Genomic DNA, 52,096 nt, shown 5'->3' with positions numbered 1-52,096 from the left:
ACCCGACAGGGTGCGGAACTGCAGCCCGTCAATTGTGGAAAGGCTGGCAATGCCGTGCGGCGCGAACAGCCGCCGCGCATAGTCCTCATCCGCTGCCAGCCGGCTGAGGAAGGCCCCGCTCTTCTCACTCGGAACATCCTGCAGGCGATCGGCAACAGCGTGCTGCAGCGGCAGCGCCGCCACGAGTTGATCGACCGCCTTGCCCTGCTGCGCCGCGAGCCCCAACACGCACAAGATCGGCAGGACCGCATCCCGCGTCGCCAGCGGCGCGAGCGCATGCCCGCCGACCCGCACACCCTCGCCCACAAAGGTGCCACCATTGGCCTCGAAACCGACCACCGCGCCGCTCGCCCTCGTCATGGCATCCACCACATAGGGTGACCCCACCCGGGTCCGCACGACATTGCGGAAAAATCCGGTGCGCTCGATCGCAGAATTTGAGGTGACCGGTGTGACCACGCTGTCGGCGCCCAGGCACTGCGCCGCCAACAGGCCCAGCACGTCGCCGCGCACGAATTCGCCGTGCCGGTCCATCAGCAACGGACGGTCGCCGTCGCCGTCGGCAGACACGATCGCGTCCAGCTTATGTTGCTCAACCCAGCCCGCCAGTGGCGCAAACACCCCATCACCAAACGCCTCGGTGTCAACGGCAACGAAGCCGTCCCGCCGGTCGAGGCTCACCACCTCGGCGCCAAAGTGACTCACAATGCGCGTCAGCAGATCCCGCGCCACCGTCGAGTGCTCGAATACTCCAATCCGCATCCCGGCCAACGCGTCAGCGGGCAACAGGCCAGAAAAGCGCGCAAAGTAGCGCTCGGAGGCGGCGCCCGCCTCGTCAACCATCGCCCCGGCCAGATCGGGGATGGTCTCGTCCCGCAGGGCCGCCAGGATGCCCGCCTCGTCGGTCTTGCTGATTTCTCCGCTTGGCAGATAGAATTTGAGGCCGTTTCGATCGACCGGGATGTGGCTGCCCGTGATCATGATCGCCGCGCAGCCGACCGTCATGGCGTGAAGCGCCAGTGCGGGCGTGGGGATAGGCCCGCAATCGACAGGCGCCAGCCCTGCCGCCCTGATGGCAGCGGCACAGTCGGCCAGGATAGCGGGACTGGACAGGCGGAAATCCCGCCCCAGGAAGACCTGTCCACCCTCGTCTTGGCCGCGTGCTGCGAGATGACGAAGAAATGCCATGGTGTAGCGGCGGGCGGCCTGTCCCTGCAGATCCGTTGCAAGGCCCCGCAAGCCGCTCGTGCCGAACTTTAGGCTGCTACCGGGCAATTCTGCCTCCGCGGGCAATCAGTTCCAGCCGTAGTGAGACTTGTACCATTCAACGAAGTGTCCGACCCCGGTCTCTACCGATGTCTCGGGCACCGCACCGACCAGTTCGCGCAGCAGCGTCGTATCCGAATGCGTCGCCACCACGTCCCCCGGCTGCATGGGCAGCAGGTTCAGCTGGGCGGTGCGCCCGACGGCCTTTTCGATGGCCCGGATGAAATCCATGAGCTCGGTCTGGCGGCCACCCGCCACATTGACGACCCGGAACGGCGCCACCGCCGACAGGCTGTCATGCTCCACCGGCCTACCCATTTCGGGCGGCGTATCCATGATCTTGGCGATCACGTCCACCAGATCGGCCACATAGGTGAAATCCCGCTGCATCGTGCCATGCCCATAGACGTCGATGGGCCGCCCCTCGATCATCGCAGAAGCAAACTTGAACAGAGCCATATCCGGACGTCCCCACGGTCCATAGACCGTGAAGAAGCGCAGGCAGGTCGACGGGATACCGAACAGATGGGCATAGGAATGCACCATCGCCTCGCCCGATTTCTTGGTGGCCGCATAGAGCGAAACCGGCCCATCCGCCCGGTCCGTCTCGGCAAAGGGCACCTTGGTATTGCCGCCATAGATCGAGCTGGTCGAAGCAAAAATCAGGTGCCTCGGCGGCAGCGCCCGCAGCGCTTCGAGCAGGTTGGCGGTGCCCACCACATTGGATTGAATATAGCTCTGCGGCTGCTCGAGGCTGTAGCGCACCCCGGCCTGCGCAGCCAGGTGCAGCACCACCTCGGCGCCACTCTGCGCCAGCCCATCGCGCAGCCGCCCCGCGTCCTCCAGCATCCCTTCGATCAGGACAAACCGCTCATGCTCGGCCAGGATAGCAAGCCGCGCCCGCTTGAGCGCCGGATCGTAATAATCGGTAATGCCGTCATAACCCGTCACCGTATGGCCGTCGGCCAGCAGCCGCCGCGCCAGGTGAAAACCGATGAACCCGGCGGCGCCGGTAATGAATATTCTCAAGACGTCCCCTGGCCCCTGATCACTCGGCCGCCTCGGCTGCGCCGCCAATGGCGCTCAGGCCGGCAGGACGACCGATGCTGCTGTAGTGAAAGCCATGCTTGGCAACTTCATCATGGCGATAGACATTGCGCAGATCAACGAGCACCGGCACCTTCATCAGGCCATGCACCCGGTCGAGGTCCAATGAGCGAAATTCATTCCACTCGGTGACCAGCACCAGTGCGTCGGCCCCGGTGGCCACGTCATAGGCGCTGTCGCCAAATTCCACACCCTCGAGCAGGTCCCGCGCCGCCCGCATGCCCTGCGGATCATAGGCAATGACGCGGGCGCCAGCGGCCTGCAGCCCCTCGATGATGTCGATGGACGCAGCCTCGCGCATGTCGTCGGTATTGGGCTTGAAGGTCAGGCCCAAGACGCCAATGGTCTTGCCCCGGACGTCGCCACCACATGCGGCAATCACCCGTCCGGCCATGGCCTGCCGGCGCTGATTATTGACCGCGACGGTGGTCTCGACCAGCCGCATCGGGCTGTCAAAGTCCTGGCCGATTCTGATCAGCGCCTGCGTATCCTTGGGAAAGCACGACCCGCCATAGCCCGGCCCGGCATGCAGGAACTTGGAGCCGATGCGATTGTCCAGGCCCATGCCCCGCGCCACCTGCTGCACATCCGCGCCAGCGGCCTCGCAGAGATCGGCAACCTCGTTGATGAAGGTGACCTTCATCGCCAGGAACGCATTGGCCGCATATTTGATCAGCTCGGCCGTGCGCCGATTGGTGAACATCAGCGGCGCCTGGTTGAGGTAAAGCGGCCGATACACCTCGGCCATCACCGGCCGGGCCCGCTCATCCTCCAGCCCGACCACGATCCGGTCAGGGCGCTTGAAATCGTCGATGGCCGCACCTTCGCGGAGAAACTCGGGATTGGACACCACGGCCACGTCGGCATCGGGCCTCGCCGCCGCAATGATGCGCGCCACCTCGTCGCCCGTGCCCACCGGCACCGTGGATTTGGTCACCACCACCGTGAAGCCCTCGACGCTGGCCGCGATCTCGCGCGCCGCATCATAGACGTAGCTCAGGTCGGCGTGACCGTCCCCCCGGCGCGACGGCGTCCCCACCGCGATAAACACCACCTCGGCCGCGCCCACCGCGGCGCGCAGGTCGGTGGTGAACGACAGGCGGCCCGCGCCCACATTGCTGGCCACCAGCTCGGCCAGCCCCGGCTCGTAGATCGGAATTTCCCCGCGCTCCAGCGCGTCGATTCTGTCCTGGTCCTTGTCGATGCAGACCACGTCATGGCCAAAATCGGCAAGACATACGCCCGTGACCAGTCCAACATAGCCGGCGCCGGCAATGGCAATCTTCATCGCGGGGACCTCCCGAAAGCTCTGACATGATAATGGTAGGGCTGTTTCATGTCGCTATTGAAACGCCCGAAGTGCTACTGCGTGTCTGACGGGCTGCTGCGCATCCGCTTGATCTCGGAGCGCACCGATTTCGCCTCCAGCCGCCTTTGCTTGGACCCCATTGTCGGCCTTGTCGCAATGCGGGCCTTGGGCACATGGGCGCCCGCCACCAGCAGGCCTACCAGCCGCTCCAGCGCATCGGCTCGGTTCATCGGCTGGTCGCGATGCGAATTGGCGGTGATGACGATCACGCCCTGCTTGGTCAGCCGCTTCCCGGCCAGCACCGCTACGCGCCGCTTCATCGGCTCGGGGATGGATGGCGAATTGGCCAGGTCGAAGCGCAGCTGCACCGCGCTCGACACCTTGTTGACATTCTGCCCCCCCGGCCCCGAGGCGCGCACGAATGTCTCCTCGATCTCCGACGGATCGATGGAAATGGAGCGGGTGATCTGGATCGGGTCAGCCAAAGAAAGTACCCCCACCTAGCCTCCCCCTGAAGAAGGGGGAGGGACCGATCCAGTTCCTGGCAACATCGCGCCACACCCACCAGGCGGATTCCTCCCCCTATCAGGGGGAGGTTAGGTGGGGGTATCCCAATAGGGACTCGCCTTCGCCATTCTAATTACGGTAGCGCCCCGCGAAGATGATCTCACCCTCGTGGATCGTCAGCCCCTTGATCGTCGCCCGGTACTTGCCCGGCAGGCCCTCGGCCTCGACCACCCAGCCCTTCTTGAGCATACCGGCGAAAACCTTCTCGCCGATATCCTTGAAGTCGCCCGGCCCCAACGCATTCTCTTCGCCGAGATGCGTCAGGGCCTTGATCTCGCGATTGGACGGGCGCTGCGGCATCAGGCTGCCTTTGCTGCCTTGAGATCGGGTGCGGTCGCCTCCGCCATGAGCGCAACCAGTGCGTCCATGAACGGCTCGACCTTCTGGCCCTCGGTGCCCAGGCGGCGGACCGAAACGGTCCCCTCCTCGGCCTCGCGACGACCCACCACGAACATCAGCGGCACCTTGCCCACCGAATGCTCACGCACCTTGTAGTTGATCTTCTCGTTGCGCATGTCGAGCTCGGCCCGGATGCCCGCCGCCCTGAGCTGGTTGACCAGCTTTCCGGCATATTCATCCGCCTCCGACACGATGGTCGCCACGACGACCTGCGTCGGCGCGAGCCACATCGGCATCTTGCCAGCATAGTTTTCGATCATCATGCCGATGAAGCGCTCGAGCGAGCCCAGGATCGCCCGGTGCAGCATCACCGCATACTGGCGCGAACCGTCTTCGGCGACATAGGTCGCATCCAGCCGTTCGGGCAGCACGTAGTCGAGCTGCAGCGTCCCCACCTGCCACGAGCGCCCGATGGCGTCCTTGAGGTGGAATTCGAGCTTGGGCGCATAGAAGGCGCCCTCGCCCTCGGCGATCTCGAAATCATAGCCGGTCGCGCGCAAGGCATCGCCCAGCGCCTTCTCGGCCGCATCCCAGCGCTCGATGGTGCCACCATACTTGTCCGGCCGCGTCGCCAGCTTGATGACGACATTGTCGAAGCCCATGTGGCCATAGACCGAATAGAGCAGATGCACGAAATGCTCGGTCTCGGCCTGGATCTGGTCTTCGCGGCAGAAGATATGCGCATCGTCCTGCGTCATCTGCCGCACGCGCATCAGCCCATGCAGCGCACCATGCGCCTCGTTGCGATGGCAACAACCAAATTCCGCCATGCGCAGAGGCAGATCGCGGTAAGACTTGATGCCCTGGTTGAAGATCTGCACATGCGCCGGGCAGTTCATCGGTTTGAGCGCCATCAGGTCGCCCTTGCCGCTCAGCACCGGACCTTCATCTTCCGTACCGGGCACTTCGTCCGGCACCACGAACATGTTTTCGCGATACTTGCCCCAGTGGCCCGACTGCTCCCAGAACTTGGAACTCATCAGCTGTGGCGTCTTGACCTCGACATAGCCCGACGAATTCAGACGGCGGCGGATATAGGCCTCCATCTGGTTGTAGAGCACATAGCCTTTCGGGTGCCAGAACACCGACCCCTGCGCTTCCGGCTGGAAGTGATAGAGATCCATCTCCTGGCCGATCTTGCGATGGTCGCGCTTTTCGGCCTCCTCCACCATGTGGAGATAGGCGTCGAGTTCTTCCTTGCTCGCAAAAGCCGTGCCGTAAATGCGGCTCAGCACCGGATTGTTGCTGTCGCCGCGCCAATAGGCGCCGGCCACCTTGGTCAGCTTGAACGCCATGCCGACATCCTTGACGGTCCGCATATGCGGCCCGCGGCACAGGTCGATCCACTGGCCTTGCTTGTACATCTTCAGCGACTGGTCGGCCGGAATGGCATCGACCAGCTCGACCTTAAAGGCCTCGCCGCGCGTATTGAAGAAGGCTTTGGCCTGGTCTCGCGTCCAGATTTCCTTGGTAAAGGCCGCCCCCCGGTCGATGATCTCGGCCATCTTCTTCTCGATGGCCGGGAAATCCTCTTCCGAGAACGGTTCGTCGCGTTTGAAGTCGTAATAGAAGCCGTTCTCGATCACCGGACCGATCGTCACCTGCGTGCCAGGCCACAGCTCCTGCACCGCCTCGGCGAGCACATGCGCAGCATCATGCCGGATCAGCTCCAGCACGTCCTTGGACCCGCTATCGCGCGTCACGAACTCGATTTTGCCATCGGCATCCAGCGCATCGCTGAGATCGCTGAGCACGCCATTCCAGCGCATCGCGACCGTCTTCTTGGCCAGGCTCTTGGAGATGCCCTCGACCACGGTGGTCCCGGTGGTGCCACGCGCATAGTCGCGAGCTGCACCGTCGGGGAACGTCACCTTGATCGTCATTTTAGGTCTCCAGAAATTGGGTTCATGCCGCGCTTTCGCGGCAAGGGCGCCTGTCTAGCACGGTTTTCGTGCGCTGCCAGCCCAATGCCACTTCTCGGGTTCTTAGATATTGAACCGCGAAATTCCCAGTCGACACCCTCCCCCTTGCGGGGAGGGATCAAGGGTGGGGGGTGTTTGGCCCCAATATCGGGGCCAACCGCAGGGCGAGGTGCCGCCCGGTGAGTGGGGCAAGACGCGATTTGAATGGACGTCCTGGCGAGCCGGTCAAACCACGCAGGACTAGGCCCCTACTTCCACCGCCCATAACTCCACGGCACATACCACCGCGCCCCATCCGGCACCGCCTCCGGCACCGGGTCATAGCCATGCGTCCCCCCCGGCCGGCAGCGTGTAAACCGTGCCAGCCCCATCCAGCCGCCCGGCCAGAAGCCGAATTTCCAGATCGCGTCGCTGGTATATTCCGAGCAGGTTGGCAGATGCCGGCAGCTCCGGCCCACAAAGGCCGACAGCGTGTAGCGATAGAGGGTGATCAGCAGCACGGCGGCGAATTTGAACGGCAGATCGATGACCTGCCAGATGAAGCCAATGACTCGATCCATCAGCTGGCGGCCGCAACCGATTCTGCGGACTCGATTTTCTCGATCGCATCCACCACCGCATCAAAGACCAGCAGCGTCGACATATGCCGCGCCCGATATTCGCGTACCGGCTCAAGATAGCGCAAATCGCTCCACTTTCCCTCGGGCGGCGTACCATCACTCTTGAGCATGGCGTGCATCTGCTCCCGCAGCTCCCGGAATTCGTCCACAGGCGTGCCCACAATCTCGCGCGCCACGACGGCAGCCGAGGTCTGCCCCAGCGCACAGGCGGAAATCTCGTGGCCATAGTCGACGATCACCCCGTCCCGCAGGGTCACGTCGACCTCGATCACCGATCCGCACACCCGGCTCACCTTGCGCGAGCTGGCGCCCGGATGCGCCAGCCGGCCGGGCTGGCGGGCATTTCCCGCAAGGTCGAGTATCTTTTGGGAATAGAGATCGCTAAGTTCCATAAAACGCACAATTCTGTTTCTTGTGACTGTCGCCACTGACTTCTATATAGGGTCTGGCAAGCGGACTGTCAGGGCTGTCGTACCCCACTGGTCCAAAATCGCTCTGGTCTCGTAGAATGGCCAAGCGCAAGGAGCTGACCAAGATGGATGCCCGCACCAAGCCTGTTGGCGCCACAGCGCTAACTGCCACAGCACCATTTCCACGCCCGACTCGCGAAGAAGCGGAAGCCGCGGTGCGCACGCTCCTGGCCTGGGCCGGCGACAATCCTTTGCGCGAAGGCCTGCTCGAGACGCCCGCCCGCGTGACCCGCGCCTTTGGCGAATTCTTCGCCGGCTACGAACAGGACGCCAGCGAGATTCTCTCCAAGACCTTCAAGGAGGTGGGCGGCTACGACGACATCGTGCTGGTACGCGACATTCCTTTCAGTTCGCATTGCGAGCACCACATGGTGCCCTTTGTCGGCAAGGCCCATATTGGCTACCTGCCCCATGACGGTGTTGTTGGCCTCTCCAAGCTCGCGCGGCTGGTGGATGTGTTCTCCCGCCGCCTGCAGACGCAGGAAAATCTCACGGCGCAGATCGTCGATGCCATCAATGAACACCTTGGCCCACGTGGCGTAGCGGTCATGCTCGAGGCCGAACACATGTGCATGTCCATGCGCGGCGTCCGTGCCCATGGCGCCGCCACCATCACGCACCGCTTCACCGGCGTCTTCGCCGAGGACCGTGTTGAGCAGGACCGCTTCTTCACCATGATCAAGCGCTGAGTTTGTAGGCACGGTCAGGCATCCGATTCTTGGTCACAGCAATCCCAATCAAGCGCATCCTGCGCTAAGCTGGCACAACCAAGCATAACGTCCGGTACGCCATGCAGTTCATCGAACGCGCCATCTGGTTCATCGAAACCCGCTTCGCCGAGGAGATCACGCTCGACGACATCGCCGGTGTCGGCGGCGTCTCGCGCTTTCACCTCTCGCGCAGCTTCGGCAGCATGACCGGTCTGCCCGTCATGGCCTATGTGCGCGGCCGCCGCCTGACGCTGGCGGCGCAGAAGCTGCTCGATGGCGCGCCCGACATTCTCGCAGTTGCCCTCGACGTCGGCTACAATTCCCACGAGGCTTTCACGCGCGCCTTCCGCGATCAGTTCGGCCAGACCCCCGAACATCTCCGCGCCCATGGCATCGCCGATCCAAAGCTGCTGGTCGAGCCGCTCCGCGTCGACGAAACCTTGCTCGCCGACCTGGCGGAACCCCGCATCGTCGACGGTCGGCAGCTGCGCATTGCCGGCCTCAGCGGGCGCTACAGCTTTGCCACCAACCATTCCATTCCCGCCCTCTGGCAGAAATTCGCGCCCCATATCGGCCACGTCCCGGGCCAGCGCGGCCAAGTCACCTACGGCGTCACCGCCGATTTCGACGAGGACTGCAGCTTCGGCTACATCGCCGGCGTAGAGGTCTCCCCCACCGCCGATCTCGATGCGGGCATGGCCTGTATCGAGATCCCCGTCCAACGCTACGCCGTGTTTGCCCATGGCGGCCACATCTCGACCATGCGGCGCACCGCCTATTCAATCTGGGCGCAGTATTTCCCCAACAGCGACCTCATCCCCACCCGCGGCGCCGGCTTCGAGCGCTACGGCCCCGAACATGACTCCTTCACCGGCCATGGCTTGGTGGAAGTCTGGGTTCCCATCGTCGCCTGACCGGCTGGATCAAAGCGCCGGCTGGCGCTAAAAGGCAGCATGACCCTGACATTCATCGATCCGTCCTCCCTCACCCACGCCCAGCTCGAAGAAGGCACTGCCTTCGCCCCCCGCTTCGATGCGCACGGCCTAGTGACTGTCGTCACCATCGAAGCCGGCACCAACGAGGTGCTGATGCTGGCGCACATGAATGCCGAAGCCCTCTCGCTGACCCTTGAGACCGGCATCGCCCATTACTGGTCCCGTTCGCGCGGCAAGCTCTGGAAAAAGGGCGAGACCTCGGGCGAATTGCAGGAAGTGGTCGAATTGCGCACCGACTGCGACCAGGACGCCATCGTGCTGACGGTCCGCCAGACCGGCCGCGGCGCCGCCTGCCACACTGGCCGCAAGACCTGCTTCTATCGGCGGGCCATTGTCGGCACTGATGGCACCATGCTCGAAGACCTGGGCCTGCCCCAACTGTTCAACCCGGACGATGTCTATCGGAAATGACCCGCCGGCCGCCGAGCTATGCCTTTTGGGAATAGTATCTATGCGACAACTATTTGCTCTAGGCGGCGTTCGAGGTTTGCCAAAGAACACGGCTCACCACGACCGCATAGGGCAGCCAGTTGAAGCGTCATACAAATAGCCTGCATAACCGACGTCAGGTGCTCAAGGGCATCGCCGCCATTTCCCTCCTCACCACCACGGCCCTGACGCTTCCTGCGTTTGCCCAGTTGGAAGAGCGGAGTGAATTCTCCTTCGACTACGATTCCTTCAGCGCCCGCATGCAGGCCATGGCCGCCGCCCCGCACCAGCCGCTGTCCGTCGCCATCCCGGAAAGCTTCCAGGATTTCGACTATGACGCTTACCGGCTGATCCAGTTCCGGCCCGACGCCGCCAAGTGGGCGGATTCCGCGGCTGCTTACCGCGTCCAGGCCTTCCACCTCGGCTGGCTCTATACCGAGCCGGTCAAGCTTTTCGAACTCGACGGCGGCACCGCAAGGCCCCTGGCCTTCACGCCCGATGACTTCACCTATCACAACGCCACGGTCGCCGACTCGGCGCGCGCCCAGGATTTCCCGGGCGTTGCCGGCTTCCGCCTCAACTATCCGCTCAACAAACCAGATTCATATGACGAACTGATATCATTCCTGGGCGCGAGCTATTTCCGCGCCCTGGGCCGGGACAATATCTATGGCCTCAGCGCCCGCGGCCTGGTGCTCAATTCCTGGGTCGACCTGCCCGAAGAATTCCCGCGCTTCTCCGAGTTCTACCTCGAAAAGCCGCAGGGCTCCGGCCCCCTGACCATATACGCCGCCCTCGACAGCCAGAGCGTCACCGGCGCCTACCGCTTCGTCATCACCCCTGCCAGCGATGCGGCGCAGGAAACCATGATGGAGGTCACCGCACGCCTCTACTTCCGCACCGACGTGCAGGAGCTGGGCGTCGCCCCGCTCACCTCGATGTTCCTCTACGCCGAGGCCAACCGCGGCAGCTTTGACGACTATCGCCCCCAGGTACATGACAGCAACGGCCTGCTGCTCGAACGCGAGAGCGGCGAGATCATGTGGCGCGCCCTCAACAATACCGACAGCCTGGGCAATTCCTACCTCTGGGAGAACAATCCCAAGGCCTTCGGCCTCTACCAGCGTGGCCGCGACTTCGACAGCTACCAGGACGCCGGCGCTCACTATGAACGCCGCCCGTCCCTCCGCATCGAGCCGCAGGGAGAGTGGGGTCAGGGCAATGTCCGGCTGATCGAAATCCCGGCCCGCCTCGAAGCCGACGACAATATCGTCGCCTTCTGGATACCCGCCGAGCCCGCTTTGGCGGGCAGTGCGCGCGAATTCAGCTACCGCATGATCTGGGGCAATCTCGACCCGCAAGCCAATGCCGCCATGGCCTATGTCGCCGAAACCCGCGCGGGCGCCGGCGGCGTGTCTGGTATCGAGAACGCTGCCAATCTTCGCAAATTCGTCATCGATTTCAAGGGCGGGGAGCTCGACAGCCTGCCTTTGGATACCCCGATCGACGTGCTGGCCACGGCCGCTGGGGGCGCCGTCGTCAATTCCGTGCTGTCACGTATCGAGGCCAACGGCGTCTGGCGTCTCGTGCTCGACATCGAGACCAACGGCACTGCCCCCCTTGAATTGAAGGCCTATCTGGTCGGCTTGGGCAGGAAGCTCACCGAAACCTGGCTCTATCAGTGGAGGCCCGCAGCATGAAGCACAGCGGAGAATTTCCCTTCGACAAGGCCCTGCCTTATGCCCCGCTTTATATGCCCAAACAGCAATTGGAGCGTCGCGGCAGCTTCCTGACAACGTTGCGCCTTACTCTTTCGGCAATTACCGGCCGCTAACGCGACCTGGGAGCCCCATGCGCCGATCTATCCTCTTCCGTCTCACCGCCCTGACATCCGCGGCCCTGCTGACTCTCGTCGGCGGATATCTGTTCGTGCGCCTGACCGGGGTGGGTGGCCTGACGGCCCTCGACCTGGCGCGCACTGTTCTGGTCGTGATTTCGGGCTTCTGGCTGATCTGGGGCAGCGCCGCCGCCGTATTGGGGGTTATCGCCCCCCGTCGCATCGTCACGGGCGATCCCACCGAGCCGCCGCGCGGCATGACGGCTATCCTGGTGCCGATCTATAACGAAGACCCGCTTGCCACCTTTGCGCGGATCGCCGCCATGAACCGCAGCCTGGTGGCTCTGGGCATTGCGCAACGGTTCCACTTCGCCATCCTGTCCGACACCCAGGACATGCACAATGCCGCGCAGGAAGCGGCGTGGTTCAAGCGTCTCGTCGATGAGCCGATGAGCGATGGCCGAATCTTCTATCGCCGCCGCGAACGCAATATCGGCCGCAAGGCCGGCAATATCGAAGACTTCATCTCCCATTCCGGCGCAGCCTATGACTACGCCCTGATCCTGGACGCCGACAGCCTGATGGAGGGCGCCACGATAGGGGAAATGGCCCGCCGCATGGATGCCGATCCGAAGCTGGGCCTGTTCCAGACCGTTCCTCATATCATCCATGCGCGCACCCCTTTCGGGCGCTCGCTGCAATTTTCTGCTGCCTATCTCTCGCCGACCTTTGCTCGCGGCGCGGCATTGATGCAGGGCAATGAAGGCCCCTATTGGGGGCATAATGCCATAGTCCGCGTGCGGGCCTTCGCCGCCAGCTGCGGCCTGCCCGAGCTTTCCGGCAAACCGCCCTTCGGCGGCCATATCCTCAGCCACGACTATGTCGAGGCTGCGCTGCTGTCGCGGGCCGGCTGGAAGGTGAAGATGGATCCCGCCCTGCCCGGCTCGTTCGAGGAAGGGCCGGAAAATCTTATCGAATACGCCAAGCGCGACCGGCGCTGGTGCCAGGGCAATCTCCAGCACATCCGCCTGCTCGGCGCCCCGGGCCTCAAACCCTGGAGCCGCTTCACCTTTGTCCAGGGCGTCATGGCCTATCTGGCCTCGCCGCTTTGGCTGGCTTTGCTCGCCGCCAGCCTGGCAGCAGCCATGTTCCCTGATCAGCCCGCCGTTTTCGCAGGCGAGGCGGAAACCTCCATCAGCTCCTGGACGCTGGTCGTTGCAGTGGGCGCGGTTCTGATTCTGCCCAAGCTGCTGATTCTGCTGCGCGGCGCATTTGACGGCCACAACCGCCGCTTTGGCGGCACCTCGCGGGCCCTGGCTTCGGTGCTGGGGGAGATCGTGCTGTCGACCCTGCTCGCGCCCACGCTGCTGCTGCTGCAAAGCCGGGCGGTGGCGCAGGTCCTGTTGGGTATCGACGGCGGCTGGCCCGCGACGCGGCGCGGTCAGAATTGGGTCGGGATAGCTGATGCGCTGCGGTCCAGCTGGTGGATCGTGGCCGTTGCCGCCCTGACGCTGGGGGGCACGCTCGCTTACGCCCCGGCCAATGCCGTGTGGGTGGCGCCGGCCATGCTGCCGGCCATCTTCGCCCCGCTGCTGATCTCGGTCACATCGCGCCCATCGCAGTGGCAGAGGGAGCCGCTGCTATTTGCCACCGAATGCGAACTCACCCCCAGTTCCGTCATTGTCGAGCAACGCGCCATCATGGCTGCCTGGTCGATCCACGAACCAACCCTTGAAACCAGTCCGGTTCCCATGAGGGCCCCGCGCCATGTCACAGCCTGAGACCGCGACCTATCGCGCCGCCGGCCTGCTTGGTCCGAGCTGGCTTCGCACCCTGTGGTCGCCCGTGACCAACGTGGAGGTCGTCGCAACCGGCGGGCGCGACGCGCGGTTGGACATGTTTCGCGGCATTGCGCTGGTGATGATCTTCATCAACCACGTGCCCGGCACCATCTACGAGAGCTTTACCAGCCGCAATTTCGGCTTTTCCGACGCTGCCGAAGCCTTCGTGTTCATGTCCGGCATGGCCGCCGGCCTCGCCTATTCCAACCGCTTCCGCAGCGGCAGTCTGTGGGCCGCCATAGCCAGGGTCTGGGCCCGCGCCCGCCAGCTCTATTTCGTGCACATCGTCATAACCATGCTCTGCCTGGCGATTTTCGCCGCTGCGGCCAAATGGTTCGACCTGCCCGAGGTGCTCACCAGGAACAACATTTCCGCGCTCTTCCAGCAGCCCCTGAGCGCGCTGGTCGGCATTCCCTTGCTGACCCACCAACTGGGCTATCTCAACATTCTGCCGCTCTACATGACCTTGCTGCTGGCCACACCGCTGTTCCTGCTCGTGGGCCTGCGCAAGCCATGGCTCATGCTTGCTCTCTCGATCGCGCTCTGGGCCGCGGCCGGCCAGTTCCGCTTCAACCTGCCTAACTTCCCAAATTCGGGCGGCTGGTTCTTCAATCCGTTCTCCTGGCAGATCCTCTTCGTGCTCGGCCTGCTTTCAGGCGCCGCCATGAAGGTTGGCCAGCGGTTCATCCCCTATCGTCCGGCCATATTCGCAATAGCCGCCGCTTTCCTGGTGCTTGCACTGTTCTGGGCGCGCATTCCCCAGCTCGGCGAAGCCGGCCGCGCCATGCTGGCCGTGCTCGCCGACATGGGAGCGCCCTTTTACATCACCGCGTTCGACAAGACCTACCTGGCCCTGCCGCGCCTGCTGCATGCCTTGGCCCTGTTCTACGTGCTTGGGCACCTCCCCATCATGCGCAACCTCGCCAGTTCCGCAGTCGTGGCCCCCTTCCGCCTGCTCGGCCGGCAGGGCTTGGCGGTCTTCGCGGTCGGCACTGTGCTCAGCCTGCTGCTGCAGGTGATCAAGACGCCCCGCGTGCCCGATCCACTGGTCGACGGCCTGATGCTGGGCGGCGGCATACTGGCCCTGCTGGCCCTCGCCTGGCTGCTGACGCGAACAGCCGAACTCACCCGTGCCCGGTCGGTCGCCTAGCTGCGGCGTTCGAACAGGCCAACCATCAGCATGCCGGCGAAGAAGCCGCCGAGATGGGCCTGCCAGGCCACCGACATTTCCATGCCGGTCACCAGCGGCAATAGCGGCACCGCCGCGTTGAGCACCACCCAGATCAGGATGAAGAAGCGCGCCCTGTTGTCGCGCCACAGCTCACCCAACCCGGCCAGCCTGCGTCCCATGACGACCTGCTCGCCCGTTTCCGGGTGCTGCGCCACGACGATGGGCTGGAAGATGAACCGGACAGCGGCGCCCGTCAGTCCGGCAACGCCGCCTGACGCACCGATCAGATACGACCCCGAATAGAGTGTCGTCACGGCAAAGAGAGCCGCGCCGGCCGCAGCGGAGACGAAGAACAGTGCCAGCATCGGCCCAGCGCCATAGCGACGGGCGACCGGCGACGCGAAAATCGCGAACCAGGCGACATTGACCAACAGATGCTCCCACCCGCCATGCAGCAGGGCGTGGCTGAAGGGCGTCCAGATCAGTGGCACAGCCAGCGATGGGTCGGCCGCCGCGGCGATGATGCGCAGCGGCTGGAACGCAAACCAGAACACCAGCTGCAACAGCCCGTCCTGGTTAAGAACAAAGGTTGATGCAAGGTGAATGGCCACCAGCACGCCGATAAGGGCCGTCACCGCCCCGGGCAGCAGGAACACCGGCTCCCGCCCCGGCTGCTGGCGCTCCTGCGGTGTCTGGCCTTGTTCACTCATCACTTCGCTCCGACTCGCTGGCGCACTGTGCCTTGCGCCATTCTTTTCCACATAGGCCGGCCCACGTTAACCTTAACTCTTCTTTAAGAGCGATTTTGCCCCCGGCTTTTGCGAATGTCGTCAGGCGGTGGATGCGTTCCAAGGGCGAGCGCCCGCCGGTAGTTGGCAGGTCAAGACAATGCAGAAGACGAGCACCAAGACGCTCTACGATTACTGGAATTCCATTCGTGGCTCGCGCAGCGCGCCCGACCGGAAGGACATTGACCCCACGCGCATCCGCGAGGCGCTTGCCAACACCTTCATTCTCGAACTCGACGAGAGCGAGAAGTTTTCCTTCCGCCTTGCCGGTTCGCACCTCTGCACCAGCTACTGCCGCGAGCTGAAGGGTCGGTCATTCTCGGCCCTCTGGCACGAGCGCGACCATGACGCGATGGAAACGCTGATGCGCGCCGTGACCGAGGATCATGCCGTTGCACTGGTGACCTTCCAGGGCACCACCGCGCTTCACACCAAGGTCAGCTTCGAGACCATCCTGATGCCGCTCCGCCACAATGGCTCGACCCATACCCGCCTGCTCGGCGCCATGACCGCGCTGGACGAGCCCTATTGGCTCGGCGTGCAGCCCATCATGGAGCAGCGCATTACCGGTCTGCGCCTGATCTGGCCGGACGATGTGGCCCTTGAGGATTCGGTTCGCGATGTGGCTTCCCATGTCGCTCACAGCAGTGGTTTTGGCGGCGCCGTTGCCCCGGCGGCAATGCCCGCCATAGTCTATGGCCGAACCGCGCGCCGCTATGCGCATCTGGCCGTTATCGATGGCGGTCGCCAGTAGGCATTTATCGCTTTCCAAGCAACAGTTTGCGCGGTTTTTGACCGCGCAAATCAATCGGTGGAAACATATTGCGTTAACTAAGACCGGATAGCATGTTGGAGCCATTCACAGCTTCAGCGGTCCGGCGAATGCTTAGCGACGACCTCCCCTCCCCGCAGTTTATCGCCCCAAATCGGACCCGCGCGGAGTCGAGCAGGTTCCAGCGTGTGCGCGTTTCCGTGCTGGGCCGCTACATGCTGGCTGACCGCCGCGAGTTCCCCTGCCAGATTCTGGAAATGTCGCCCGGCGACGCAGTCGTCGTCGCGCCTGTTACGGGCGTTGCCGGCGAAAAGGTCATCGCCTACGTGGACCATATCGGCCGTATCGAGGGAACCATTCTCAACCAGATAGAAGGTGGTTTTCTGATGGACATCGCCGCCTCGCCGCGCAAGCGCGACAAGATGGCGGCACAGCTCACCTGGCTGGCCAACAAGGATGTCCTCAACCTGCCCGAGGATCGCCGCCACGAACGCGTCGTGCCCGATATCCGCCATTCCACGGTCGTGCTCGACGACGGGCGCCGCTACAACTGCAAGATCATCGACATTTCCCTGTCCGGCGCCGCCATCGAGTTGGACGTGCGCCCCGCCATGGGCACGCCGGTCACCCTGGGCCGCATGCGCGCCCGCGTCATCCGCCACTTCCAGAACGGCGTCGCGGTCGAATTCGCCTCCGCCCAGGAAATGCTGACCGTCATCCAGCAGAACCTGCGCATGAACTGACTTTCGAATGGCGCGCTCCCGCAAGGGAGACCCGCGCCTTGGTGAAATGGCGCCGGCGTGCCAACGCATTTATGATGCTTTCATGACAAGCCCGCTTCGCGCCCCCTCACTCGCCACCCTCGCCGCAACCTTCCTGTTCTTCGCCTCGCCCAACGGCGCCTTTGCCGATGGCCGCGCCGACTGGCCAGGCTATGCCTGGCAGCAGATCAGGATCGCCGAATGCCTGGCCAGCGGCCTAACGCTGCAATGTCCGGCCTATCACCAGAAATGGGATTGGAAGCGCAATCAGTGGGTCGACATTGCCATCACGCTTGATCTGTCGCGTGGCCAGTTGCATCTGACCCAACAGCTCACCGACAACGATCCCCATGACGATGACTATGTCTGCGTCACCGCGCTGGCCGTGGACGCGGACGGCAAGGACCTCGTGGCCCATCACCAGAACTGGCATATCGGCCCCGGCCAGGTGATCGAGAGGTCGTTCATCTACCGGTCAGACTTGCGGCAAAAAGTGGCCGTGATCCATATCGGCTCCAAGCAATGCCGCCAGGGCGCCGGCCAGGACGACGCGCTCTACGCGCAGGTCCTCGCCAGAATCCATCCCTGAGCATTCCCACCCAAGCCCCTGGCCTGCATGGTTAATTTTGCCGGAACGACATCCATAAAACATGCATAAAAACTGCATGGCAGTTTTCGGACCGGCCTAAGCCGCCGTCCCTAACGTGGTCTCCATCAGGGAGATCACACAATGGCATCGAACAAAAAGGGCCTGCGAACCGCACTACTGGGTGCCATTCTGGCATTGGCCGCCACCGTCATTCCCGTCCAGGCGCTCGACATCACCAATGTCGCCTTCGTCCAGACCGTCGGCACCACCACCAGCATTCCGGTCGGTCACCTCGAGTTCTGTCAGAACCGCCCCGACGAATGCCGGCCGCATGCCAGCCCCGTTGGCGCCGTATCCCTGACCGAAGGCCTTTGGCAGCAATTGCTCAGCGTCAACGCCAGCGTCAACCAGGGCGTTACCCCGGTGACCGACGAACAGCTCTACAAGGTCGCCGAGTTCTGGACCTACCCCAACGGTTATGGTGACTGTGAAGACTATGCCCTCGCCAAGCGCCGCCAACTCATCGACGCCGGCTGGCCCGCCAGCACTTTGCTGATGTCCGTGGTCAAGCAGGCTAACGGCGAAGGCCACGCCGTGCTCATGGTCCGCACCGACCGCGGCGACCTGGTGCTCGACAACCAGGTCGGCTCGGTCGACCTGTGGAGCAGCACGCCCTACAAATTCATTAAGCGCCAGTCCCAGGCCGATGCCGGCAAGTGGGTCGACATGATCGACACCCGCGAAATCGTCGTCGCCACCGCCGCCATCAACTAAGAGGGAGCGAAGAGACCTGCATCCCTCAGGTATCGAGCTCCAGAGTTCCGGACCCCGCCCCTGCCTATCCCTGATAGGGGTCTGAAGAATGAGGCCAGCTGCAAAGCTGGCCTCATTGTATTTCAGGCAGTGAATGAACGGCTTAGTACCGTATGGCCACATAGGCACCCATGAACAGCAGGCCCGTGATGAAGGCCCAGCCGAAGGCCACGACCGCCGAGACCAGCGCCGAGGTCATCGAGATAGTGCCATCCTCTTCATGCTGCCAGCCCATCTGCAGCATGATGTAAGGGCCGCAGACAAAGCTCATCGACAGATTGCCCAGCGAACGGACGAAAGTGCTGCCGTCATAGCGCAGCATGGCCTGCTGGCGGGCCAGCCACTGATAGAGATGCGTCCCCGCTCCCGCAACGCAAAGCCCCACGCCTATCAGGAAGACTGCAAGCAACAATTCCTTTGTCATGCCAATCCGTCCCCACCGCACATCAAGCGAAATGTTAATCCTTCATTAAGCATATTGACCCCCTCATGCCGTGTCACCTCCCCTTGGCGAATCTGGTTAATGCTGGAGATAAGTTCGCAACCGGCCGCGGCCGACCGCCATTCGGGGCACTCTTCCTTGGCCTATAATCTGGCGGGCATCGCGGTTCTGGTGCTGCTTCTGGCCGTGGCGGCGGCCTACCTGATAGACGAATTGGGCCGGGCCAGGCGGGATCCTCCGCCGACCCTTGCCGATACCAACCCCATCCTGCAGACGATTTCCGGACGCGAACTGACGATCCCGTCGGCGTGGTTTCGCCACGGCGAGCAAATTCGCGACGGCTTCACCGACCAGATCGACCTGCGCATCCAGTTCACGCCCGACGCCGACCAGCCGCCAAAATCAGTCGACGTGACGCTGCTGCCGCGCAGCCGGGCGCGAGCCAGCAGCGCCTTGCTCGACCGCGTCTACCTGCATCAGTTTGAAAATGCCTCACTGGGCGGTGTGCCCGGCCTCGTGGGCAAGCCGATGCGCGACAGCAACGGCTATAGTGGGGAGACTGTCTGGTACGACGCGCTCTCGCCCGATCCGTTCGTGGCAAAATGTCTGGAGCCAGTGGCTATTGAGGGCGCCGCGCAGTGCGTGCGCACTGTCTACCTGCCCAGCGGCATTGCCGCCGTCTACACCTTCGACGCCACGATTCTGCAATCGTGGCGTCAGTTCGATGCCGAAATGGAGCGCTGGCTCGCTCCGATCGGTGCCTGGCGGTAAGGCCTAGCTGACTTCGTCCAGATCGATATCGAGGATCGACATGTTGAAGATGTAGGACTTGTCGCCGTCCTCGTCGTCCACGTGAATGAGCCCGATCGATTCATCGCCGATGAACACTTCGACTGAATCGTTGAGCTTGTGGCGCGGACGCACGTCGATGTTCTTGTTGTTGAACTTCAGTTGCAGGAATTTCTGCAGCTTGATGATCTCGGGATGGTTCACTGGTGGTGTCCTGCTGATTTGCGTTGAGGCGGCAATCTAGTGGCTGAAATGCCGGAGACAACCCCTGAGAAGGAGCATATCGCCTGCAACGCTGTTGACTTGAGGCAGGCGTTTCCGCCTCAGGTGTTGAGGTCGTGTACCAAAACCATTTGGTCCATGACCAGCGCTGGTTGCGCACAGCCGGCTTCCCCGATCACCTTGGCCGGCACCCCGGCAACGGTCACACGCGGTGGCACTTCCTTGAGCACTACGGAGCCGGCGCCGATCCGCGAGCAGTCGCCGATCCGGATATTGCCCAGCACCTTGGCGCCCGCCCCGATCAGCACGCCATTGCCGATCTTGGGGTGGCGATCCTGATCCGACTTGCCGGTACCGCCCAGGGTCACGCCCTGCAGCAACGAGACATTGTCGCCAACGACCGCCGTCTCGCCGATGACGAGGCCCGTGCCATGGTCGAGCATGATGCCCTTGCCAAGCGGCACGGCCGGGTTGATGTCGACCTGGAACACCTGGCTGGAGCGGCTCTGCAGATAGAGCGCAAAGTCCCGCCGACCTGCCTTGAACATGGCATGGGCGAAACGATGCGTCTGGATGGCCTGGTAGCCCTTGAAGAACAGCAAGGGCTCAATCGCTCGGTGGCACGCCGGATCGCGCTCGAGGGTAGCAGCCAGATCGACACGCGCATTTTCGCCGACCTCGGGCGCATCGAAGAGCGTTTCTGCAAAGGCCTGACGAATGAGGTCGGCCGACACGTCGTCATGATCGAGTCGGGCCGCCAGGCGATGCGCGAGCGCCTGCTCAAACGTATCGTGATTGAGAATCGCCGATATCGCCATGTTGGCCAGTGACGGCTCGGCCGCCACGATCTGGCGCGCACCCGCCACGACCGCGTCCCAGACCGGATCGACCGATTTGATCTCCGCCGACTTCTTGGCGCTGATTGACATGGCGCGTCTCCGCTTCATCGATAAACACCGATATAGGCTATCTGGTGCCCTGAAACAAAGCCCGCGCATGTTTTTTGGTTCACGATTGCCTGTCCTGGGCAAATGTCCTGCTCAAGAAAGCCAGTGCAGCCGCCTTGAAAGCCTTGTCTCCGGTCGCTCGCATATGGTCGCGTTTGGGAATGATGAAGGCTTCGGCATGCGCCATCAACTCAGCCAGCGGGCCCGGTGGGCCGGCCATCTCGTCGGCTTCACCCACCGCCACCAGCACAGGCACGGCGATCCGCCGCGCATCGGCCCGGGCCATTGGCTGGCGCGAGGTTTCCATGCAGGCCGCCAGCGCCTCCCGGTCAGCCCCGGTATGTTCGGCAAAGATGCGGAATTGCCGCGCGGTCGGATGGGTCAGCCCCTCCAGCGCCGGCGCCCGCAGCCCGGCAATGATGTCATTGCCGTCGCTGAGCCCATTGATCAGGTTCATCCCCATGCCGCCAAAGATCGCGCAGGCCACCCGCTCCTCATGCTCGAAGGCCATGAAGGCCGATATCCTGGCGCCCATCGAATAGCCCAGAATGGCGGCTCGGCTGATGCCGAGATGGTCGAGCAGCGCTACGGCATCACGCGCCATGTTGCTCGGATAGTATCGCTCGGGGTCGTAGGGCTTGTCAGAATCGCCATGCCCCCGATTGTCCAGCGTAATGGCCCGATACCCGGCGCCCGTAAGCGTCTCGACCCAGCCGGTGTCGATCCAGTTGACCTTGCCGCTCGATGCGAAGCCATGGATGCACAGCACCGGCGGGCCGTCGCCAGCGGATTCGTAGGCGAGGGTCAAACCATCGGACTGGAATTTGGGCACGAGCTGAAATCCTGCTTCGAAAAATGAGAAAACGGCAAGCAAACCGCCAGCATGATGCCAGCAAATTGGCGGTATCTGCCGTCTGCTTGAATGGGTTGTGAACCCTTTCCTTCAACCCGTCCTTGGCATATGGTCCGGCCAAATCAAACAGGTTTATCGTCATGGCACACGGCACAACGCCCCATTTCCATAACACCGAGGGGCTCCGCCAGATCGAGGTCGGCTCCAAGGAATTCCAGTGCGTCGGCGCCTTGCCCCCGTTTGATCATCCCCATATCTACATCGACATGGGCAAGGACAGCGAAGCCGTTTGTCCTTATTGTTCAACGCATTACGTGTTCAATTCGCGACTGGCCGCCGGCACGTCCAATCCGCTCTCCGCCATTTTCCACGCCGACGCTGCCTGAGATCTGCCATGCCCGGCACGGGCCGCACCTATTACATCGCGGGCGCGGGCATATCCGGGTTGACGCTGGCTCTGGCCCTGGCAAAGTCCGGCGCGACTGTCGTCGTGCTCGAGCGCAGCCCGACCATCTCCGAATTCGGCGCCGGCCTGCAAATCAGCCCTAATGCCCGGAAAGTACTCAACAATCTCGGCCTCGATGAGGCCCTGACGGCCCGCAGCCTTGAACCCAACGGCATCGATATCTTCCCCTATCGCCGACAAACGCCGCTGGTGACGCTCGAACTGGGCGCCATAATGCGCGAGCGGTTCGGGGCGCCCTACGCGGTGATGCACCGGGCCGATCTTGCCGACACGCTCTACAGGGCTTGCCGGCGTTTCGCCAATATCGACATCCTCTTCGGCGTCCGATCCTGGGATGTGAAGTCACATGCCCACGGCATTACCGTCTCGATCGATGAGGCCAACGGCCAGTCGCGAACCGGCCGCGGGCTGGCCTTCATCGGCGCCGACGGCGTGCATTCGCACACGCGGACCGATATCATTGGCGGGCCGCAGGCTCGATACGGGCATCGCGTGGCCTGGCGCACGCTGTTGTCCTTCGATTCGGCCGCCGGGCAGATCGCGCTCGACCGCGTCACGGTGCTGTTCGGACCCGACTACCATATGGTCTGCTACCCCTTGCCGCATCGCCGCCAGATCAATCTGGCGCTCTTTGCCAAGGTGACCCAGGCCAAAAGCGAACTCGGCACCCGGCCCCAATTGCCCGGAGCCCGCACGCAGAGCCCACGCGTCGACGCCCTGCTGACGGCGGCCGGCGACACGTGGTCGCCATGGCCCCTCTATACGGTTCGTGCATCCGAGTGGCACACCGGCAATATCGGAATTATCGGCGATGCGGCGCACGCCATGGTGCCTTTCCAGGCCCAGGGCGCGGCAATGGGCATCGAGGATGCAGCCGCTCTGGCGCCCCTCCTCATCGCGGAGGTCAGCGCCGAAGTTGCCTTTGAAAAATATCACCGCCAGCGTCGCAATCGCGTGGCACGGGTCGCCCGCACATCCGCCACCAATGGTCGCATCTTCCACCTGCAATGGCCGTTCAGCCTGGCGCGCAATCTCGCCATTGCCATGCAGGGTCGCCGCGGCCATCTGCGCCGCCTGGCCTGGCTTTACGGGCATGACGCTCAACCTGTGGTCGCACCGACGCGGGCCCGACGCGCGGCAGACTGATGGCACTTGCATGGAACCTTGCATGGCCCTACGGCCTTGCGTTGAAAGGCTCGGCTGTGTCAACTGCGCGACAAAGTCAGACCGGCCGCAATTCAAAAGGTTAGCGCCCCCAGCATGCAAGCAGCGACCCGTTCACGCCTGACTCTCGCCTGCATTCTGGTGACGATCCTGCTTGATATGATCGGCGTTGGCATCATCGTGCCGGTGCTTCCCGAACTGCTCGAAGACCTGACCGGCGGCAGCGTCGCGAATGCCGCCGTGCTCGGTGGCTACCTGGTCTTCACCTATGCCTTCATGCAGTTTGTTTTCTCGCCGGTGCTGGGAAACCTCTCAGACCGGTTCGGCCGTCGCCCGGTGCTGCTGGCCTCGCTCCTCGGTCTCACCTTCGATTACCTGATGATGTCGATCGCCCCGGTGGTCTGGTACCTGTTCATCGGCCGCGTGATTGCCGGCATTGCCGGCGCCGCCGTGGCCACCGCCACAGCGTACATGGCCGACATAACGCCGCCCCATAAGCGCACCCACCGCTTCGGCCTCATTGGCGCGGCGTTCGGGCTTGGCTTCATCATCGGCCCAGTCATCGGCGGTGAGCTTGGCGAGTTCGGCCCGCGCGTACCCTTCTACGCCGCGGCAGGCCTGGCTTTCGCCAATTTCCTCTTCGGCCTCCTGGTGTTGCCCGAAAGCCTGCCCAGGCATTCGCGCCGCAAGTTCGACATCCGCCGCGCCAATCCGTTTGGCGCGATCATCGCCCTTCGCCAGTACCCCGTGGTTATCTGGCTGCTCGCCGTGCTGTTCGCCTTCTCGCTGGCGGCGCAGGCACTGCCAACCGTGTTCAGCTATTTCACCGTGGAAGTCTTCCGCTTCACCTCATCCAATATCGGGCGTGCGCTCGGCGCTTTCGGTATCGGCTTTGCCATCTGCCAGGCCTTTCTGGTCGGTCCGATGGTCAAGCGCGTCGGCGAACCCCCGGTGGCGATTCTTGGCCTGCTGGCCGCCATTGCCGCCTTTGCCGGCGTCGCCTTTACCGACCAGGTGTTCTACCTCTACGTGTTCATCATGGTGGGCGCGATCAGCGGTCTCGCCGCCCCTGCCATCAATGGCGTACTGTCACGGCAGGTGCCCGACAATGCGCAGGGTGAGTTGCAGGGCGCCGTCAACGGGGCCAACTCGCTGGCGACCATCATCGGGCCGCTGGCCGCCACCCAGATCTTCTCCTATTTCACCACCGCCGCTGACTCTCCCGGCTACTTCCCCGGCGCGCCATTCCTTGCCGCGTCGATCTGTGTGGTCATGGCGCTGGTGCTGTTCGCCTTCGCCGCCTGGCGCTTCGAACTCGGCCACCGCCCATCGATCGCCAACAAGCCTCATGTTCCGGACATGCCGCCCCCGGGCCAGATCCGCGTCCCTCCCATCGACGAAGATGCCGACGACCCCGATGCAAATCCGATCCGCGACTGAAGCCGACTGGCCCCATCTCTGGGTCATCATCGAGCCGATCATGCGTGAAGGCGAAACCTTCGCTCTGCCTCGTGACGGCAGCGAAGCCATTGCCCGCGCCTATTTCGCCTCGCCCGAGAAGGTCAACTTCGTCGCAGAAGACGATGGCGTCGTCCTGGGCGCCAGCTATGTCCGCGCCAATCAGCAGGGCGGCGGCAGCCACATCGCCAACTGCGGCTACATGACCTCCCCGGCGGCTCGTGGCCGTGGCATCGCCCGGGCCCTCTGCGCCCACTCCATCGACTATTGTCGCGCGCAGGGCTTCCTGGGCATCCAGTTCAATTTCGTGGTGTCCACCAACGAGCCGGCCGTCGCCCTATGGCAGAAACTGGGCTTTGGGATTGTCGGCACCCTGCCCCAGGCGTTCAATCACCCCGTCCACGGCTATGTGGACAGCTACGTGATGTTCCGGACGCTGTGACCACGCTTGCGATGACGGAGCGCTGCCGCCTCGACGCCGTTTCGGAGCAGGACGAAGCGCTGCTGGTGGCGCTGCACACCGATGGCGACGTTCGCCGCTATCTTGGGGGTGCAGCCACGGCCAAAGCTGCGCGGCGACAACTCAGTCACATGATGGTTGATCCATCGCGCCAAGCCATGATCATCGTACTGCGCCAGACCGGAGAACGGATCGGCACAATTGACTTCCATCTGCACCATGACAGCGAGCACATCGAAGTCTCCTACCTGGTGCTGCCCAGGTTCTGGGGGGCCGGCTTCGCTAGGGAGGCCATGGCCAAGGCGCTACATTACAGGTTTAGCAATGACAGCACCCTGGATTGCATCGTCGCCGAAACGCAGACGGCCAATGCTGCCTCCTGCCGCCTTCTCGAACGACTAGGTTTCACCGAGATGCGACGGCTACGCCGTTTTGATGCCGAACAATCACTTTACATCAAGCATCGCTGACGAGACCACGAAGGCCAGCAGACCTGACAAAGCCCAGCCAAATCGGGGCCTTCAATTCACCGCACCCTGCCCCGGGCGTTCAATCATCCGATCCACGGCTATGTGGACAGCTATGTGATGTTCCGGGCCCTCTAGTCGCGATTTCTTGACTGGCAGGATGCATCCCGATCCGGTCTGCTCCATTTCACCTCTGGCCGTTTTGACGAAATGGAGCACGCCATGTCGATCACCGCCTTTAGACGATCTGCTCGTCCGGTTCTCGCCGCCACCGCTTTGGCCGCCATCCTCACCACCGCAGCTTTTGCCCATCATGGCTGGACCTGGGCCGACCAGGGTCAGATCGAGCTAACCGGCCTCATCGCCAGCATCACCATCGCCCCACCCCACCCCATCATCGAGGTGGATGCCGACGGCGAAATGTGGACCGTCGAACTGGGCAATCCAGCCCAGACCGAGCGGTCCGGCTTCGTCGAAGGCTCGGCCGAGGTCGGTCAGGAGATCGTGGCGCTGGGTAACCGCGACAGCGGTGGCGCCCTGCGCATGAAGGCGGTCCGCATCACCGTTGAGGGCCAGGTCTTCGATATCTACCCGGACCGGATCCCCACGAACTGATGCTCGAGGCCATCGGCCAATGGCCAGGCGCACTATTGCTGCGCCAGTCGAGTACCCTCTATCTGTTCGTCAATGCCGCCCATATCCTGGGCGTCGGCCTGCTGCTTGGTCCGATCCTGCTCCTCGATGCTCGCCTGCTCGGCGCGCTTCGCTCGGCGCCGCTCGGCACTATCGGGCCGATCCTTGCCGGGGCCGCCAAGTTCGGCGTCGCGCTTGCTGTCATCACCGGACTTGCGCTCTTCAGCGTGCGGCCAGCCGAATACGTGGCCAATCCCGCCTTCTTGGCCAAGCTGGTCCTGCTCGCGCTCGCCATTGCCAATGCTCTCGCATTGGACTTCAGCGCGGACTGGAAAGCGGCCACCGCCGGCGGCTTGGTAACAGCCCGCCTGCGGGCACAGGCCGCCCTTTCGGGACTATTCTGGCTCGCGGCGCTCGTCGCCGGCCGCTGGATCGGATTCGTCTAGGCTACTTGCCGCGTGCTCGGCCAAGTCCCAAAAATAGGAGCCCCGGCATCAACGCCTAGCCGGGCAAGGGTTAGCCGGGCATGCCGCTCAAGTGCTCATGCACGATCTGCCAACCATCAGCACCCTTGTGGAGCACGGTCGTTCCGCGTCCGATGCCGGAAGCATCCCCGCCGTCCATCCTGGCCTTCCAATTGAACTGATAGATACAACTCGCCGCCACATCGCCCGATGCGATCCAGCGCATGTCCGTCAGCCAGTAGTCGCATTGGCAAGGCCGGCCCAGGTCCGCTCGAACGCGCCGCGGATAGCGTCTGTCCCGACAAATGAGCCGTCGTTGAACCAAAACACCGCATCGGCAGCGATCAGCGGCGCGACCGCATCGAACCGATGCAGATTGATGCGGTTTTCATACCGCTTCAGCAGATCCTGCGGTGTCATGATGCAGCTCCAGACAAAAAAGGCCCCGTATGCCTACTTGCCCAGCGTGCTCGGCCAGGTCCCGTGCAGGTCGGTGCCGCGGCCGACGATCTCGAAGCCATGCGCGCCGAAGAAGTCGCGCTGGCCCTGCGTGAGGTTCGCCGTACCCTGAGCCTGGCGGTAGCTGTCGAAATAGCTGAGCGCCGCCGACAGGCAGATCATCGGGAATTCGCCGACCGCAGCCGCAGCCACCACCTTGCGCAGCGAAGGATGGGTATCCTTCATCAGCGTCACGAAATCCGGCACAACCAGCAGGTTGGCATTGCCGCCCTTGGCATAGGCCGCCGACATCTGGTCGAGGAAGCGCGAGCGGATGATGCAACCGGCGCGCCAGATCTTGGCGATGGTGGCAAGCGGCAGGCTCCAGCCATTTTCCTCCGACGCCTTGGCGATCACCGCAAAGCCCTGCGCATAGGAAACGATCTTGCCGGCCAGTAGCGCCTTCTCGAGGTCTGCCAGCGTCACATCGGTCCTGGCGCGGTTCGGATTGCCATAGATGGCTTCGGCTGCCACGCGCTCATCCTTGCGCGACGAGATCGAACGGGCCGCGACGGCGCCTTCGATGGCCGTTGCCGGCACGCCCATCTGCTGGGCGACAATGGCGGACCACACGCCGGTGCCCTTCTGGCCAGCCTTGTCGAGGACCAGTTCGACCAGCGGCTTGCCGGTCTGATCATCGACCGCAGCCAGCACATGGCCGGTGATTTCAATGAGATAGGAATTGAGTGGACCCTTGTTCCACTCCTTGAACACGTCGGCGCACTGGGCGGGATTCATGCCCAGACCGTCGCGCATCACGCCATAGACCTCGGCGATCATCTGCATGTCGCCATATTCGATGCCGTTGTGGATAGTCTTGACGAAATGGCCAGCGCCACCTTCGCCGAGATAAGCGCAGCAGCTTTCGCCATTGAACTGGGCGGCGATGGCGGTCAGCACCGCCTCGGCATTATGCCACTGCTCCTTGGAGCCACCCACCATGATCGAGGGACCATGGCGCGCGCCCTCTTCGCCGCCCGATACGCCGACGCCGAGATAGCCGATGCCCTTGGGCTTGAGATAGTCGAATCGGCGTTGGGTGTCAGTGAAAAGGGAGTTACCGCACTCGATGATGGCGTCGCCCTGCTCCAGATGGGGCAGCAACTGCTCGATCATCTCGTCCACCGGCTTGCCGGCCTTGACCATGATGATGATCGAGCGCGGACGCTTCACCGACTGCACGAAGTCAGCCAGATCCGCCTTGGGAATGACCTTGCCGTTAAGCCCCTGCCCTTTCGCGGTCACCACGAAGTCGTCGATCTTGCTCGCGGACCGGTTGTGAACAGCGATGGTGTAGCCCTTTTCGGCAATGTTCAGCGCCAGGTTGGAACCCATAACCGCCAGGCCAATCAGGCCGATATCCGCTGTCGACATACAAACGTCCTTCCGAGAACTCTTCGTCTTGTCCATGCCTGCAGCGCATGGCTCGCGGCGGGGAACTGACCACAAACCCGCCCCATACGGAAGTCGTATTTGGGGAATTTCGGCCGATTGTGGCGTCTTGTATGGTAGAATGGCTTGCCGGGGCAAGCCCGTCTGCATAGGGTTCCTCAAAAGTGGAGACTGTCCTTGGCTTCCCCCAATCCGTTCGATCTTTCCGGCAAGCGCGCGCTAATCACCGGCTCCAGCCGTGGCCTCGGTTTTGCCATGGCCCGCGCCCTTGCCGGTGCTGGGGCGGCCGTGATCCTCAATGCCCGGGACAGCGTGGCCCTGGGGGCCGCCGCGCACGACCTTGCTGCCACCGGCACGACGGTGAATGCCGTTGCCTTCGATGTGACCAGCCGCGACAGCATCAACGAGGCGGTCACTCATATCGAAGAAGAGATCGGCCCCATCGATATCCTGGTCAACAATGCCGGCATGCAGTTTCGTTCCAGCCTCGAGGCCTTTCCGCCGGAAAAATTCGACCAGGTCATCGCCACCAACCTGACCTCGGTGTTCAATGTCAGCCAGCCCGTGGCCCGCCACATGATCTCCCGCGGCGCCGGCAAAATCATCAATATCTGCTCGCTCCTCTCCGAGCTGTCCCGGCCGTCCGTTGCCCCTTACGCCGCCACCAAGGCGGCCGTCGCCAACATTACACGTGGCATGGCAGTCGACTGGGCCCGGCATGGCCTTAACATCAACGGTATCGCGCCGGGCTACTTCGCCACCGAACTCAACGAGGCTCTGCTTAAGGACGACAAGTTCAACGCCTGGATCGAGACCCGCACGCCAATGGGCCGCTGGGGCCAACCCGAGGAACTGGGCGGCGCCGTGGTATTCCTGGCCTCGGAGGCGGCCCGCTTCGTCAACGGGCACATCCTCTATGTCGACGGCGCGTTCACGGCGACCGTCTGAGGGGCCTCAGGCCGGCGTCTTGGGCGTCTTCGGCACCACACCTGAACAGGTGGTGATACCCTGATCGCGCGCGCAGGTGACGTCCAACCCGGAATCGGTCTTGCAGGTGCCAGCATTGCTGCCATGGGAGATGAAATCGCCGCCCATGCTGGCGCAATTGCCAGCAAACTGGCCGATATTGAGCTTGGTAGACGTATCGTAGAAATTGTCCACGGCAAACGCCGGCACAACGGGCAGGCAGAGGGCAGCGAGGATGGCGAGAGTTTTCATGACAATGCTCCGATCTGGCGCGGGATGCCGGCACCATGCCGAACCCGACCCTTGCCATTCTGCATCGGGCAACCTGCACCCATGCTGGCGTGACCGTTCAGTCAGCGTTCAGCCCTGTGGCGCGGCAAAATCCGGCCGAACAGGGAGCCCTGCTCGATGACCTCCAACCGCACGCTCATACCTGCCCGCATCATCATCGTCATGGGCGTCAGTTCGTCGGGCAAGTCGACGGTCGGCCAATCCATCGCCCGCCGCCTGCATGTCCCCTTCCTCGATGGTGACGGCTATCACCCCGAAGCCAATGTCGAGAAAATGCGGGCCGGCATCCCCCTCACCGATGAAGATCGCTGGCCCTGGCTCGAACGCCTCGCCCTCGCCCTCCACGAAGCAGCTGACAAGAAGGGCGCCGCCATGGGCGCCTGCTCCGCGCTCAGGCGGGCCTATCGGCAGTTCCTGACCGACAAGGCGGGCGAGCCCGTTCTCTTCGTCTATCTCGACGGCGGCCGCGAGGTCATCGCCGAACGCATGGCGAAACGACAGCACGAATACATGCCGACCAGCCTCCTCGACAGCCAGTTCGCGACCCTGGAAGTTCCCGACCCGACGACCGAAAACGTCCTCGTGGTGCCAGTGACCGATAGCGTCGAGAAAATCACCCAGACGGCCCTCAAGGCGCTCGATCACCTCAAGACCTTCAAACGCTGGCAGTAATGGGCCGGCGGCGCGAGCCCGCCTCGGGGTTCCTTTCTTAGTCCGGACAGTATATCTCCTCGCCCCTTATTGGAAAAAGAGGTCGCAATTTGATCAGCCCTTGGTCTTTCGCCGAAACGACCGCAGCGATGCACTGTCCGTCGAAGTGATCGATCGCGGTGACTTTACCGACGGCCCGTTCCGTGGCTTCATGGAGTGTTCCGAGGTCCGGCCCGGCGTGGTCCTGTACCAGTTGGAGGTCGGGCGGAAACGGACTTCACCCTCAGCTCCGGCCTCGTCGCACCGGACGGCACCATTGTGCTCGGCTGTATGTTGAGCGGCGCCGGCATGGTGGTCGCCGAGGGCAATGAGGATCAATCCTGGCGGGATGAGGCGCGGCTCTTTGCGCTGACTCCTTCGCGCCGACGGATAAGCTATCAAGTCCAGTCGCAGGCGCTCTGGCGCTGCCTCGCCCTCAAGCTCAAACCCAACGTTATCGAGCAACTCGCGACCGAGGACGACCTGCCCGAACTCGTCCGGACAGCGGTTCGCCCCGGCGCCGACCCGCTTTCGCTGATGCGCTCGCTGGCGGCGCCCGCGGTCAGGGCTGCGCAGAACCTTTCTCGCCCACTCTATGCGGGGCGGATGGGCACCCTCTACCGCGAGGCCAAGGTGCTCGAACTCCTCGCGCACCAGCTTGACGCCCTGCGCCACGATGACCTACCCCGTATCGAGCTTTCCCCACGTGAACTAAATCGCGTCCGCGAAGCGCGCGACCGACTGGTCGCGGACGTGGCACAACCGCCCGGCTTGCACGATCTGGCCCATTCCGTCGGGCTGAGTGCGAAGCGCCTCAACCTCGGCTTCCGCCAGTTGTTTGGGACCACGGTCTTCGACTATTTGCGCGATGCGCGCCTCGATCTGGCCCGGCAGATACTGGACGCCGGCATCGACGTGCCCCTGAAACAGATCGCCTGGCGCGTCGGCTACACGCAATCAAGCAATTTCATCAACGCCTACCGCCGCCGCTTCGGCATCCCCCCGGCCTGCACAAGCGCTGGCGCGACGAGGAAAACTGAGCCTTCCGAGGCAATTGGACGATCCGAGACGCAACGACTATGCGCGCGGGCAAAAGCTATGCCCGCGGGCTTTCGCGTTGCAGCGTGACGCCGCCGCCCCCTAACCCTGCTGCTGAAACCCGCGCTTCGGTTCTCCCAAGCGCTCCGCATTCAGACCAGGGAATCCACCGTCGGCACTGGCGTGAGTGAAGACGGCGACGACCGCGCCTATCTCGCCCGCGTCGCCGCCATCGGCTCCGGCGTCATCGACACCGCCGAATACACCCGCTCGCTCTATGACGCGACCCAGCTCGCCTATGCCGGCCAGCACCTCTCCTGGCTGCCACTGACGGGCGCGCATCACCGACCGCTGATGGATTATGCCGGGCTCGGCGGCGACAAATGCTTCTGGGCCAACGGCGATTTCGGCCGCTACAACGGCGTGCGCAACACGACGATCGGCCTCGCCGAAGCCGGCTTCTGCGCCGATCTGTTCGACGATACCGTCCGCGCCGGCATCGGCGTCGGCACGAGCTTTTCCACCCAGGGTCTGCCCAATTCAGCCAGCAGCAGCCTCGGTGGCCAATATCTGCTCGGCGAAATTGACTGGGCACCTGAGGGCACGCCCCTGGTGCTTTCGGGCACCGCGGTTCTCGGAAATTGGCGCGCCGATATCCGCCGCGGCTACATGAACGGCGCCTCTGTGGACTTCTCCCAGGGCCAGACCGCCGTAAACGCCGCTCTCGTCCGCGGTCGCATCGACTGGCTGGACGCTGCTACCTTCGGCACGACCACGATAAGCCCGTGGGCGTCCTTCACCCTCGCCAATACCAGCGTCGACGGCTATACCGAAACCGGTGGCGGCTTCCCCGCCCGGTTCGACGCACAGTCCCAGACCGCCTCCGAAGTCCGCGTCGGCCTGACTGCCGAAACGGAGCTCACCCAGCAGACGACGCTCCGAACCACGATCGAGGGTGTCCACCGCTTCGACTCCACCGGCCCAGCCCTCACCGGCCAGACACTTGGTCTCTTCGAATTCAGTTTGCCGGGCCAGGCGCAGAGCCAGACCTGGGCCCGTGCCGGGCTAGACCTGGAACACGAGTTCAGCTCCTCGGTGCTGGGAACACTGTCGCTGCAGGCAGCGACCGCGGGCCAGGATCCAGACTTCTCGGGCGCCGTAGGCCTGCGGATCGCGATGTAATCCAGAGCCGAACCGGTTCGGGCCGGATCCGTCCGGCCCGGCCGTCCAGGCCAACGCTCCCGAGCGCTGGCAGTAATCCCGGCGGGGCAAATCGACCTGTCACGCGGTTGGGAGAGAAATGGCAACCGCAGCCGCCTCTCCTCGCCTACTGTGCGACGTAGCCGCCATCCACTAAATGATAACTGCCGGTGATGTTGGACGCCGCGTCTGACAGCAGAAACAGCGTCAGCGCCGCCACTTCGTCGGATGTACCCATGCGCCCGACCGGATGCATGGCTTTGATGCCTTCATGGGCTTCCTTCGGCAGCGCCGCGAGCATTGGCGTATCGATGAAGCCCGGCCCAACCGCAGTCACACGAATGCCCTTCTTGGCATAATCGAGTGCAGCCGACTTGGTCATCCCCACCACGCCATGCTTGGCAGTAACATAGGCCGGCGCACTGGGGAACGCGACCGAACCGAGGATGGAGGCCATGTTGACGATGGCCCCGCCGCCCGCCTTCAGCATCTCGGGGATTTCGTATTTCATGGAATAGAAGACACTGTTGAGATTGACGTCGATGACCTTGTGCCAGTCCTCGAAGGTGTAATCGGCGAGCGCCGCCAATGTGCCACCGATACCGGCATTGTTCACGGCCACATGCAGTGCACCGTAAGTGTCGACGGTGAACTTCACCGCCTCCTCCACCTGCTCGATCTTGCCGACATCGACGGCCACGGCAGCGGCCGCGCCGCCCGCGGCCTTGATGGCTTTGACAACCTTTTGCGCGGCATCGAGCTTGAGGTCGGCAACGACCACCTTGGCACCCCGTTCGGCAAGCTGCCTGGCCACCGCCTCGCCAATGCCCGACGCGCCGCCGGTGACGAATGCAACCTTGCCGTCAAAGTCCTTGGCCATTTTCGGTCTCCCTGTTTCTCCCCTCCATGTGGACGCAGTGCCGGCTCTACGCCATGACCTGAATCAAATTACGGGCGAACGTCTCACGCCACGTCAGGGTCAAGACCCGGAATGCCGTCGGCGCGCGACAGGCTGGCATTGTAGTAGCGGTCGTCATAGGTCACTTCCATGCCCACCCAGTCCGGCAATTCGACCAACTGGTCTTGGCTGGCCAGTTCGACCTCTGCGATGACGAGGCCCGCATGGCGTCCCTCGAACACATCGATTTCCCAGGTCAGCCCGCCGAACGGCACCAGGTATCGCCGCTTTTCGAGCACATGCGGCTCGGCCATGGCGAGCATCTCGAGCGCATCGGGCATGGGGATTTCATATTCATACTCGGCCCGCGCCATCCCCCGCACCGCGCCCTTGAGCGTCAGCCGCGCCTCCCGGTCGTCCCAGGTCCGCACACGCACGGTAGCCTTGGCATTGGACGACAGATAGCCCTGCCGCAGCAGCGAACTGGACTGCGCCAACATCCGCCAGGCGTCCGAAACCACCAGGAACTTGCGCTCGATTTCGTCAGCCACGCTTACTCCGCGTCCGGCAGCAACTGCCAATACAGCTCGAACCGCCGGCGCAAGGCGGCCGGCTTCTCCACCGCCAGTTGCCGCCCCAGCTCGAAGGCCCTCGCCACCAGCACTGCCTGCCGCTCGGCGATCACGTCACCAAGTGTCTCGATCCCCTCGGCCGCAACCGGCTCAGGCGCCGTGGTCAGCGCTTCATGCAGCACATGCAGGTTGTGGTGATCGCCGAGCAGTTCGGCAAGCTGGTCCACCAGGTTCTTGCGCCCATGCAGCAATTCGGGCGCCGCCCGCTGCAGCAGGCCCACATGGTGCCAGTGGTATTTGGCATGCTTGCGCCAGTCGTGCAGGGCTTCGGCGCTGCCCTCGTCGCGCGCATGCGCCATGCCATCGCGCATGCATCGATAGGTTTGCTCGAGGCCCGCGCCGAGGCAGGCAAATCCGCGCCCTTCGATCGCCCATGTCTCGGCGCGCTTGGCCAGAGGCGTCAGCGCGGCCACCAAATCTCCGAGCAGTTGTTGCCGGTCGATTGCCTCGGGCCCAGCAATGACGCGCCCTCTGAGGATACGACGCACCGATCCGCTCAGGGCCGCATTGAGCTGCGGGCTTCCCTCCCGCCTGCTGTCGAACTCAACCAGCGCGTCGAACGTCTCGACCATCACGGCAGCGTCCCGCGTGCCCGACAGACCCTGAGCCGCGTCGCGCACCACCCGGTTTTCCGCGTCGAAGACCCTGCACTTCGGCTCGATGAGCCGCAGCAGGCCGCGCAGCTTCTTGCAGCGGCGGCGCAGGCCATGCACCGTCTTGTCGAGATCGCCGTCGCCCCGGCATTCCGTTATCGCCGACTGCACCTGGTCGATGGCAATGCGCCGTACCTGATCCTTGACGTCCGTTCGCCTGGTGAAACTGAAGCTCATGCTCAGAACCCGAAGGTCATCTGGCCGGCCGGCGCCCCGACCGCGACGCCCTCCAGCGCCAGCATCCTGAGTTTGGAGCCGGCCCCGCCCGGCGCTGAAAAGCCGCCCGCCTTGCCATTGCTGGCCAGCACGCGGTGGCATGGAATAATCAGCGGGATCGGATTTGCGCCCATTGCCTGCCCCACCGCGCGCGACAGCGTCACATCGCCCAGCGCCCGCGCCAGCTCGCCATAGGTTGTGGTCTGGCCCCAGCCATACTCAAGCAACAGTTCATAGGCGCGCCGATGAAATTCGGGCACACCCTGCAGATCGAGCTTGATGTCACGAAATTCGACGACGTTGCCATCGGCATAGTCCTCGATCAGGTTGATGACCGCCTCCACTTCGCGCGTCGGCTCGCCAGGCGTCGCGTCTTTCCGGTTGATCCGCTCACCCATTTCGTCCGCGTCGAGCCCCGGCAATTGCAGGCGCGCAATGCCATCGGCGGTCCAGCCGATGCCGAATGTTCCCAATGCCGTGTCGAAGACCGTCGTTTCCATTGAGCGATCCTAGCGCCACAAGACTGTCACACACCAGAGCGCGCCCGAACGCTGCTGACAGATGCTGTCACCACCGCGCCCTATCGCTGAGATTACGGGAGGATCGAACTGATGGCCAAAATCGTCGGATACATCGCAACCAGCCTCGATGGCTTCATCGCCACGCCGGACGAGAACCTCGACTGGCTCACCCAGCAGCCCGACCTGAACCTGGGCGAGCATGATTATCACCAGTTCATCAAGACCATACGCACCGTCGTCATGGGCCGAACCACCTATGACTGGATCGCCCGCTATCCCGGCGCCTGGGAGTATGACGGCAAGCGGGCGATCGTCGTCACCTCGCGGCCGATCGACAACCCCAAGGGGCCACTCGAAACCCGCACCGATATCGACGCGCTCATCGCTGAACTGCGTGCGCTCGATGACGGCGATGTCTGGATGCTCGGCGGCGGCAAGCTGCAGATGGCCTTCATGGAGCGCGGCGCGCTCGATGAGATCGAAATCTACGTCATGTCGGAGATCATCGGCAGCGGCATTCCGCTGTTTCCCGCCACCGGGCTGCGCGCGTCACCTAAGCTGATCTCGGCCGAAATGCTGCATCCAGTCTGCGCACGCCTGCGCTATCGCTTCGACTGAACAGCAAAAGGCCGCCCTCGCGGGCGGCGCTTCCATAGACCGGCGCTAACGCTTGAGCGCGTCGCGGACGGCATCCTTGGCTTCCCCGACCTTCTGCTGGACCTTGCCAGCAGCCTTGTCGAACTTGCCTTCGGCCTGCAGTTTCTCGTTGCCGGTGAGACCGCCGACGGCGTCCTTGATAGCGCCCTTGGCCTGTTTGCCGACGCCTTTGACTTCATCCTTGTGCATGAGAGCCTCCTGTATGATGTTGCAGGGACAACGGGTCAATGCACGGGATGTTCCGTTATATCCTTGTCACGCTGGCGAATTTCCGCGGTCTCCGCTCACAGATCGGTGACCATTGGTCAAACCCGCCATCCTCTGGTAAACGGCGCTCATGCCCGGTCCCATGCCCACCTTGATCAACTACTTCCCCCCGCTCGACCCCTATCTGAATGTCCTCCATGTCGATGACGACATCCTAGTGGTCGACAAGCAGAGCGGGCTGCTGAGCGTACCTGGCAAGGATCCGTCTCTTTGGGACTGCGTAGAGTATCGCGCTCGCCAGACCTGGCCCACCGCCGGCATGTGCCACCGGCTCGACAAGGATACTTCGGGCGTCCTCGTCCTGGCCCTCAACAAGCGCGCCCATGGCCGTATCGGCAGCCAGTTCGAGCACCGCAAGACCACCAAGGCCTATATCGCCCGCGTCGCCGGCATTATCGAGGCCGATAGCGGCCTCATCGATCTGCCCCTGGCGACCGATTGGGAGAACAAGCCCCGCCAGCGCGTCGACCATGAGAATGGCCGCCCAGCCCAGACCGAATGGACCGTCATCGAGCGCGAGGCCAATGCCACCCGCGTCCGGCTGCATCCGCTCACTGGCCGCACGCATCAGCTCAGAGTTCACATGAAGGCCATCGGCCATGTTATTCTGGGCGATGTGTTTTATGGCGATGCCGAAACGCTTGCCGCCGCCGACCGGCTGCAGCTGCATGCCGCCGAACTGGGCCTCACCCACCCGACGACTGGCGAGTTCACCACCTTCGTAGCACCGACGCCGTTCTAGGCTTCGCCAGAAAATCCGACCTCGATGCGCTGGAACAGATGCCCCGGCTTCATCGTATCGAGCCACTTGCGGAAATCGGCGACATCTCTGAACCCGGCGCGTTTGGCCTCGACTTCGGTCACCTCCGCCGGGTCCATATCGGTGATCGCCCCGATCGACAGCAGACCGAGCCTAGTCTTGAGCGTACCGCCCGGCTTGACCGAGGGCCGGCTCCAGCGCCGGAACACCAGGTCGACCTTGCCTTCCTTGATCGCTTCGAGCAGTTCGAGCTTGAGCAACATCAGTCCAGCACCGCCTGTGCGGTGATTTCGATGCGCAGGCCCTTGGCCAGCAGTTGATTGACCACCACCGTGGCGCGCACCGGATAGGGCTGATGGGTGATGAATTCGCGATAGACCGCGTTCATCCCGGCCGCATCGGCGCTGTCGATGAGGAAAATCTGCATCATCACCAGATTGGCCAGCGTGCCGCCGGCCGCCTTGAGCGCGATTTCGAGGTTCTGCAAACACCGCCGCGCCTGCGGCTCGATGCCGCCCGCGACGATCTCGCCCGTCACCGGGTCCTCGGCAATCGCCACCAGCCACACATGCTTGCCAGCCCGCACCGCATCACTGATGGGTGCCGACGAGGGCGAAATTCCGGTTTCGATTTTCTCGATCATGAGGCCTCCGAAAAATCTGGTGCGGGCGGCGGGACTTGAACCCGCACGGGGCTACCCCCTCCGGATTTTAAGTCCGGTGTGTCTACCATTCCACCACGCCCGCGTCGCATGGGCGATTAGCATGCAACCTGACCTGTGCCAACGCTGTTGGGCGATCTCCGGACAGCAGAACGCGCCGCCCGCCTGCTGGCGTCGCGGTTACACGGTATGAAGCGGCTTTCGCCCCGACGGCTCGCGCCGCCAATTTGAAATATTGAAGAGGCGAAAGCCGCTTCACACGAGCTGGTATTCCTGCGCACGCATCGAGCGGCCACCCTTTCGGGTTGGACGGTGCAGGTTTCGGCGGCTGAGCCCTGGTCGGCGGCTCCCACCCCGTCACCCGCCGTCCGGCCGGGGGATAAGTTTTTTAGCAGAAGTTCGTGGATACTTAAGTCCGCTCTCGCCCCCCCAATTCGGACGTCCGAGCCCCTGACTGCAAGGTCCCGAAAGCTCCATTCTGCGAACCATAACTATCTGCTTGATCGGGCCGCCTTCTCTTCGATGCGGAGGACGCTCGTCAGGTCGCGCCCGCGATCAATGCCGCGGAAGAGCCCGGCGCCGCGGTTACCTCCCGTCCCGACTGCCGGCTGATACAGCAGGAAGACCTGAACCCAGCCTAGGCTGAGGCGAGCGGCAGACGCAGGCGACCCGCAATCAACCGCGTCAAGCCGACATATTCAAAAACACACCTTACGACATGCGGCAGATTGATACTGGCGAACCAAACGGAAGGTTCGGCTGCCCAGTCAACACGAAAAACTTTGGCGTTGACGACCATCAATGCCAGACCAAATTTCTTCATCCATAATAATCAGCCATCGACCTTCTGCTAAATAGTAGAAGGCCAAAGAATGTCAGATTTCTAGTATTAGGAGCGCGGAATGCGTATTCATTTCCTTGTCCCCAGTCTAGTCGCTGCAGGGCTCCTCTGTACTTCATGGTCAGCCCAAGCACAACAGTTCTCGACCGTGGCGGAGGTGCTCCGTGAGTGTCCCGATCTCGATCGGGCGGTTGCTTGCCCAGCGGTAGCACAAGCATTTATCTCCCCCCCCAATTTCCCCAATGATACCCAGATCGTGACATTGGTGGGCGCCCTTGCGGCGGCCGGTCAACTGCCGCGGGTACCGCTTCCGGTATGTCTCAACACAGCCGACGGTCTTCGTGTCCTGGCGACCGGCGTGGATGGAGCGGGGACCGCGGTGCAGATCAGGGGCATCGCCAATGCCCTTTGCCTTGGCGTTCGTACGGCTGCGATCCCAGCCGGGGACACCTCCGACGACGGTGACGATGACGATGACGACGGCAATGGTGGCAATGGCGGTGCCAATGTCGTCGTCGGCGGTAATGGTGGTGCGAATGGTGGCAACGGCGGAGCCAATGGCGGCAACGGTGGTGGCAACGGTGGCAACGGCGGTGGCAACGGTGGCAACGGCGGTGGCAACGGCGGCAACGGCGGTGGCAACGGCGGCAACGGCGGTGGCAACGGCGGCAACGGCGGTGGCAACGGCGGTGGCAACGGCGGCAACGGCGGCAACGGCGGCAATGGTGGCAATGGTGGCAATGGTGGCAATGGTGGCAATGGTGGCAACGGCGGCGGTGACGAGGACGACGGCAACAACGGCCACGGCAACGACGATGACCACGACGATGACAGCAACCCAGGCAAGGGCGCCGGCGGTCATGGCCTTCTCATCAACGGCGGCGGCAACGGTCACGGAAACGGCGGCAATGGCGGCAATGGCGGCCAGGATTGATCGTACAGGAGAGACGATTGACGACCCGCAATCCTGTAATCTTGCGTGGGGGCAATTTGCCCCCACAACGTCGTCATGTGTTCGCCGGCTGGCTTATCGCCACCGTCGCGATCTGCAGCAATTCTCCCGTTCACGCCGAACACTCATATGCTGTGCGAACAGTTTGGGACGAATATACCGAGAGCGACCTCAACATCTCGGTCTTCGTGTTTCGGGATGCGAACCGCAACGGGATTTATGATCTGGAAGACCGCCCGATGTCGGGTATCAGCATCGACAGCAGCGGCGTTGGACAACCTGTATCTGCAATCTCAAACTCCAGCGGCTTCGCGAACTTCACCATGTCCGGCACGGACCGGGGAGCCGACATAAAGTACGAAGGCGCATATCAGTTCGACGTTCAAGTTCCACCGCGCTGGGCGGTGACCACGGGCAATGAGCGCCAGACCACCCGCTTTGAACTGTTTCCCGGCAGTCCTGCCGACCTTGTGGCTCGACCCGCTCCAGCCCTTGTTGGGTTGGCGCCCGACCTTTGGATCGAAGGTCACTCAGCCAAACCTTTGACGCTTGCCGCTAGGTCCGCTGGCGCGTTGCAGGAGGCGATGTCGAATGAGGCGGGAAACTTCACCTTCCCCGTGCGGCCTGGCAATTGGCAAATATCGTCGCCGACCATGCCCAAACCGCGTCAGATTGCGATTGCTGCAACGCCCGTTCGACTGACAGAGAGCTGGCTCCTGCAACAGGATCCGCCAAGCGAAATTCCCAGCATTGAGGCGACTTTTGACGATCTGCAGAGTGAGGGCGTCCTCAAAATACCTTCAGGCTATATGGGGCTCGACTGGAGTAATTTCGTGATGACCCATCAGAAGTTCTATGAACCCGAGGGCTATCGCAACGGCGTCCTTTCCGGAGAATTTCTTGCCTATAACGGCTCCGGTCATCCGGCGACCATTAGCCGTGATAAGCCGTTCGACTTTGTTGGGGGGTATTTCGGCGTCTCCACCCTGCGAGCTGAAGGAGAGACGCTGATCATTACCGGATGGCATGACGAGCAAGAGGTCTATCGAGAGAGCATGGCGCTTTCGGCTCTCGGACCAATCTTTCTTGCGGCTGATTTCCGTGGCGTTACCCGCGTCGAATTCACGACAGAGCACTATTGGCAGTTTACCTCGGACAACCTGACGTTCCGTCTGAACTGACCTATTGCCAGATCATGGGGTCGGCGCTGGACATAGCTATCAGTCTGTATCCCGTATTGCGGAGCGGGACGATGTTGGACGCCAAATTGTCCAAAACCAGATCCGACACGTCTGTCTTGACGACCAGGATTGCGTGGTCGATCCCCTGCGCCTTCACATAGGCGATGCGCAGCGAACTTGGCGGTAGGCCTGCATTGATCAGCGCCCTTCGCTTGCTGAGCACATAGTCCTCGCAATCGCCTGCGGAAGCCCCAATCGTCCAAACATCCCCGCCGCGATCGTTCTGGGGGCGAATTGCGCGGTTCACTTGTGAATTGACGCGCTCGATCACGCTGAGAAGGGAGTCCGTCAGGCTCACACTGGAGCTACCACCCCCGCGGCACTCTTGTGGATGCTGCAGGCATAACAACTGAAATCCCAGAGGGGCGCCTGAGGAGGCACTGACTGGCGAGGCCAGTGCAATTGCGATTAGCGACGCGACAAACGTCGTCAGCAGTGCGTTAGCGTTCCGCAAGACCACAGCGAGCACCCTCAGAAACCACGACCAGAATGGCTGCCGAGTGTTGATAGATCATTAAAGATTGGAGATGGGTTCCCGCGCGACCAGCTTGTTGCTGCTGTCTCAACGCTCATGTGAGCGGCCACGGTTGTCAGGATTCGGGGGGAGGGCGAGATCGGGCTTCGATGGGTCATATTTTGTCCATCGCGTCGAAACCCGGCCGAATATGGGCAATTCGCCTGCGACCTCGCGCCACAGGCTGCCAGCCTGCAACCCACGCCATCGCGGACTTTTGAACCCACCGGGGAGCACCGACAGCGTGTCGCGGACAACACCGCCTATGCCTTCAACACCACCACTTTCGTATCCACCGGGGTCTTGGCATAGAGGTCCATCATGTCCTGGGTGAGCAGGCCGACGCAGCCGCTCGACACGCCCTTGCCGATCGTTTCGGGCTGGATGGTGCTGTAGATCGTGTACAGCGTGTAGGCGCCGTTCTGGTAAAGATAGAGCGTGCGGGCGCCGAGGGGATTGCCGAGGCCGGGCGCCATGCCGCCGGCATATTTGGCGACTTCGGGCTGGCGCTGGATCATTTCGCGGGGCGGGGTCCAGACCGGCCATTCGGCCTTGCGCCCGATATAGGCGTCGCCGCTCCACAGGAACCCGGCGCGGCCGACATTGGCGCCATAGCGCGTGGCATAGCCATCGCCTTCGATGCGATAGACATAGTAGTTGCGGGGATCGACGACGATGGTGCCGGCCACTTCCTGCCGGTCATAGCGCACCGTGCGGCGCAGATATTTCGGATTGATCTTGCTGACATTGACAGCGGGAACCGGGAAGCGCTCGTCGGGGAGCGGCCCATAGACTCGCTCCGCTTCGGCCATGCTCATGCCGGGGCCCAATGAGGCGCAGCCGGCCAGCGCCAGCGCGCCAAGGCCGAGCGAGCCGGCAAGGAACGTCCGGCGGCCGATGAGGCCCGCGCGCGCTGCACTCTCCGGCTCACCGGTCGTGGTGTTCTCGTGGTCCATGTGCCAACCTCCCATTGCCCGACGGGCCGAGCTTGGCCCCGCGGGCGGCGATTGGCAAGTCCGGCCCCGGATCGCCAGTCGCGATCGGGGCGAAGGCGCCCGCCTGCCCCGCCACAAAGCTGGGGATTGTGGCGCGGCAGCGTGCTGACCCTGGGGCAGCTGGGCTAGATAGCCGGACAAGGGGAGATCAGCGCCATGAAAGCCGTCCTGTTCGAGAAATTCCAGGAAGCCCCCAGGGTCGTCACGCTCGACGACCCGACGCCGGAGCCGCATGGCGTGGTGCTCAAGGTGGAGGCGACGGGCGTCTGTCGCAGCGACTGGCATGGCTGGATGGGCCACGACACCGACATTGTCCTGCCGCATGTGCCCGGCCATGAATTGGCCGGCGTGGTCCAGGCGGTGGGCAAGGACGTGCGGAACTGGAAGGTCGGCGACCGGGTCACCGTGCCCTTCATCTGTGGCTGCGGCTCGTGTCCGGAGTGCCATGCCGGCCACCAGCAGGTCTGCCTGCATCAGGAGCAGCCCGGCTTCACCCATTGGGGGTCATTTGCCGAATATGTCGGCATCCATCGGGCCGACCTGAACCTCGTGGCGCTGCCCGAGCATATCGATTTCGCCACCGCGGCAAGCCTGGGCTGCCGGTTTGCGACGTCGTTCCGCGCCGTTGTCGACCAGGGAAAGGTGTCGGCAGGACAGTGGCTTGCCGTCCACGGCTGCGGCGGCGTGGGCCTTTCGGCGGTGATGATTGCCAGCGCTGTGGGTGCCAATGTCATCGCCATCGATATCGACGAGGCCAAGCTGGCGCTGGCGCGGGAACTGGGGGCGGTGCACACGATCAACGGCACCGAGGCCAGAAACGTGCCCGAAGCGGTGATCGAGCTGACCAAAGGCGGCGCGCATGTGTCGCTGGATGCACTCGGCCATCCTGTGACCTGCTTCAACTCGATCCAGAACCTGCGCCCGCGCGGCAAGCATGTGCAGGTCGGCCTGATGCTGGGCGATCACACGACGCCGCAGGTGCCCATGGCCAAGATCATCGGCAAGGAACTGGAAATCCTCGGTTCCCACGGCATGCAGGCGCATCGCTATGGCGCCATGCTGGACATGATCGGCTCCGGCAAGCTCGCCCCCTCGCGCCTGGTCGGTCGGCGCATCAGCCTCGCCCAGGCCCCCGAGGCACTGATGGGCATGGACCGGTTCCAATCTGTCGGGGCGACGGTGATCACGACGTTTTAGCATCCGGACAGCCGAATGTGTCGCCCGGCCCGGAGGCGTCGCGGTTACACGGTATGAAGCGGCTTTCGCCCCGAGGGCTTGCGCCCCCTGTTTGTTTAGTTTGAAGAGGCGAAAGCCGCTTCACACGAGCTGGTATTCCTGCGCACGCATCGAGCGGCCACCCTTTCGGGTTGGACGGTGCAGATTCCGGCGGCTGAGCCCTGATCGTCGACTTCCACCCCGTCACCCGCCGCCCGGCCGGTGGTCAGCATACACGCATCGGCCTGGGCGACCCCATGTAGCCAGTCCCCCCGCCCGGTGCTTCGTCGGCACCGCGTGAATGGCGGGGATGGGCTGAGTATGCGGGAGGTTTTGGGGACGGGGATAAGTTTTTTGCAGAGAAGCAGAAACATCCGCTTTCGGGCCCGAAGCAGTTATTCAACGAAGCAGATCCCGGCACCCAAGCCGCCGTTTTGCCTCAGCCGCTCGTTTGCGGCCGATGCTTCTCAAACCGCGCATCCCGGTTCTCCATATCTGGCATTCGCTTCCATCCTAGCCGTTCGTAGAAGCCGGCAGCACGCGAAGAGCCGTCAGTGTGGAGCCAGATCGACGAATGACGCTCGAACAGGAATGCTTCGGCTCGTTCCATGAGACGGCGTCCGATGCCTTGCCCCGCCCATTCCGGGCGGACGAACGCAGCAAACAAGCAGGCATCCGCTGCGTCCGCCATTGAGAAGCCAACAATGTGGTCCCCGTGTACGGCGACCCAGATGCAAGGCTCCTTGCGAAGAACCTGGCGGATCGTCTCGTTCGTGATGCCCATCTCGGCCATTTGCTCGACCGATAGATGGTTCTCCCGCACGCTCGTACGAACCTCGAAGATCGCAGGGATATCCTCTTCGGCAGCATCGCGAATGGTGATTGTCATGGGAACCAAATAGTTGAGTGGAGACGGGATGCGGGTCAACAGAACCGTAGCAATCTCTGACGAAGCCCAAGCGTCTCGCGCTTAACCGCTGGTTTGAACTTCAAAATATCTAGATGCACCGATCTCGATAATCCCGCCGTAAGCTACGCCGAGAATTTTAAGATGACATTGTCGACTAGGTCTTCAATGAAGTCGATGACCTTCGATTTGTTGACGGTCACTCCTGATGGGTGGGCGCACGAATTTCGCGTACCCAGCTTCTGATCGAGGATTTTCCGAACATCGTTGGAGACGATGCCTGCTGCGCGGCACAGCTCGATGAACTTGGTTTCCTTAATCTCAGTGAAGTCATCTCGTTGGATAACGGCGTCAATTTTGACGCCCTTATCCTTCGACAAGGCCGCATTGAAGTCCGTCAGTTTGTGCGCGAGGATGTGGGCGAACAGATGATCCATCGCCAAGATCCACGTCATGACGATGGCAGCGCGGTTAGCGCCGACTTCGAAGCAGTCGATGGCCTCTTTGAGAAATTCCTTGTTAGCGCCAGCAGGTAGTTTCTGCTCCAGCCCCCGAAGGGTAGCGCTGGTCTGAGCGGTAACTGTCTCAGCCCCAAGCTTTCGGGACAGAGCCTCTCGCATATGGCGTTGAAGCTTATATCCACCATTCGCTTTGATGTATTTCGGTGGCTTGCTTTTGAGGCCTTCTGATAGGCGCGCGCCCACGTTCCCGGGCACAACAAGATCGCATGAGGCAAAGCATTCAGCGACCTGCTTGGGCGTTGCAGACTCCTGCCCGGACTCGACGGTCAGGAAATAGACGAATAGCTCGACTAGTCCGCTTTGGCTCTGGCTAGGGGCATTCTCGATCGAGCCGTAAAAGCGGTTGACCACAGTGGTCATTCAGCCCCCTTCTTCTTCAGATCGAACTTGAAGTAGTTACTGCCAACGGTGGTGATCTTGATATCGGTGGCCGAGTTATAGTCGATAAATCCAAAATTGCGACCGCTCGCGTCACGGAATGCTTGCGAGAAAACCTTCGGGACCCTTGCATTTACCTTTTCAAAGCAGGTGTAGAACTGATCGGTGTTAGGGTTATCGATGCCCAATTCGTCGTTCATGAACTTCAAGAAGACCAAGATTTTTTGCGGATTGTTCGAGGCCTCATAATGCTCGTAAAAGGCGACTAAACCCGAGGTGTCGAGGTTCTTATCTAGTTTAGGCGAGTCCGCGATTACGATCGGGCCGGCATCGTCACCGGCAGCGCGCTTCTTGGCAGAGGGTCTGCGCTTGCCCTTCGCTCTCGGTTTAACGTTTTCTTCCGTAATGCCCGCCTCATCGACCTCGTCACGCAGGGGCTGCCGCACGGTGGCGCCCGCCAGAAGCTGTTCTTTGAAATCATTGTAGATAGTGCGGACAAGTTCGGGATCGCCTTCGACGTCGATGATGCCCTGCGAGATATTGATATGAAGCTTCGTAGTCACCAGAACCCCCTCAACCGCTGCGCCCCCGGCCCCGTGGCGCGCTTGCAATCACGACTATGAATTCACGCGATTTCAAGAGCAAGCGCCATGGATGATTTTCGTTGCTGCACTGTAAGGATACTGCGCCGAACTGGCGCATCCGGCAAAACTGCGCTCGGTATTGATACTCGGGCATGGGCCGGCACCTCATGGATTTGAGGCATACCCCCGCCGTGGACGCTTTTGGCTTGAACCAAGGACCCGCTGATTAAGGGTCAGCTGGCGCGATCGTCTGGTTTCACGATCTTCACGCCAAAAGCCGCCTGTCTGCCCCAAAGCCGCCCTTGCAGGCTCAAGGGCGACGAAACGAAACCTGCTGCCAGTTTTGCCTCAGTCCGTCCCACCACTGATCGGCGCCACATACGCCACATCCAGATCCCACGGGAAGAAAATCCACGTGTCCTGGCTGACTTCGGTGATGAACGTATCCACCAGCTCGCGGCCCTTGGGTTTGGCGTAGACCGTGGCAAAATGCGCGCCGGGCAGCATTTCGCGGACGACGCGGGCGGTGGAGCCGGTATCGACCAGATCGTCGACGATCAGCACCTTGCCGCCGTTTTTGGCGATGTCGAGGATGGGCTGGCTGATGGGCTTGAGCACCTGGATGCCGCCCTTGTTCTGGTGGTCGTAGCTTTTGACGGCCACGGTCTCGACGGTGCGGATATTGAGCTCGCGCGCCACGATGGCGGCGGGGACCAGGCCCCCGCGGGCAATGGCGACCACCGCGTCAAACGTGCCCATGCTCGCAAGTCGCCAGGCCAGCGCGCGGCTGTCGCGGTGGAACTGGTCCCAGGTGACGGGAAACGACTTCTGGTTCGGGTTGTTCAAATCAACTCTCCTGCACCGGCGCGGCACCGTCCGGGTGAATAAGGGACCGTGCTTAGCAAAACCGGGCCGCCGCGCCAATGTCTGCCGGTGGTGTCAGCAGAGTTTTCGGCGGTTTTCATGGGATGCACTGGGGGCGGCTGAAACTCGGATGTTGCAGTCTACACCCTCCCCCTTGTGGGGAGGGATCAAGGGTGGGGGTGTTTGGCCCGGATATCGGGGCTCTGTCACCCCCTCCCAGCCTTGCGCGCTCAAATCGCTCCACAGGAGCGAATTGTCCCTGCGGGCCGCTTGCAAGCCCATCAAGAGAGAGGTGCCGCCCCGTGATTGCACCGCTATGGTGCCCTAGAACCCTAAGCCTCAGGCGGCGCTATGCCCGCCTTGGCATGCGCCTCGGCCACCATGGCGCGCACCTTGCCCGCGGCTTCCTCGAGCCGGGCGGCATCGGAGGAGCGCAGCACCAGTTCGGTCATCACCCGGTCCTGCCCCATCTGCGGATAGCTTCCCATCTTGACGTCGGGATATTGCTCCTGCAGCGCGCCCAGCGGACCGCCAACGGTCCCCTCGCCCACCGCCGCCTTGACGGTGACCGACATCACCTTCCTGCCGCCCTTGAGCGTGGGCGCCAGGGCTTCGAGCATGGCGCGCATGATGACAGGCACGCCGGCCATGACATGCACATTGCCCATGCGGAAGCCGGGCGCGGCGCTGACCGAATTGACGATGAGATCGGCGCCTTCGGGAATGCGCGCCATGCGCAGCCGCGCCTCGTTGACCTCGGTGCCGGTCTGCTTCCAGCGGCTTTCGAGCATTTCCCGGGCCTGCGCGTTGATCGGCAGCGCCACGCCGAAGGCCTTGGCCACGGCGTCGGCGGTGATATCGTCATGCGTCGGCCCGATGCCGCCGGTGGTGAAAACGTAGGTATAGCGGGCGCGCAATGCGTTGACCGCTTCGACAATGTCGTCGGTCTCGTCGCTCACCACCCGCACTTCCCTGAGCTCGATCCCCAGATCCGTGCAGAAATCGGCGGTGGCGCCGATATTGACATCCTTGGTGCGGCCCGAAAGGATTTCGTCGCCGATCACCAGGAGACCGGCCGTGATAATGTCTGCGGACATGAGAGGATTCCTTGGGCGTGCTGTGCGCCAGCAATGCCCCTGCGCGATATCGGCGTCAAGCAAGCGTGCTGCCCTTCCAATCCTCCGGGCAAGCGACTAATTTACTCGTACTTCCCCGGAGTCCTGCATGATCACCTTCGTTGACGCCCCCGCCAAAGCCCGCCGCACCGCCGGTGTCATTCCGCTGCACGGCAGCGAGGGCTTTGAAGGCATGCGCAAGGCCGGGGCCCTGACTGCGCAGGCGCTGGACATTCTGACCGAATTCGTCGAGCCGGGCGTGCCGACCGCCAAGATCGACCAGATCGCCTATGAATTTGCCCGCGACAACGGGGCGGTGCCGGCCACGATTTTCTACAAGGGCTACCGCCACTCGCTCTGCACCTCGATCAATCACGTGGTCTGCCACGGCATTCCCGACGAGCGGCCGCTGCGGGAGGGCGATATCGTCAATATCGACCTGACGCTGGTCGTCGATGGCTGGCATGGCGATACCAGCCGCATGTATCCGGTGGGCGAAATCTCCCGCAAGGCCGAGCGGCTGATCGAGGTCACCTATGCCGGGCTCGAGGCCGGCATTGCCATGGCGCGGCCCGGCAAGACCACGGGCGATATCGGCGCCGCCATCCAGGCCGTCGCCGAGGGGGAACGCATGAGCGTGGTGCGCGACTTCGTCGGCCATGGCCTGGGGAGGCTGTTTCACGACGAGCCCAATATCATGCATTTCGGCACGCCTGGCATGGGCGTACCGCTCAAGCCCGGCATGATCTTCACCATCGAGCCGATGATCAATCTGGGTCGGCCGCATGTGAAAATCCTCTCCGATGGCTGGACCGCCGTTACGCGTGACCGCACCCTGTCCAGCCAGTGCGAACACTCGATCGGCATCACCGAGACCGGTTGCGAGATCTTCACGCTCTCCCCCGGAGGCCTATTCAACCCCATGGCAGCGCGAGCGGCGTGATGGCGGAGCGGCCCGACGAACTCGCCGAGGCCGCTCTCCCGGCCATTCGTCCGGAAGCCGATGACCATGCCGGCCACCGCCAGCGCGTACGCGAGCGCTTTCTCAAGGTGGGCGGCGATGCGCTGGAAGACTACGAACTGCTCGAACTGGCCCTGCAACTGGCCATTCCCCGCCGTGACACCAAGGCCCTGGCCAAGGCGCTGCTGCGCGAGTTCGGCTCCTTTTCCGGCGTGTTCAACGCCAGCCAGGCGCGCCTGGAAAAAGTCGAGGGCCTGGGCGCCACCTCGGTGGCCCATATCAAGGTGATCCAGGCGGTTGCCGCCCGTTTCGGCCGCGACCGCATCGACGCCGAACAGCCCATCCTCAGCTCCTGGAGCCAGTTGATCGACTATTGCCGCAGCCAGATGGCGTTCGAATCGATCGAACAGTTCCGCATCCTGTTTCTCGACAAGAAGAACCGGCTGATCGCCGACGAGGTGCAGCAGACCGGCACGGTCGACCACACCCCGGTCTATCCGCGCGAAGTCATCAAGCGGGCGCTGGAACACTCCGCCACCGCCCTGATCCTGGTGCACAACCACCCCTCGGGCGATCCATCCCCATCATCGGCAGACGTGCGGATGACACGGGAAATCTCGGACATCGCCAAGCCCCTGGGGATAACCCTGCACGATCACATCATCATCGGGAAATCCGGCCACGCCTCGCTGCGCGGCCTCAAGCTACTCTGACTTTTCGGCAGCGGCCGGCGGGCGCACGCCGCTCACCCGGTCGAACAGCTGCCGCGCGCCGCGCACAGCTGCCTTGAGCTGCTTGTTGCCCTTGATGGCGACCCGTGCCCGCTGCAGGGCCCGGTGGCCGCGCACGATCAGGGCACCCCGCAGGGTCAGCCCGATATAGTGTTGGCGCAGCGGCGCCTGCACATTGCACCAGTGCCGCTTTTCGTCGGTAAAGCCGCTGCCCATATCGAACACCCGGATGCCGTCGTCGAACACGGTCTGCATCACCCGCAGCAGGCACTGCTTGCCGGGCGAGCCATTCTGGATAGCCGGATCGTCGCTCATCGAGGAGATCAGGCAGAACATGCGGTCACTGTGGACGATGTTGTAGCGTATGGCGACAATGTCGCCATTGAGCCGTAGCACGTGCAGGCGCACATCGACCCCCGAACCAGCCTTGGCAGCATCGTGATAGAAGCCGATCAGCCGGTCATGCACGAAAGTATCGCGAATGCCCATGGCCTTGAACCGGGCGGAGCGCTGCTTGAACATGACCTCGATGGCAGGGCCCGCCCCCTCGCCATTGCGCAGTTCGGCAAATTCCACCTCGCCCATCGCCACCAGGCGGTCGCCCTGCTGGCGGTCATGCTTGCGGCGCGACTTGCTGCGCTGCAGCCGGTCGCATTCCTCCCAGCTCCCGTACTGGGACCGATAGAGCGTCTCGACAGCGAGCGTTGAGCCGAGTTCATCGAACAGGCCCTCGTGCCCGCCGACCTCAACCGGAATCGAACGCAGATAGACCACGTCCGCGCCACTCAACGCGCCGGTCATGGCAGCCCAGAGCGCCCGACGCCCTTCGGACCCGAGAGCCGCGAGACGGTCATAGTCCGCGATCGGCGCGTAGCAGCCGGCATTGGCGCCGGGAAACCAGGTGAAGACCGGCAGCCCACCGACCCGCTTGCGATGCAGCGGCAACAGGGCGATGGGCTCGCCATCGATCCGGCCGACAATGTAGCGCTGGTCCGAATTGGGCATCTGGCGATGCGCAACCCATAGCCGGATGAAGTCGTAGCTCTGGCCAGGCGATTCGATGCTCGCCGCGGTCAGCCGACGCCAAACGGCCTCCACGTCTTCAATCCTGTTGGTGACCACAACGCCGATGTCGCCACGCACCATCGCGGGAAGGGTCGCATTGCTGCGAACACCCGGTTGCTCACTGGCCAGTTCGGCTGTGTTGACTGTCATGCGTCCCCCAATATCGGGCTGCACTCTGACCGGGCGAAGTAAACCAGAGTTGAACTTGAGCGCTGCAAAGTCCTGAAACGGTCAAAACTTCGTTGAGGGTTAAGCCATGCTTACCGGTCAGCCGAAATTGGCCAGCACCGGGAAAGTCTCGAGGAACCAGTAGGACAGCCGCGTGAAATTGCCCGTGAGGAACAATATACCGGTAATGACCAGCAGCACGCCCATGACGCGCTCGACCGTATGCAGGTGCTTCTTGAAGCCCTGGAAGAAGGCCAGGAACGGCCCGATGGCGATACCGGCGAGGAAGAACGGCACGCCCAGCCCCAGCGAATAGAGCCCGAGCAGGCCCGCACCCTCCCAGGCCGTATCGCGGCTCGCCGCCACCGAGAGCACGGCGGCCAGCACTGGCCCGATACAGGGTGTCCAGCCAATGGCAAAGGCCAGCCCGAGCAGAAACCCGCCCAAGGGGCCGCTGGCGACGCCCGGCCCGTTATGCCGCATCTGCCGGTCGAGCAGGCCGATGCGATAGACCCCGATAAAGTGCAGGCCCATGGCGATGATGAGCACACCGGCAATCGGCGTCAGGATCGGCAGGGCCTGTCGGAACGTCTGCCCGAAGGCCGTGGCGGTAGCGCCCAGGGTCACGAAGACCACGGAAAAGCCCAGGATGAAGAACAACGAGGTGAAGGCAACGCGCCGCTGCAGCGCTGCGGCGCCGGTGTCGTCCGCCCGCAACTGGTCGAAACTCGCCCCGCTCATATAGGTGAGGTAAGGCGGCACCAGCGGCAGCACGCAGGGCGAGAGGAAACTCAACACCCCCGCGCCAAACACCAAAGGCAAAGAAAATTCCAAGCGGCGACGCTCCAGTTGCGAGCCTGTTTCTAGCGCGTCGGCCCGGCAAAGCAATGCACCCCGGTGTCGCATCGCGGGGTTGTGAGCCCCGCACATCTGTACCGGACAGCTGGCACGGCGGCGTGACGATGCGCCGGCC

At 63.0% G+C, this 52,096-nt stretch carries 64 protein-coding genes and 1 tRNA gene; 29 read left to right on the top strand and 36 right to left on the bottom strand.

Going from position 1 to position 52,096, the window contains the following annotated elements; genetic code table 11:
• The 8 genes from V6M52_RS11905 to V6M52_RS11870 form a co-directional block, all read right to left on the bottom strand.
• The coding region (locus V6M52_RS11905) for a phosphomannomutase (protein ID WP_332701170.1) at nt 1-1,275 on the bottom strand (1,275 nt) is incomplete at its 3' end.
• Nucleotides 1,276-1,293: 18 nt separating this feature from the next.
• Entirely contained in the window at nt 1,294-2,295 is a 1,002-nt protein-coding gene (locus tag V6M52_RS11900) for an NAD-dependent epimerase/dehydratase family protein (protein ID WP_332701169.1), read from the bottom strand.
• Nucleotides 2,296-2,314: 19 nt separating this feature from the next.
• Nucleotides 2,315-3,661, bottom strand: a complete 1,347-nt coding sequence (locus tag V6M52_RS11895; protein WP_332701168.1) for a UDP-glucose dehydrogenase family protein — start codon at nt 3,659-3,661, stop codon at nt 2,315-2,317.
• Nucleotides 3,662-3,735: 74 nt separating this feature from the next.
• Nucleotides 3,736-4,182, bottom strand: coding sequence for an alternative ribosome rescue aminoacyl-tRNA hydrolase ArfB (gene arfB / locus V6M52_RS11890; protein ID WP_332701167.1), 447 nt, complete (start codon nt 4,180-4,182; stop codon nt 3,736-3,738).
• 136 nt (nt 4,183-4,318) lie between these two features.
• The gene (locus V6M52_RS11885; RefSeq protein ID WP_092181092.1) at nt 4,319-4,549 is read right to left on the bottom strand and encodes a hypothetical protein; all 231 of its coding nucleotides are present in this window, start codon (nt 4,547-4,549) and stop codon (nt 4,319-4,321) included.
• Complete coding sequence (gene thrS, locus V6M52_RS11880) at nt 4,549-6,531, bottom strand: threonine--tRNA ligase (protein WP_332701166.1); 1,983 nt, start codon at nt 6,529-6,531, stop codon at nt 4,549-4,551. Before thrS ends, V6M52_RS11885 begins: the two co-directional genes overlap by 1 nt.
• Before the next feature lie 287 nt (nt 6,532-6,818).
• A complete protein-coding gene (gene yidD / locus V6M52_RS11875; RefSeq protein ID WP_332689631.1) occupies nt 6,819-7,130 on the bottom strand; it encodes a membrane protein insertion efficiency factor YidD in 312 nt (103 codons plus the stop codon).
• Nucleotides 7,130-7,582 carry an iron-sulfur cluster assembly scaffold protein gene (locus tag V6M52_RS11870; RefSeq protein ID WP_332701165.1) on the bottom strand — a complete coding sequence of 151 codons (453 nt, stop codon included), beginning with the start codon at nt 7,580-7,582 and terminating at the stop codon, nt 7,130-7,132. Before V6M52_RS11870 ends, yidD begins: the two co-directional genes overlap by 1 nt.
• 143 nt (nt 7,583-7,725) lie before the next feature.
• Here V6M52_RS11870 and folE point away from each other — a divergent pair, with 143 nt between their 5' ends.
• The 7 genes from folE to V6M52_RS11835 all read left to right on the top strand — a co-directional run bounded on the left by folE (nt 7,726) and on the right by V6M52_RS11835 (nt 14,622).
• Entirely contained in the window at nt 7,726-8,349 is a 624-nt protein-coding gene (gene folE, locus V6M52_RS11865) for a GTP cyclohydrolase I FolE (RefSeq protein ID WP_332701172.1), read from the top strand.
• A 101-nt stretch (nt 8,350-8,450) separates the two neighbouring features.
• Nucleotides 8,451-9,284, top strand: coding sequence for an AraC family transcriptional regulator (locus tag V6M52_RS11860; RefSeq protein ID WP_332701164.1), 834 nt, complete (start codon nt 8,451-8,453; stop codon nt 9,282-9,284).
• 39 nt (nt 9,285-9,323) lie between these two features.
• Entirely contained in the window at nt 9,324-9,776 is a 453-nt protein-coding gene (gene hisI, locus V6M52_RS11855) for a phosphoribosyl-AMP cyclohydrolase (protein ID WP_332701163.1), read from the top strand.
• A 119-nt stretch (nt 9,777-9,895) separates the two neighbouring features.
• Nucleotides 9,896-11,494, top strand: a complete 1,599-nt coding sequence (locus V6M52_RS11850) for a glucan biosynthesis protein (protein WP_332701162.1) — start codon at nt 9,896-9,898, stop codon at nt 11,492-11,494.
• Nucleotides 11,491-11,628, top strand: a complete 138-nt coding sequence (locus V6M52_RS11845) for a hypothetical protein (protein ID WP_332689642.1) — start codon at nt 11,491-11,493, stop codon at nt 11,626-11,628. The genes V6M52_RS11850 and V6M52_RS11845 overlap by 4 nt, the downstream gene beginning before the upstream one ends.
• 17 nt (nt 11,629-11,645) lie before the next feature.
• Complete coding sequence (gene mdoH, locus V6M52_RS11840) at nt 11,646-13,412, top strand: glucans biosynthesis glucosyltransferase MdoH (RefSeq protein ID WP_332701161.1); 1,767 nt, start codon at nt 11,646-11,648, stop codon at nt 13,410-13,412.
• Entirely contained in the window at nt 13,399-14,622 is a 1,224-nt protein-coding gene (locus V6M52_RS11835) for an OpgC family protein (RefSeq protein WP_332701160.1), read from the top strand. The genes mdoH and V6M52_RS11835 overlap by 14 nt, the downstream gene beginning before the upstream one ends.
• On the opposite strand, the gene V6M52_RS11830 is transcribed toward V6M52_RS11835, so the two are convergent.
• A complete protein-coding gene (locus tag V6M52_RS11830; RefSeq protein ID WP_332689651.1) occupies nt 14,619-15,353 on the bottom strand; it encodes a rhomboid family intramembrane serine protease in 735 nt (244 codons plus the stop codon). The two genes, V6M52_RS11835 and V6M52_RS11830, sit on opposite strands and share 4 nt — an antisense overlap.
• 178 nt (nt 15,354-15,531) lie before the next feature.
• On the opposite strand from V6M52_RS11830, the gene V6M52_RS11825 reads away from it, so the two are divergent.
• The 4 genes from V6M52_RS11825 to V6M52_RS11810 all read left to right on the top strand — a co-directional run bounded on the left by V6M52_RS11825 (nt 15,532) and on the right by V6M52_RS11810 (nt 18,327).
• Nucleotides 15,532-16,185, top strand: coding sequence for a PAS domain-containing protein (locus V6M52_RS11825; protein WP_332689654.1), 654 nt, complete (start codon nt 15,532-15,534; stop codon nt 16,183-16,185).
• A 128-nt stretch (nt 16,186-16,313) separates the two neighbouring features.
• Nucleotides 16,314-16,946, top strand: a complete 633-nt coding sequence (locus V6M52_RS11820) for a PilZ domain-containing protein (RefSeq protein ID WP_442881853.1) — start codon at nt 16,314-16,316, stop codon at nt 16,944-16,946.
• 82 nt (nt 16,947-17,028) lie between these two features.
• Nucleotides 17,029-17,553 (top strand): hypothetical protein, encoded by a 525-nt coding sequence (locus tag V6M52_RS11815; RefSeq protein ID WP_332689657.1) that lies wholly within the window; start codon nt 17,029-17,031, stop codon nt 17,551-17,553.
• 141 nt (nt 17,554-17,694) lie between these two features.
• Complete coding sequence (locus V6M52_RS11810; protein WP_332701159.1) at nt 17,695-18,327, top strand: transglutaminase-like cysteine peptidase; 633 nt, start codon at nt 17,695-17,697, stop codon at nt 18,325-18,327.
• A 142-nt stretch (nt 18,328-18,469) separates the two neighbouring features.
• On the opposite strand, the gene V6M52_RS11805 is transcribed toward V6M52_RS11810, so the two are convergent.
• Nucleotides 18,470-18,790, bottom strand: a complete 321-nt coding sequence (locus V6M52_RS11805) for a DUF6949 family protein (protein WP_332689663.1) — start codon at nt 18,788-18,790, stop codon at nt 18,470-18,472.
• Between the two features lie 156 nt (nt 18,791-18,946).
• Between V6M52_RS11805 and V6M52_RS11800 the strand changes: the two genes are divergently transcribed.
• On the top strand, nt 18,947-19,579 hold the full coding sequence (locus tag V6M52_RS11800) for a hypothetical protein (RefSeq protein ID WP_332701158.1): 633 nt from the start codon (nt 18,947-18,949) through the stop codon (nt 19,577-19,579).
• 3 nt (nt 19,580-19,582) lie between these two features.
• On the opposite strand, the gene V6M52_RS11795 is transcribed toward V6M52_RS11800, so the two are convergent.
• The 3 genes from V6M52_RS11795 to V6M52_RS11785 form a co-directional block, all read right to left on the bottom strand.
• The gene (locus tag V6M52_RS11795; protein ID WP_332689668.1) at nt 19,583-19,801 is read right to left on the bottom strand and encodes a DUF3126 family protein; all 219 of its coding nucleotides are present in this window, start codon (nt 19,799-19,801) and stop codon (nt 19,583-19,585) included.
• A 119-nt stretch (nt 19,802-19,920) separates the two neighbouring features.
• On the bottom strand, nt 19,921-20,748 hold the full coding sequence (gene cysE, locus V6M52_RS11790) for a serine O-acetyltransferase (RefSeq protein WP_332701157.1): 828 nt from the start codon (nt 20,746-20,748) through the stop codon (nt 19,921-19,923).
• A gap of 79 nt (nt 20,749-20,827) precedes the next feature.
• The gene (locus V6M52_RS11785; RefSeq protein WP_332701156.1) at nt 20,828-21,598 is read right to left on the bottom strand and encodes an alpha/beta fold hydrolase; all 771 of its coding nucleotides are present in this window, start codon (nt 21,596-21,598) and stop codon (nt 20,828-20,830) included.
• Between the two features lie 161 nt (nt 21,599-21,759).
• On the opposite strand from V6M52_RS11785, the gene V6M52_RS11780 reads away from it, so the two are divergent.
• From V6M52_RS11780 to V6M52_RS11750, 7 genes are all read left to right on the top strand, one after another.
• A complete protein-coding gene (locus tag V6M52_RS11780) occupies nt 21,760-22,005 on the top strand; it encodes a zinc-finger domain-containing protein (RefSeq protein ID WP_332693925.1) in 246 nt (81 codons plus the stop codon).
• An 8-nt stretch (nt 22,006-22,013) separates the two neighbouring features.
• Nucleotides 22,014-23,231 carry an FAD-dependent monooxygenase gene (locus tag V6M52_RS11775; protein ID WP_332701155.1) on the top strand — a complete coding sequence of 406 codons (1,218 nt, stop codon included), beginning with the start codon at nt 22,014-22,016 and terminating at the stop codon, nt 23,229-23,231.
• Nucleotides 23,232-23,345: 114 nt separating this feature from the next.
• Nucleotides 23,346-24,689 (top strand): TCR/Tet family MFS transporter, encoded by a 1,344-nt coding sequence (locus V6M52_RS11770; RefSeq protein WP_332693930.1) that lies wholly within the window; start codon nt 23,346-23,348, stop codon nt 24,687-24,689.
• The gene (locus tag V6M52_RS11765) at nt 24,667-25,149 is read left to right on the top strand and encodes a GNAT family N-acetyltransferase (protein WP_332693934.1); all 483 of its coding nucleotides are present in this window, start codon (nt 24,667-24,669) and stop codon (nt 25,147-25,149) included. Before V6M52_RS11770 ends, V6M52_RS11765 begins: the two co-directional genes overlap by 23 nt.
• Entirely contained in the window at nt 25,146-25,637 is a 492-nt protein-coding gene (locus tag V6M52_RS11760; protein ID WP_332693937.1) for a GNAT family N-acetyltransferase, read from the top strand. Before V6M52_RS11765 ends, V6M52_RS11760 begins: the two co-directional genes overlap by 4 nt.
• 219 nt (nt 25,638-25,856) lie before the next feature.
• Nucleotides 25,857-26,249: a DUF6152 family protein gene (locus V6M52_RS11755; RefSeq protein WP_332693940.1), complete on the top strand. Its 393-nt coding sequence runs from the start codon at nt 25,857-25,859 to the stop codon at nt 26,247-26,249.
• Nucleotides 26,249-26,713, top strand: coding sequence for a DUF2214 domain-containing protein (locus V6M52_RS11750; RefSeq protein WP_332693943.1), 465 nt, complete (start codon nt 26,249-26,251; stop codon nt 26,711-26,713). Before V6M52_RS11755 ends, V6M52_RS11750 begins: the two co-directional genes overlap by 1 nt.
• A gap of 70 nt (nt 26,714-26,783) precedes the next feature.
• Here V6M52_RS11750 and V6M52_RS11745 read toward each other — a convergent pair whose 3' ends face one another.
• From V6M52_RS11745 to gndA, 3 genes are read right to left on the bottom strand one after another with little or no spacing between them, the layout of a single operon-like run.
• Nucleotides 26,784-26,957, bottom strand: coding sequence for a nuclear transport factor 2 family protein (locus tag V6M52_RS11745; RefSeq protein ID WP_332693946.1), 174 nt, complete (start codon nt 26,955-26,957; stop codon nt 26,784-26,786).
• A gap of 5 nt (nt 26,958-26,962) precedes the next feature.
• Nucleotides 26,963-27,151 carry a nuclear transport factor 2 family protein gene (locus V6M52_RS11740; protein ID WP_332701154.1) on the bottom strand — a complete coding sequence of 63 codons (189 nt, stop codon included), beginning with the start codon at nt 27,149-27,151 and terminating at the stop codon, nt 26,963-26,965.
• 33 nt (nt 27,152-27,184) lie between these two features.
• The gene (gene gndA, locus V6M52_RS11735; protein ID WP_332701153.1) at nt 27,185-28,603 is read right to left on the bottom strand and encodes an NADP-dependent phosphogluconate dehydrogenase; all 1,419 of its coding nucleotides are present in this window, start codon (nt 28,601-28,603) and stop codon (nt 27,185-27,187) included.
• Between the two features lie 195 nt (nt 28,604-28,798).
• Between gndA and V6M52_RS11730 the strand changes: the two genes are divergently transcribed.
• A complete protein-coding gene (locus tag V6M52_RS11730) occupies nt 28,799-29,569 on the top strand; it encodes an SDR family oxidoreductase (protein ID WP_332693955.1) in 771 nt (256 codons plus the stop codon).
• Between the two features lie 6 nt (nt 29,570-29,575).
• Here V6M52_RS11730 and V6M52_RS11725 read toward each other — a convergent pair whose 3' ends face one another.
• On the bottom strand, nt 29,576-29,839 hold the full coding sequence (locus tag V6M52_RS11725; protein WP_332693958.1) for a hypothetical protein: 264 nt from the start codon (nt 29,837-29,839) through the stop codon (nt 29,576-29,578).
• A 156-nt stretch (nt 29,840-29,995) separates the two neighbouring features.
• Between V6M52_RS11725 and V6M52_RS11720 the strand changes: the two genes are divergently transcribed.
• The 3 genes from V6M52_RS11720 to V6M52_RS11710 all read left to right on the top strand — a co-directional run bounded on the left by V6M52_RS11720 (nt 29,996) and on the right by V6M52_RS11710 (nt 32,788).
• The gene (locus tag V6M52_RS11720) at nt 29,996-30,550 is read left to right on the top strand and encodes a gluconokinase (protein WP_332701152.1); all 555 of its coding nucleotides are present in this window, start codon (nt 29,996-29,998) and stop codon (nt 30,548-30,550) included.
• A gap of 327 nt (nt 30,551-30,877) precedes the next feature.
• A complete protein-coding gene (locus V6M52_RS11715) occupies nt 30,878-31,696 on the top strand; it encodes a helix-turn-helix transcriptional regulator (protein WP_332701151.1) in 819 nt (272 codons plus the stop codon).
• A gap of 93 nt (nt 31,697-31,789) precedes the next feature.
• Nucleotides 31,790-32,788: an autotransporter outer membrane beta-barrel domain-containing protein gene (locus tag V6M52_RS11710; RefSeq protein WP_332701150.1), complete on the top strand. Its 999-nt coding sequence runs from the start codon at nt 31,790-31,792 to the stop codon at nt 32,786-32,788.
• Nucleotides 32,789-32,933: 145 nt separating this feature from the next.
• Here V6M52_RS11710 and V6M52_RS11705 read toward each other — a convergent pair whose 3' ends face one another.
• From V6M52_RS11705 to V6M52_RS11690, 4 genes are all read right to left on the bottom strand, one after another.
• Nucleotides 32,934-33,686, bottom strand: coding sequence for an SDR family NAD(P)-dependent oxidoreductase (locus V6M52_RS11705; RefSeq protein WP_332693965.1), 753 nt, complete (start codon nt 33,684-33,686; stop codon nt 32,934-32,936).
• A gap of 83 nt (nt 33,687-33,769) precedes the next feature.
• Nucleotides 33,770-34,255, bottom strand: coding sequence for a CYTH domain-containing protein (locus V6M52_RS11700; protein ID WP_332701149.1), 486 nt, complete (start codon nt 34,253-34,255; stop codon nt 33,770-33,772).
• A 2-nt stretch (nt 34,256-34,257) separates the two neighbouring features.
• Nucleotides 34,258-35,166 carry a CHAD domain-containing protein gene (locus V6M52_RS11695; RefSeq protein WP_332701148.1) on the bottom strand — a complete coding sequence of 303 codons (909 nt, stop codon included), beginning with the start codon at nt 35,164-35,166 and terminating at the stop codon, nt 34,258-34,260.
• Between the two features lie 2 nt (nt 35,167-35,168).
• Nucleotides 35,169-35,705 carry a methylated-DNA--[protein]-cysteine S-methyltransferase gene (locus V6M52_RS11690; RefSeq protein ID WP_332693974.1) on the bottom strand — a complete coding sequence of 179 codons (537 nt, stop codon included), beginning with the start codon at nt 35,703-35,705 and terminating at the stop codon, nt 35,169-35,171.
• 111 nt (nt 35,706-35,816) lie between these two features.
• On the opposite strand from V6M52_RS11690, the gene V6M52_RS11685 reads away from it, so the two are divergent.
• Nucleotides 35,817-36,344 carry a dihydrofolate reductase family protein gene (locus V6M52_RS11685; protein WP_332701147.1) on the top strand — a complete coding sequence of 176 codons (528 nt, stop codon included), beginning with the start codon at nt 35,817-35,819 and terminating at the stop codon, nt 36,342-36,344.
• Nucleotides 36,345-36,389: 45 nt separating this feature from the next.
• Here the strand turns inward: V6M52_RS11685 and V6M52_RS11680 are convergent, their stop codons facing one another.
• A complete protein-coding gene (locus V6M52_RS11680) occupies nt 36,390-36,572 on the bottom strand; it encodes a CsbD family protein (RefSeq protein WP_332701146.1) in 183 nt (60 codons plus the stop codon).
• 160 nt (nt 36,573-36,732) lie between these two features.
• Here V6M52_RS11680 and V6M52_RS11675 point away from each other — a divergent pair, with 160 nt between their 5' ends.
• Entirely contained in the window at nt 36,733-37,392 is a 660-nt protein-coding gene (locus V6M52_RS11675) for an RluA family pseudouridine synthase (RefSeq protein ID WP_332693985.1), read from the top strand.
• On the opposite strand, the gene V6M52_RS11670 is transcribed toward V6M52_RS11675, so the two are convergent.
• From V6M52_RS11670 to V6M52_RS11650, 5 genes are all read right to left on the bottom strand, one after another.
• Nucleotides 37,389-37,673: a hypothetical protein gene (locus V6M52_RS11670; RefSeq protein WP_332701145.1), complete on the bottom strand. Its 285-nt coding sequence runs from the start codon at nt 37,671-37,673 to the stop codon at nt 37,389-37,391. The two genes, V6M52_RS11675 and V6M52_RS11670, sit on opposite strands and share 4 nt — an antisense overlap.
• Nucleotides 37,673-38,053, bottom strand: a complete 381-nt coding sequence (locus V6M52_RS11665; RefSeq protein WP_332693991.1) for a RidA family protein — start codon at nt 38,051-38,053, stop codon at nt 37,673-37,675. Before V6M52_RS11665 ends, V6M52_RS11670 begins: the two co-directional genes overlap by 1 nt.
• Before the next feature lie 17 nt (nt 38,054-38,070).
• Nucleotides 38,071-38,156, bottom strand: a tRNA-Leu gene (locus V6M52_RS11660).
• Between the two features lie 552 nt (nt 38,157-38,708).
• Nucleotides 38,709-38,894: a hypothetical protein gene (locus V6M52_RS11655; protein ID WP_332701144.1), complete on the bottom strand. Its 186-nt coding sequence runs from the start codon at nt 38,892-38,894 to the stop codon at nt 38,709-38,711.
• A 139-nt stretch (nt 38,895-39,033) separates the two neighbouring features.
• Nucleotides 39,034-39,774 (bottom strand): hypothetical protein, encoded by a 741-nt coding sequence (locus V6M52_RS11650; protein WP_332701143.1) that lies wholly within the window; start codon nt 39,772-39,774, stop codon nt 39,034-39,036.
• 89 nt (nt 39,775-39,863) lie between these two features.
• Between V6M52_RS11650 and V6M52_RS11645 the strand changes: the two genes are divergently transcribed.
• The gene (locus V6M52_RS11645) at nt 39,864-41,045 is read left to right on the top strand and encodes a hypothetical protein (protein WP_332701142.1); all 1,182 of its coding nucleotides are present in this window, start codon (nt 39,864-39,866) and stop codon (nt 41,043-41,045) included.
• Between the two features lies 1 nt (nt 41,046).
• Here V6M52_RS11645 and V6M52_RS11640 read toward each other — a convergent pair whose 3' ends face one another.
• Nucleotides 41,047-41,565 carry a transglutaminase-like cysteine peptidase gene (locus tag V6M52_RS11640; protein ID WP_332701171.1) on the bottom strand — a complete coding sequence of 173 codons (519 nt, stop codon included), beginning with the start codon at nt 41,563-41,565 and terminating at the stop codon, nt 41,047-41,049.
• A 317-nt stretch (nt 41,566-41,882) separates the two neighbouring features.
• Nucleotides 41,883-42,575: a L,D-transpeptidase gene (locus V6M52_RS11635; RefSeq protein ID WP_332701141.1), complete on the bottom strand. Its 693-nt coding sequence runs from the start codon at nt 42,573-42,575 to the stop codon at nt 41,883-41,885.
• A gap of 195 nt (nt 42,576-42,770) precedes the next feature.
• Between V6M52_RS11635 and V6M52_RS11630 the strand changes: the two genes are divergently transcribed.
• Complete coding sequence (locus V6M52_RS11630; protein WP_332701140.1) at nt 42,771-43,811, top strand: zinc-dependent alcohol dehydrogenase family protein; 1,041 nt, start codon at nt 42,771-42,773, stop codon at nt 43,809-43,811.
• A 457-nt stretch (nt 43,812-44,268) separates the two neighbouring features.
• Here the strand turns inward: V6M52_RS11630 and V6M52_RS11625 are convergent, their stop codons facing one another.
• The 5 genes from V6M52_RS11625 to V6M52_RS11605 all read right to left on the bottom strand — a co-directional run bounded on the left by V6M52_RS11625 (nt 44,269) and on the right by V6M52_RS11605 (nt 48,180).
• Entirely contained in the window at nt 44,269-44,718 is a 450-nt protein-coding gene (locus V6M52_RS11625) for a GNAT family N-acetyltransferase (protein WP_332701139.1), read from the bottom strand.
• 143 nt (nt 44,719-44,861) lie between these two features.
• Nucleotides 44,862-45,617, bottom strand: coding sequence for a hypothetical protein (locus tag V6M52_RS11620; RefSeq protein WP_332701138.1), 756 nt, complete (start codon nt 45,615-45,617; stop codon nt 44,862-44,864).
• Nucleotides 45,614-46,198 carry a hypothetical protein gene (locus tag V6M52_RS11615; RefSeq protein WP_332701137.1) on the bottom strand — a complete coding sequence of 195 codons (585 nt, stop codon included), beginning with the start codon at nt 46,196-46,198 and terminating at the stop codon, nt 45,614-45,616. The genes V6M52_RS11620 and V6M52_RS11615 overlap by 4 nt, the downstream gene beginning before the upstream one ends.
• Before the next feature lie 369 nt (nt 46,199-46,567).
• Nucleotides 46,568-47,065, bottom strand: coding sequence for a xanthine phosphoribosyltransferase (gene gpt, locus V6M52_RS11610; RefSeq protein WP_332701136.1), 498 nt, complete (start codon nt 47,063-47,065; stop codon nt 46,568-46,570).
• Nucleotides 47,066-47,415: 350 nt separating this feature from the next.
• Nucleotides 47,416-48,180, bottom strand: coding sequence for a competence/damage-inducible protein A (locus V6M52_RS11605; RefSeq protein WP_332701135.1), 765 nt, complete (start codon nt 48,178-48,180; stop codon nt 47,416-47,418).
• Nucleotides 48,181-48,307: 127 nt separating this feature from the next.
• Between V6M52_RS11605 and map the strand changes: the two genes are divergently transcribed.
• Together map and radC are read left to right on the top strand one after the other, a co-directional pair.
• Nucleotides 48,308-49,141 carry a type I methionyl aminopeptidase gene (map, locus tag V6M52_RS11600; protein WP_332701134.1) on the top strand — a complete coding sequence of 278 codons (834 nt, stop codon included), beginning with the start codon at nt 48,308-48,310 and terminating at the stop codon, nt 49,139-49,141.
• On the top strand, nt 49,141-49,872 hold the full coding sequence (gene radC, locus V6M52_RS11595; RefSeq protein ID WP_332701133.1) for a RadC family protein: 732 nt from the start codon (nt 49,141-49,143) through the stop codon (nt 49,870-49,872). The genes map and radC overlap by 1 nt, the downstream gene beginning before the upstream one ends.
• On the opposite strand, the gene V6M52_RS11590 is transcribed toward radC, so the two are convergent.
• Together V6M52_RS11590 and V6M52_RS11585 are read right to left on the bottom strand one after the other, a co-directional pair.
• Complete coding sequence (locus V6M52_RS11590) at nt 49,864-51,105, bottom strand: GNAT family N-acetyltransferase (RefSeq protein ID WP_332701132.1); 1,242 nt, start codon at nt 51,103-51,105, stop codon at nt 49,864-49,866. The two genes, radC and V6M52_RS11590, sit on opposite strands and share 9 nt — an antisense overlap.
• Nucleotides 51,106-51,222: 117 nt before the next feature.
• Nucleotides 51,223-51,957 carry a cytochrome c biogenesis CcdA family protein gene (locus tag V6M52_RS11585; RefSeq protein ID WP_332701131.1) on the bottom strand — a complete coding sequence of 245 codons (735 nt, stop codon included), beginning with the start codon at nt 51,955-51,957 and terminating at the stop codon, nt 51,223-51,225.
• Nucleotides 51,958-52,096: the final 139 nt, after the last annotated feature.

The organism is Devosia sp., from assembly GCF_036676215.1.
GTDB lineage: Bacteria > Pseudomonadota > Alphaproteobacteria > Rhizobiales > Devosiaceae > Devosia.
The sequence above is the reverse complement of the archived record's forward strand: the minus strand, read 5'-3'. Positions and strand labels throughout refer to the sequence as shown.

What these genes read in the sequence shown, in the direction of transcription:
- gndA (WP_332701153.1), bottom strand. Translation starts at nt 28,603, where the DNA reads ATGTCGACAGCGGATATCGGCCTGATTGGCCTGGCGGTTATGGGTTCC.
- V6M52_RS11845 (WP_332689642.1), top strand. Translation starts at nt 11,491, where the DNA reads ATGAAGCACAGCGGAGAATTTCCCTTCGACAAGGCCCTGCCTTATGCC.
- V6M52_RS11780 (WP_332693925.1), top strand. Translation starts at nt 21,760, where the DNA reads ATGGCACACGGCACAACGCCCCATTTCCATAACACCGAGGGGCTCCGC.
- V6M52_RS11770 (WP_332693930.1), top strand. Translation starts at nt 23,346, where the DNA reads ATGCAAGCAGCGACCCGTTCACGCCTGACTCTCGCCTGCATTCTGGTG.
- V6M52_RS11675 (WP_332693985.1), top strand. Translation starts at nt 36,733, where the DNA reads ATGCCCACCTTGATCAACTACTTCCCCCCGCTCGACCCCTATCTGAAT.
- V6M52_RS11870 (WP_332701165.1), bottom strand. Translation starts at nt 7,582, where the DNA reads ATGGAACTTAGCGATCTCTATTCCCAAAAGATACTCGACCTTGCGGGA.
- V6M52_RS11830 (WP_332689651.1), bottom strand. Translation starts at nt 15,353, where the DNA reads ATGAGTGAACAAGGCCAGACACCGCAGGAGCGCCAGCAGCCGGGGCGG.
- V6M52_RS11665 (WP_332693991.1), bottom strand. Translation starts at nt 38,053, where the DNA reads ATGATCGAGAAAATCGAAACCGGAATTTCGCCCTCGTCGGCACCCATC.
- V6M52_RS11670 (WP_332701145.1), bottom strand. Translation starts at nt 37,673, where the DNA reads ATGTTGCTCAAGCTCGAACTGCTCGAAGCGATCAAGGAAGGCAAGGTC.
- V6M52_RS11820 (WP_442881853.1), top strand. Translation starts at nt 16,314, where the DNA reads ATGCTTAGCGACGACCTCCCCTCCCCGCAGTTTATCGCCCCAAATCGG.
- V6M52_RS11655 (WP_332701144.1), bottom strand. Translation starts at nt 38,894, where the DNA reads ATGAAGAAATTTGGTCTGGCATTGATGGTCGTCAACGCCAAAGTTTTT.
- V6M52_RS11625 (WP_332701139.1), bottom strand. Translation starts at nt 44,718, where the DNA reads ATGACAATCACCATTCGCGATGCTGCCGAAGAGGATATCCCTGCGATC.
- yidD (WP_332689631.1), bottom strand. Translation starts at nt 7,130, where the DNA reads ATGGATCGAGTCATTGGCTTCATCTGGCAGGTCATCGATCTGCCGTTC.
- V6M52_RS11765 (WP_332693934.1), top strand. Translation starts at nt 24,667, where the DNA reads ATGCAAATCCGATCCGCGACTGAAGCCGACTGGCCCCATCTCTGGGTC.
- V6M52_RS11825 (WP_332689654.1), top strand. Translation starts at nt 15,532, where the DNA reads ATGCAGAAGACGAGCACCAAGACGCTCTACGATTACTGGAATTCCATT.
- V6M52_RS11715 (WP_332701151.1), top strand. Translation starts at nt 30,878, where the DNA reads ATGGTGGTCGCCGAGGGCAATGAGGATCAATCCTGGCGGGATGAGGCG.
- radC (WP_332701133.1), top strand. Translation starts at nt 49,141, where the DNA reads ATGGCGGAGCGGCCCGACGAACTCGCCGAGGCCGCTCTCCCGGCCATT.
- V6M52_RS11740 (WP_332701154.1), bottom strand. Translation starts at nt 27,151, where the DNA reads ATGACACCGCAGGATCTGCTGAAGCGGTATGAAAACCGCATCAATCTG.
- V6M52_RS11650 (WP_332701143.1), bottom strand. Translation starts at nt 39,774, where the DNA reads ATGACCGCCGGCGCCCTTGCCTGGGTTGCTGTCATCGTCGTGGTCATC.
- V6M52_RS11860 (WP_332701164.1), top strand. Translation starts at nt 8,451, where the DNA reads ATGCAGTTCATCGAACGCGCCATCTGGTTCATCGAAACCCGCTTCGCC.
- V6M52_RS11775 (WP_332701155.1), top strand. Translation starts at nt 22,014, where the DNA reads ATGCCCGGCACGGGCCGCACCTATTACATCGCGGGCGCGGGCATATCC.
- V6M52_RS11885 (WP_092181092.1), bottom strand. Translation starts at nt 4,549, where the DNA reads ATGCCGCAGCGCCCGTCCAATCGCGAGATCAAGGCCCTGACGCATCTC.
- V6M52_RS11745 (WP_332693946.1), bottom strand. Translation starts at nt 26,957, where the DNA reads ATGCGCTGGATCGCATCGGGCGATGTGGCGGCGAGTTGTATCTATCAG.
- folE (WP_332701172.1), top strand. Translation starts at nt 7,726, where the DNA reads ATGGATGCCCGCACCAAGCCTGTTGGCGCCACAGCGCTAACTGCCACA.
- V6M52_RS11705 (WP_332693965.1), bottom strand. Translation starts at nt 33,686, where the DNA reads ATGGCCAAGGACTTTGACGGCAAGGTTGCATTCGTCACCGGCGGCGCG.
- V6M52_RS11755 (WP_332693940.1), top strand. Translation starts at nt 25,857, where the DNA reads ATGTCGATCACCGCCTTTAGACGATCTGCTCGTCCGGTTCTCGCCGCC.
- V6M52_RS11805 (WP_332689663.1), bottom strand. Translation starts at nt 18,790, where the DNA reads ATGACAAAGGAATTGTTGCTTGCAGTCTTCCTGATAGGCGTGGGGCTT.
- V6M52_RS11720 (WP_332701152.1), top strand. Translation starts at nt 29,996, where the DNA reads ATGACCTCCAACCGCACGCTCATACCTGCCCGCATCATCATCGTCATG.
- thrS (WP_332701166.1), bottom strand. Translation starts at nt 6,531, where the DNA reads ATGACGATCAAGGTGACGTTCCCCGACGGTGCAGCTCGCGACTATGCG.
- V6M52_RS11835 (WP_332701160.1), top strand. Translation starts at nt 13,399, where the DNA reads ATGTCACAGCCTGAGACCGCGACCTATCGCGCCGCCGGCCTGCTTGGT.
- V6M52_RS11750 (WP_332693943.1), top strand. Translation starts at nt 26,249, where the DNA reads ATGCTCGAGGCCATCGGCCAATGGCCAGGCGCACTATTGCTGCGCCAG.
- V6M52_RS11895 (WP_332701168.1), bottom strand. Translation starts at nt 3,661, where the DNA reads ATGAAGATTGCCATTGCCGGCGCCGGCTATGTTGGACTGGTCACGGGC.
- mdoH (WP_332701161.1), top strand. Translation starts at nt 11,646, where the DNA reads ATGCGCCGATCTATCCTCTTCCGTCTCACCGCCCTGACATCCGCGGCC.
- V6M52_RS11815 (WP_332689657.1), top strand. Translation starts at nt 17,029, where the DNA reads ATGACAAGCCCGCTTCGCGCCCCCTCACTCGCCACCCTCGCCGCAACC.
- V6M52_RS11620 (WP_332701138.1), bottom strand. Translation starts at nt 45,617, where the DNA reads ATGACCACTGTGGTCAACCGCTTTTACGGCTCGATCGAGAATGCCCCT.
- V6M52_RS11690 (WP_332693974.1), bottom strand. Translation starts at nt 35,705, where the DNA reads ATGGAAACGACGGTCTTCGACACGGCATTGGGAACATTCGGCATCGGC.
- V6M52_RS11810 (WP_332701159.1), top strand. Translation starts at nt 17,695, where the DNA reads ATGGCATCGAACAAAAAGGGCCTGCGAACCGCACTACTGGGTGCCATT.
- V6M52_RS11605 (WP_332701135.1), bottom strand. Translation starts at nt 48,180, where the DNA reads ATGTCCGCAGACATTATCACGGCCGGTCTCCTGGTGATCGGCGACGAA.
- map (WP_332701134.1), top strand. Translation starts at nt 48,308, where the DNA reads ATGATCACCTTCGTTGACGCCCCCGCCAAAGCCCGCCGCACCGCCGGT.
- V6M52_RS11680 (WP_332701146.1), bottom strand. Translation starts at nt 36,572, where the DNA reads ATGCACAAGGATGAAGTCAAAGGCGTCGGCAAACAGGCCAAGGGCGCT.
- hisI (WP_332701163.1), top strand. Translation starts at nt 9,324, where the DNA reads ATGACCCTGACATTCATCGATCCGTCCTCCCTCACCCACGCCCAGCTC.
- V6M52_RS11635 (WP_332701141.1), bottom strand. Translation starts at nt 42,575, where the DNA reads ATGGACCACGAGAACACCACGACCGGTGAGCCGGAGAGTGCAGCGCGC.
- V6M52_RS11685 (WP_332701147.1), top strand. Translation starts at nt 35,817, where the DNA reads ATGGCCAAAATCGTCGGATACATCGCAACCAGCCTCGATGGCTTCATC.
- V6M52_RS11630 (WP_332701140.1), top strand. Translation starts at nt 42,771, where the DNA reads ATGAAAGCCGTCCTGTTCGAGAAATTCCAGGAAGCCCCCAGGGTCGTC.
- V6M52_RS11590 (WP_332701132.1), bottom strand. Translation starts at nt 51,105, where the DNA reads ATGACAGTCAACACAGCCGAACTGGCCAGTGAGCAACCGGGTGTTCGC.
- cysE (WP_332701157.1), bottom strand. Translation starts at nt 20,748, where the DNA reads ATGTCAATCAGCGCCAAGAAGTCGGCGGAGATCAAATCGGTCGATCCG.
- V6M52_RS11695 (WP_332701148.1), bottom strand. Translation starts at nt 35,166, where the DNA reads ATGAGCTTCAGTTTCACCAGGCGAACGGACGTCAAGGATCAGGTACGG.
- V6M52_RS11725 (WP_332693958.1), bottom strand. Translation starts at nt 29,839, where the DNA reads ATGAAAACTCTCGCCATCCTCGCTGCCCTCTGCCTGCCCGTTGTGCCG.